Origin of the sequence: Pseudoalteromonas sp. UCD-33C, assembly GCF_001306895.1 — a bacterium.
Taxonomy (GTDB): Bacteria; Pseudomonadota; Gammaproteobacteria; order Enterobacterales; family Alteromonadaceae; genus Pseudoalteromonas.
In genome coordinates this window covers 57,672-115,342 of the sequence record NZ_LJTB01000005.1, presented here as the reverse complement: position 1 = coordinate 115,342, position 57,671 = coordinate 57,672, and the positions used below count along the sequence as shown (strand labels likewise).

Below are 57,671 nucleotides of genomic sequence, written 5' to 3'. Positions count from 1 at the left end.
AGTAGCTCGCCCACGGTGATATTGATAGGCTGGTTAATTACCAAGCCCATCGCACCATCTTGATTGTGCTCACAAATGTAAGTGACAGCACGCTTAAAAAAAGGGTCTTGCATGCTCGGCATTGCGATTAAGAAGTGATTCTCTAATGACTGCATAGGTCGCCCCTTTTGTTGTTTAATTTAAGTATGGCTCAGTTTTCTTTCAATGGCATCAAATAAGTGACCAGTGATTGAAATGTCATAAGCGGCTTCAATCTCTTTTACACACGTTGGCGCAGTGACATTGATTTCAGTTAAACGGTCGCCAATGATATCTAGACCAACAAAAATAAGGCCTTTTTCTTTCAGCGTAGGTGCTACAGCCTCTGCAATTTTACGGTCTGAATCGCTAATCGGGCGTGCTTCACCTCTACCACCTGCTGCCAAGTTACCGCGCGTTTCGCCATTTTGTGGAATACGAGCTAGGCAATACGGCATTACTTCACCATCAACCACAAGTACGCGTTTATCGCCTTGCTTGATTTCAGGAATATAGTTTTGTGCCATTGCAAAACGACTACCATGTTCGGTTAGCGTTTCGCAGATCACACCAATATTGGCATCATCTTCTTTAACTCTAAAGATAGATGCACCACCCATACCATCTAGCGGTTTTAAAATAATATCTTTATGCTCAGCTAAAAATGCACGAATGTCTGCTTGGCTACGTGTTACTAAAGTATCTGGCGTATGTTCGCTAAACCAAGCTGTGAATAGCTTTTCGTTAGCATCGCGTAAGCTTTGCGGCTTATTGATTATAAGCGTGCCAGCTTGCTCAGCACGCTCTAAAATATAGGTAGCGTAGATGTACTCAGTATCAAAAGGCGGATCTTTACGCATTAAAATAACGTCTAAATCTGCTAAAGCAATGGTGGCTTTTTCTTCTAATTCATACCAGTGATTTACATCATCAAACACACGGGCTTTGGCGGCTGTTGCAAAGCCTTGACCTTGACGTAGAGAAAGGTCATCCATTTCCATGTAGTAAATTTCGTAACCGCGCTGTTGCGCTTCCATCATCATTGCAAAGCCAGTGTCTTTTTTAATATTAAAGCCACTAATTGGATCAGAGATTATGCCTAGCTTAATTGCCATATTTTTGCCTTAGAATCGTATGCCATACTATGTTTTGTTACTTTGATATATGGGTATTTTTACGGTTTTCAATTCGCTAAATCGCCAAACTGTAATTGTAATGCGCTCAATACCGTCAGAGCGGCTGTTTCTGTTCGCAGAACACGTGGGCCTAAGCGAATATCAACAAAGTTTTGCTGTTTAGCAATGTCAATTTCTGCATCGGTAAATCCACCTTCTGGGCCGACTAAAAAGCGCACTCCTTCGTTTGGTACTTGAATAGTTTTAATACTGTGCTCAGCACGCGGGTGCAAAGTAAGTTTAATCGCCTCACTTGCTTGTTCTAGCCACTCTTTTATATCGATAGGAGGGTGTACAACAGGCACAAAATTACGGCCTGATTGTTCTGCGGCGGCAATTGCAATTTTTTGCCATTGTTGATGTTTTTTCTGCAGTCTGTCACCACTTAGTTTTACGCCACAACGTTGGCTAAAAATTGGGGTGATTTCTGTGATACCCAGTTCAACAGATTTTTGAATAGTGAAATCCATTTTATCGCCACGAGAAATGCCTTGGCCCAAGTGAATTTTTAAAGGCGATTCAACATCATGATCAACAAACTCCTGAGGCTCAACGACGACATTTTTTTTGCTGACTTCAATAATTTCACTGAGGTATTCACCTCCTTCACCATTAAAAATCGAAACCTTATCACCGACTTGCATACGCAATACACGGCCAACATGACCTGCTGCATCATCATCAAGTGCTACTGGGGTGTTTAAAGAAATCGCTGAAGGTTGGTAAATATGTGGAACTCGCATGGCTGTCACTTATCAATAAATTTAGCAATATGGTAAGTATACAGCGGCTTAGGTGCAATTATTTATTTGTTATTTAAATTCGTCTTTGGCACTTAAAACATGTGCAGTGGTTTCGGCAATCTCAGATTGGCAAGAAAGGTGGTTAATGTGAGCAGCATCCGGGCAAGGTGTAAAACTAAAACTATGTCCATCTTGTTGCACTAAGTAACGTATTTTGTGAAGTGAGTTATAAATAAATTTTTGTGCATCATTCGCCAGTTGATAGTCAGTCTGATTAATCAGTACACCTTGAATATCGTGGTGTTCATGTAAATAGCTGGCGAGTTCTGAGACACTAATTTCATTACTAAAATCGCAATAGCAATAATCCTTAACGAGTTGATCAAACATGAGTTTAACCATATGGCGGCTATTAGCGCCAGCCACAACTAGAGTTGAATTTTCGGCATTTGCAAAGTAGTGCTGAGCAAATGCGCGGCTAAACTCATCATCTATATCAACTAATAAATAATTATTAACTTTAAAGGGCATAATGCCTCACGATTCAAATACTTCCGTATCAAATTGAAAACATACTTATTAGTAAATAGCCTATTGCACCGAAAACGGCAAACTCTATACAGGCTATGCCAATGTTATCTTGGTGATCTACTTCTAACGATGTGTCGATATTAGGTAGAGAGATATATTTAATAATGTAGCTCAAAATATATAACAATACCCACATTGCACCGCAATGAGATACTAGAGTGAATAAATTTTCTACCATCTTACCACTAATAAATGATGCACTGGCAAGACCAGCATAGCCCGCAAGTGCTAGGCCGATAGACTTACCCGCGTAGCGAATGCCAATAGAGGTATTTTCAAGGTTAAAGTTACTTTGTAGTGATGCACCTTGGTTGGCTTTTGCAAAGCGATATTCACGAATTTTACTATCAAGGGCAAACATACCTTGCAGCACAAAAAAGCTCACAGTGGCGATCAATAAGCTGCTGTAACCTTGGGTATGGCACCAGTTATAAAGGCCAAGAGCGATAATGCAGTTTGCGATTAACATGCCTGAATCAACTAAAGCAGCGCAGACATTTTGCTTTAGAATGGCTGCTTCTTCATTAAAGCGATGCAAAATCCATTTACGATGAATTAAATGGCCTATTTTTATAAAGGCAAACAACAGCACAATGAGTAAAAGTACTTTTAGCGGGTTAGATTGGGCTGCACTTAAGCTAATTTCATCAAATATATAAGCGATAGTGGCTATAACGACCATAATTTCGCTGGCAAAGCTGATCCCCATGGCAAAGTTATCATGTTGCGCAAGCTCTTCTTTAAGCGCTTGTTTTGCTTTGATTTGCGTTAGAATACGTAGCAGTACTATAGTGACGCAAATTACAGCGAAACTAATAGCAATCGCGACTAAACTAGTGTTAGATAGTGATAAATATGACATGCAGGTCCCTGCTAAATAATTCTTTGATAATCATTCTAGTACGGTTATTGGCAAGTTAAAAGAGAGTATTTAATGAGTAATTTACACGCGCTTCCCGAGTCACTTCATCAGTTAGGCCAAACCCGCTTCGCGAGCTTGTATGAGGGGCAAACTGAGCAACAAAAGATTATTAACTTGCTGTCTTTAAGTGACTTTGCGTGGAACTGCTTACAATCTCAGCCTGATTTAAAAGACTGGTTACTTGATGATAAGGAGCTCGCTAATCGTGCAGTTGAAGCTCCGTTAAGTAATTCTGAAATCAATGAACTGGATGACAATGCTGCGCTGGCAAAGTTACGTTTGTATCGAGAAAAATACTGGTTGAAAGTGGCTTTTCTTGATTTGTGCTGTGCAAACCCAATTGCCGATAGCATCGCTTATATCTCGGCCCTTGCAAACCAGCTTATCGATAGTGCCAATCAGTGGGCCTTTGCGCAGGTCGCAAAAGTCAGTGGCATGCCGCTTGATGATGACGATAATGCAATGCCAATGTTAGTTTTAGGTATGGGCAAACTTGGTGGGGGAGAGCTTAACTACTCATCTGACATAGATTTAATTTTTTCTTACCCTCGCGATGTTGCAACGCAAGGGGGGCGCCGCTCCATTGAAGCGCAAGTTTTTTATACCAAAGTGGCGCAAAAGCTAATTATGGCGCTTAACCAAACCACGGTAAATGGCCAAGTGTTTCGGGTTGATATGCGCCTGCGCCCATTTGGTGAAAGTGGGCCTTTGGTAATGAGTTTTCATGCAATGGAAGATTATTACCAAGAACAAGGACGTGAGTGGGAACGCTACGCCATGCTAAAAGGGCGATTAATTGGCACAGAAAATAGGTATTGGGATGAGTTTTATGAATTGCTAAGGCCGTTTGTGTACCGCCGCTATATTGATTTTTCGGTGATTGAATCGCTGCGCAAGATGAAGCAAATGATTGCTCAAGAGGTACGCCGAAAGCGCCTTACAAACAATATCAAATTAGGTGCTGGCGGCATTCGAGAAGTAGAGTTTGTAGTACAAGCGCTGCAAATGGTCCGAGGTGGCCGTGAAGCGAACCTACAAACTCAGTCATTACTGGTTGCTTTAAAAGAGCTGGTTAACAACCAAGTGATGTCGAATAAAGAAGCTGAGTTATTAACACAAAACTATTTAGACTTACGTCAAATTGAGCAGTACCTACAGATTTTCGATGATAAGCAAACGCAAACCCTACCTGATGACGAGTTAAACCAGCAGCGTTTATGCTATTTGCTCAATAAAGATGATTTTGATCAGTGTTTAACTAGCATTGAGCAGACCATGTCTCAAGTACATGGTGAGTTCGAACAAGTGATTGGCTTTGAAAGCGAAACGGCAGATCCGTGTGAAAGTGAGTACATTAGCGCTTGGGAAATGACAGATGTTAGCCTGATGTGTGAGCCAAATCTTGACTGGCAAGCGGCGCTTGAAGATTTTAAAGCGCGCTTAACTAAGGCGAAAATTGGCAGTCGAGGTCGTGATATCCTCGACAAATTAATGCCGCTTTTACTTAAACAGTTAACAGTTACAAAAGCCAGTAGCGACGCTTTTACCATGATCTGCCAAGTGTTGAATAAGATCATCTCACGAACTGCCTACCTAGAGCTGTTATACGAAAACCCAGGGGCGTTAAATCAATTGGTTGCACTTTGCTGCCATAGTAAATGGATTGGCGAGCATATCTCTCGTTACCCAATTTTACTTGATGAGCTGATTGACCCCCAGGTGCTTTATAAACCGACGCCTTTATCTGCTTACAAAGATGAAATTAGACAGTATTTCTTGCGTATAGAGCATGGCGACTTAGAGCTGCAAATGGAAGCACTTCGTCAGTTTAAACAAACGCATCAGTTACGCATTGCTGCAGCCGATGCAACCGGTGTACTGAGTGTGATGAAGGTTAGCGATCACCTTACTGCGCTTGCTGAGGCTATTGTAGAGCAAGCGGTCAATATTGCATGGCATGCATGTGTCGAGCGCTTTGGTCGGCCGGCGAATACCTCAGATCAAGAAAAGGGCTTTGCTGTTATTGCTTACGGCAAAACTGGCGGCTTTGAAGTTGGCTACGATTCAGACTTAGATCTGGTATTTGTGCATAACCACGATGGCAGCAGTTATACCGATGGTGATAAGTCGATTGATTCGCGTCAGTTTTACTTAAAGCTTGCACAGCGATTAATGCACCTATTCAACACGCGAACTGCGTCAGGCATATTGTATGAGCTTGATACTCGTTTACGTCCTGAAGGGGCATCGGGTTTACTAGCTATTAATTTAGAAAGTTACTACCACTATCAGCAAACTCAAGCATGGACCTGGGAACATCAAGCTTTGGTTCGTTCACGCATGATTTATGGGCAAGATTCGTTGCGAGAGCGTTTTGCACAAATCCGCAAAGACGTTTTGTGCCAAACCCGCGATAATGAGAAGCTTAAGACTGATGTGGTTGAGATGCGTGAAAAAATGCGCGCTCACCTTGCTAAAGGTAATGATGATCTGTTTGATTTAAAGCAAGATAGGGGCGGTATCACAGATATTGAGTTTATCACTCAGTATCTGGTGCTGAATAATGCAATGCAGCACTCTGAGCTAACGACCTGGTCTGACAATGTGCGTATTTTAGCTGATGCTGCACGTTTAGGCTGTATTACTGAGCAAATGCAGCAAGAATTAGTGGCTGCGTATATTGCCTATCGTTCACGTTATCATGTAATGAGTTTGAATCAGCAAGGGCGTTGTGCGCAACGTGCTGAGTTAACTCAGCACATCGAATTAGTAAGTCAGGCGTGGCAACAGGTGTTTTAGCTTTTTAAGCGACGGCAGTTTTCGCGCACATAAGCAGAGGGCAGCTCAGTGATAACTGCGGCTCTTTGCTTAAAGCAAAAATAGGTGTAAACCTCATTTTCGAAATCATCGTTGATGGCGCGGCCAACCTGATAAAGGGTTGAGACAAAGTTACTATCAACGCGAAAATGATCTTTTACAACATAGTCTTTGCTTAAATACCAGTACAGTACGATATCTTCGTGACGAGCATAGTCAGAGAGTACATCTTTTAAGGTGTTACCATTTTCAAAGCGGCGCGGTTGAATATCACCAGTCCAGTTAGGTGATGAAGGCTCTACGACTTTTTCGCGTTCAAAAAGTGCGACATCTAAGCTGGTTTCTGGCGTAGGTAATTTAAGAACGTATTTATCGCGCTCATTATTCTTGTTATTTACTTGGTTACGTAGCGCCGCATAAAAGCGCGATAATCCTTGCGCTGCAGCATTTTTGGTATCTTTAATGTCCATTACTGGACCACTACCAAATAAAAAGTAAATAGCAGCAGCAATCAAAATAACAGCTAATGATAAATGCTTAACCCAAAACCACATTTCTAATACTCTTGTTGTTGATTAGCTTTATAAAACCATACAAATGGTAAAATGTCACTCTACTTGTAATAAGAAGGTGCATTCTTATCTGGGCGAGTTTTAAAGCGACGGTGAAGCCACATATACTGCTCAGGCGCTAAATCGATAGCTTGTTCCATACGCTGATTTACGTGGGTAACGTCTGCAAGATCATCGCCACTTGGGAAGTTTTCAAGTGCAGGTAATACCTCTAGATGGTAGCGACCCTCTTCATCACGACGGCTCGTTAAGCTTACTGTTTCGCAGTTACGGCTACTTGAAAATAACAGCGTTCCTGTTGTTGTTGCTGCTTCTTTTACCGCATAAAAAGGCGCAAATTCGCAGCGGTTACGGCCGTAATCTTGATCTGGCAAATAGTAGCAAACCTTTTTATTTTTAAGCGCTTGCAGTAAGCCTTTAACATCTTTTTTGCCAATTAAGTATTCGTTAGAACGAAGACGACCGTTAGTCGTGAAATATTCCATTAAAGGGTTGTTATGCGGGCGATAAAAGCCAATACCTTGGTGTTTAACACCCATAATACGGCTCGCCATTTCTAGGTGTAAAAAGTGTGGCACAAGCAACAGCACACCTTTACCTGATTGCTGAGCTTTTTCAAAGTGCTCTAGGCCTTTAACAGAACCAAACACTTTATTGATTCGCCACTGGGGCCACCACCAAGCCATGCCGGTTTCCATCATTGCAATACCGGTATTTTCCATATTCTTTCGAACTAGTTCGCGTTGTTCATGCTCTGGCATATCAGGAAAACATAAACGAATGTTTACCTCAGCAATATGGCGACGACGTTTCATAAAACGGTGTACTAAACGGCCAAGCAGTTTTCCAAGCGCTAGTTGTAATTTATGTGGTAACCAAGAGATAAGATATAAAAAGAACACGCCAATCCAAGTTAACCAGTAACGAGGGCCTAAAAAAGACGCTTTAAAAGGAGATGAACTAACCACAAAAAAATCTCTAAAAATAAAAAAGCTAGTTTAACTGTATGTCCTTAAAAACACAAAAAAGCCAGCACGAGGCTGGCTTTACAATAAGGACTTTATAGAAGAAATGCTTAGATTTCTTTTAAACCTTGGTTAATTGCAACAAGGTCTTCGCTAGTTAGTGTACCAGCAGCTTGTTTCAAGCGAAGTGTTGAAACAACATAGCGGTAACGAACGTTTGCTAAATTACTTTTTGCATTATAAAGGTTTTGCGTGCTGATCAGTACGTCTACGATAGTACGTGTACCAACTTCAAAGCCTGCTTCAGTTGCTTTAAGCGCACTTTCAGCAGAAACAACAGCTTGTTGTAGCGCTTTATAAGTAGCAATGTCAGACACTACTTGGTTGTACGATGTGATAACCGAACGAGTTACTGCACGTAAGCTTGCTTCTAAATCTTCACTTGCCGCAACATAGAAAGCGCGTGCTTGATCTGTCGCTGCTGTTGTTGCACCACCTGAGTAGATAGGTAGGCTGAAGTTAACACCAATACTTGTACTATCTTCGCGTGGCTGGTGTGAGTTGCTGTTTAGATCAGTTAGGCTGTCACCGTATGAAGCACTTAATGTTAGCTTCGGATAGTGACCTGCTTTTGCTAAATCGATTTGATCTTTAGCAATATCAACCGTTACTTTTGAAACTTGCAGATTTAAGTTTTGGTCTTTTGCAATTTCAATGTAGTCAGTTGACTGCTTTTTAGGTGCAACAGTTGAAAACGTTTCAGTATTCAACATGTCTAATTTCGCGTGGTATTTACCAGTGATTTCGCGAAGTTGCTCACGCGCTGTTTCAACACTGTTCTTAGCAACGATTTCTTGTGCTACAGAGTTATCGTACTGAGCTTGCGCTTCGTGTACGTCAGTGATAGCTGTTAAACCTACTGCATAACGCTCTTTAGTTTGTTGTAATTGGCGCTCGATGGCACGTTTTTCTGCTTGAACAAACTCAAGGTTATCGATTGCGCTTAGTACGTTGAAGTAACCTTCAGCAACACGAACAATTAAGTCTTGGCGTGCAAAATCATACTGAGCGTTTGCTTGTAATGCTTGTTTATCTGCAATACCGAGTGAATTCCATGCACCTAAATCAAACAGCGTTTGGTTTAAGCTAATACCACGGCTAAATTCATCAGGATCATAGTCATAACCTGTATAACCCGTAGCATCATTACCCTCGTAAAGATCTGATTTGGTTGATTGGTAACCAAGGCTTAAACCAATTTGTGGTAATAGTGCACTTAACGCGCGATCGCTCTCATAGGCTTGTGCATCTGCTTGGGCTTTTGCTTTAAGTACGGTAGGATCGTTTGCTGTCGCAATTTCGTAAACTTGTAGTAAGTCTTCAGCGTAACTAGCTGTTGCAGTCAGTGCGCTTGAAAACCCGATCAGCGCAGCGAGTAGTGTTTTTTTCATTGTTCGTTCAGTCCTTAGACAATTTTGTACTGTGACCATGGTACTCTTTTTTAATGAATAACCAAAAAAAAATTACGTAAATCTGCATGTCCAAGTGTAACAGAATATAATTGGCCGTAACATTTACTTAAAACGCAAAGGAAATAGTGAATGAAAATATCAGCAATCTCACAATTTAATCATGATGACATAGAGTTAAAGCCGATTGAGCGTGTTTATGATGGTTTCTTTAAAATTAATACTTATCGCTTTCATCATGCATTGTTTGCTGGTGGTAAATCAGTAGAAGTTAAACGCGAAATTTTAGAGCGTGGCCATGCTGTTGCTGTACTTCCTTATGACCCTAAGACTGACCAAGTTTTATTAATCGAACAAATTAGAATCGGGGCGCTCGCATCAAAGCAGTCACCTTGGTTACTTGAGTGTATTGCAGGCATGGCAGATGGCAGTACTGATTATGAAGATGTAGCTAAGCGCGAAGCATTCGAAGAAGCCGGTATTGAGCTTAACGAGCTGGAATTTATGATGTCGTATCTTTCAAGCCCCGGCGGCACCACTGAGCGTTTGTATTTATATTTAGCGCGCACTGACTTAGCAGGGTATCAAGGCGGTATTTTTGGCCTTGATAATGAAGATGAAGATATCAAAACCCATGTAATGTCATACGATGAAGCTATGCTGCGTCTAGAACAGGGTGAAATAGACAATGCAGCGACAGTTATCTCATTACAGTGGTTAGCACTGAATAAGCAACGTATACTGTCTGATTGGAAAAACTCATAGGGGATTATTTTGTCGTACGTCAGTGCCCAGCAGCGTTATATTCAAAGCTTACCTAAGTACTTAACTTTGTGTGAGCATAATTACGTGCGTGCGCTCAAGCTATTACCTAATGAGCGCCGTATAGGTCAGGAACGAAAGGTACAATTAGGGCACAGCACTTTTGCGGTTAAAGTTGACGATACAGCAAAATACACCACAGATATTTCTATCAAACAAGAAGCCGGTCATTTACCTTCGGTTAAGCCATTGTATTTAACTGTGCGCATGTATCATGATGCGAAAGTCGCTGAAATTGTGCATCATGATTTTCATCAGCGCATCAAGCCTTCCTATGCTTACCCGAATCCGAATATGCATCAAAAAGATGAAAAATATCAGCTTAACGCTTTCTTATATGACTGGCTGGTGGCTTGTGTTGAAAACGGCCGAGCAGTTTTAAATTGGGATGTAAATAATGGCTTGGTTTAGTAACGCCTACCATTTTGATAAAACAGCACTGAAAGTTGCCCATATCACTGATTGCCACTTATCAAAAGACACGACGGGTGAATACTTTAACGTGAATACGGCAGCGTATTTTGGGCGCTGTTTACAGGTTATTTCTGAGCTCGATGTGGATTGTGTGGTATTTGGTGGTGATTTAACACAAGATCACAGCACTGAGTCTTACCAGCTTTTTGCTAAATTAATAGCAGACTCAGCGCTGAGTTGTCCGGTGTTTTGGTTGCCGGGTAATCATGATGAACTTGCCGAATATGAAAAGCTTACAAGCCCGCAAATTTTAAACAATAAGCGAATTACCTTTTTAGGTGGGCAGCTGCTGTTGGCAAACTCAAAAGGCCCAACGCCAGCAGGTTGGGTAACACAAACGCATTTAGATGAATTAAGCCAAGCGGTAGGGCAGGTACCTAGCGTGGTGTTTTGTCATCATAACCCGCTGCCTATTCAAGCCTACCTAGATAAACATATGCTAGAAAATGGCCCGCAGTTTTTAAATACCTGTGTTAATACTGAGCAGTGTGTGGGGGTATTTCATGGTCATGTGCATCATGGGTACACGCAAACCTACCGTAATCTTAGTGTGTATGCGACACCGGCCAGCTCAATACAGTTTACCAAACACACTATGGCGTGGCAGCAAGAGGATTTGGGCCCCGCATTTCGAATCATCGACTTAATAATTGATGAGCAACAAAACTTACTGTTAAGCACGGATGTAGTATGGCTAAACGAGTAATTTATATTCATGGCTTTAATAGCTCAGAGAAGTCTTATAAAGCCGTTCGTTTTGGTGAGCACATGGCGCAATTTGATGTTGATTATCAGGTGCCGCGATTAACTCATGAGCCATTACATGCAATTTTACAATTAGAACAACTGCTAAATGATGATACTGTATTACTAGGTAGTTCATTAGGCGGTTTTTATGCGACCTATTTGTCGCAACGTTATTCGATCCCTGCAGTGGTCATTAACCCTGCGGTTCGCCCATTTGAGTTACTCGATAACTATTTAGGGGAAAATTATAACCCGTATCAAGATAGTCATTATGAACTTGATACTCGTCACATGGATGCATTGCGCAGCTTATATTTGCCGCAATTAGACACCCCTTCATTGATTTATTTGCTACAGCAAACGGGCGATGAAGTACTGCCGTTTCAGCAGGCGGTTAAATATTATTCTCAGTGTAAGCAACACGTTGAATTTGGAGGCGATCATAGTTTTATCGGCTTCGAACAAACCTTTGCAAGTATTGTAGATTTTCTTAAAATCACGTAAAACATAGCTAAGCGCATAAAAGATATAAAAACTATGAGTCAGCAAAATTATAACGCCGAAGCAATTGAAGTCTTAAACGGATTAGAGCCCGTAAAACGCCGCCCAGGTATGTATACCGACACGGTTCGACCTAATCATTTAGGTCAAGAAGTTATCGATAACAGTGTCGATGAAGCAATGGCAGGTCATGCCACTAAAATAGATGTCATCCTTCATGAAGATAACTCCCTTGAGGTTATCGATGATGGCCGTGGTATGCCGATTGATATTCACCCTGAGGAAGGTATTCCTGGTGTGGAACTTATTTTTACCAAGCTGCACGCCGGTGGTAAGTTCTCTAATAAAAACTATCAGTTTTCGGGTGGTTTACACGGGGTAGGTATTTCGGTTGTAAATGCGCTATCGACTCGTGTTGAAGTAACAGTACGCCGTGATGCGCAGCAATTTCGTATGGCCTTTGAAAACGGTGACAAGGTTGAAGATTTAAACGTCATTGGCACTGTGGGTAAGCGTAATACAGGTACAACCGTGCGTTTTTGGCCTGATGCTAGCTATTTTGACTCAGCTAACTTTTCTATCACTAAGCTTAATCACTTATTAAAAGCCAAAGCGGTATTGTGCCCAGGCCTGCGCATTAAGTTTACCAACAAGCAAACCAAAGAAAGCCAAGAATGGTATTACGAAACAGGTTTAAAAGATTACCTAGTTGAAGCAGTTAAAGGTTTTGAAGTATTACCAAAAGAGCCGTTTATTGGTGACTTTTCAAGTTCAACAGAAGGCGCTGACTGGGCTGTTGTATGGCTACCTGAAGGCGGTGAATCAATCGCTGAAAGTTATGTAAACTTAATTCCTACTGCACAAGGCGGTACGCATGTTAATGGTTTACGCCAAGGCTTGCTTGAAGCAATGCGTGAATTCTGTGAATTCAGAAACTTACTACCACGCGGTGTAAAGCTAACGCCAGATGATATTTGGGAGCGCTGTAGCTACGTATTATCGGTTAAAATGCAAGACCCACAATTTGCAGGCCAAACAAAAGAAAAGCTTTCATCTCGCTCATGTGCTGCATTTGTATCTGGTGTAGTGAAAGACTCATTTAGTTTATGGTTAAACGAGCATACAGAAACGGCAGAATTATTAGCTGAGTTATGTATCTCAAATGCGCAGCGCCGTTTACGTGCTGCTAAAAAAGTTGTGCGTAAGCGTGTTACCTCAGGCCCTGCATTACCGGGTAAATTAACTGACTGTAGCGCCCAAGATAATGACCGTACTGAACTGTTTTTAGTAGAGGGTGACTCAGCGGGTGGCTCAGCAAAACAAGCGCGCGACCGTGAATTCCAAGCAATCATGCCGCTGCGCGGTAAAATCTTAAATACCTGGGAAGTTGAATCTGGGCAGATTTTAGCATCGCAAGAGGTGCATGATATTTCTGTCGCTTTGGGTATTGACCCTGATTCAAGTGATTTATCTGGTCTGCGTTATAACAAAATTTGTATCTTGGCCGATGCTGACTCGGATGGATTGCACATTGCTACCTTGCTTTGTGCGCTGTTTGTTCGCCACTTTCCATCGCTTATCAAACAAGGCCATGTGTATGTAGCTATGCCGCCGCTATTTCGTATCGACATTGGTAAAGAGGTTTACTACGCCCTTGATGAAGACGAAAAGAACGGTATTTTAGCGCGCATTGAAGCTGAGAAAAAACGCGGTAAGGTTAATGTTCAACGCTTCAAAGGGTTAGGTGAAATGAACCCGTTACAATTACGCGAAACCACCATGGATCCTAATACGCGTCGTTTAGTGCAACTAACTTTAGACGAAGAAGAACAAACCATGGAAATGATGGATATGTTACTTGCGAAGAAACGTTCGTCAGACCGTCGCCAATGGTTAGAAGATCACGGTAACCGCGCAGAAGTTTAATAAAGGGTGTAGCAACTTAGTTGCTAGCAAAGAATTAAAGGGCAAGACAAAAATGAAAAAACTACTGACCTCATTATTATCGCTGAGCTTGTTATCAGCGCCTGTAATGGCAAAAGATATTCTTGATAAATTAACAGTTGCTGATGGCTTTTCTATAAGCCTGTTTGCCGATGATGTTGAAAACGCGCGTCAAATTGCGGTATCAAAAAGAGGCATTGTTTACGCAGGTTCGCGTAAAGCAGGTAATGTTTATGCACTGATTGATCATAACAGTGACGGTGTTGCAGATAAAAAGATTGTCATTGCTACAGGCCTTGAAATGCCATCAGGTTTAGCGATTAAAGATGGTGATTTATATGTGGCTGAAGTGTCACGTATCATTCGTTTTAAAGACGTAGACAAAAACCTAAAAGATCCTAAATTTGACGTGGTATACGACAAGTTTCCAACTGATCGTCACCATGGTTGGAAGTTTATTAGTTTTGCGCCAACCGGTGAGCTAATTGTGCCAGTGGGTGTGCCATGTAACATTTGTGCGGAAGACGACAAATACGGCCGTATCTTCTCGTTAGATGTGGATACAAAAGAAATTAAAACCATCGCCAAAGGTGTTCGTAACTCAGTTGGTTTTGATTATCACCCTACAACGAATGCATTTTGGTTTAGTGATAACGGCCGTGACATGATGGGCGATGACATGCCACCATGCGAAATTAACCGTGTTGGTGAAGGTGAAGAGGGCGCGCATTATGGTTTCCCTTATGTTCACGCTGGTGCGATTTTAGATCCTGAGTTTGGCAAAGGTAAAAGTATTGCTGACTATAAATCGCCAGCCCTTGCACTTGGTGCTCATGTTGCTCCTCTAGGTATTCATTTTTATAACGGTAAGCAGTTTCCTGCTAAATACAAAGAGCAGCTTTTTGTTGCTGAGCATGGTTCGTGGAACCGTAGTAAAAAATCAGGCTATAAAGTGATGCTAGCGAATGTTGAACAAGGTCGTATTACTAAGTACACCCCGTTCATCACAGGCTTTATGCAAAACGAAGAAACATTTGGTCGCCCAGTTGCATTTGCAGAGCTTGCAGATGGCAGCTTATTGATCTCAGACGACTTTGCTAATGTGATCTATCGCGTTAGTGCTAAGAAAAAATAGGTAAGCGTTAATGAGTGATACAGATACCTTGCTGATGCAAGGCGTAGAACAACAAACAATGGGGCGCTTTACTGAAGACGCCTACTTAAACTACTCAATGTACGTCATCATGGACCGTGCTTTACCTCATGTAGGTGATGGTCTTAAGCCTGTACAGCGTCGTATCATCTATGCAATGAGCGAGCTGGGGCTATCGGCGCAAGCAAAATATAAAAAATCAGCCCGTACCGTGGGTGATGTACTGGGTAAATACCACCCCCATGGCGATAGTGCTTGTTACGAAGCGATGGTGTTAATGGCGCAGCCGTTTTCTTACCGCTACCCGCTGGTGGACGGTCAAGGTAACTGGGGGGCTGCCGATGATCCTAAATCATTTGCTGCAATGCGTTACACCGAAGCGCGTTTATCTAAGTTCTCAGAAGTTCTGCTAAAAGAGCTGGGTCAAGGCACTGTAGATTGGACCGCAAACTTTGACGGTACACTTGATGAGCCAATGGTGTTACCTGCGCGTTTACCACACATCTTACTTAATGGTGTAACGGGGATTGCGGTAGGTATGGCAACCGATATTCCACCACACAATGTGCGTGAAGTTGCCAGTGCCTGTTGTCTATTACTTGATAAGCCAAAGACAGAAATCGAAGAGTTGCTTGAGTTAGTGCATGCGCCTGACTACCCAACAGAAGCTGAAATCATCACACCAAAAGACGATATTCGTAAGATTTATCAAACCGGACGTGGTTCTATCAAGATGCGTGCAATTTACACTGAAGAGCAAGGTGACATAGTGATCACCGCGCTGCCTCATCAGTGTTCAGGTGCAAAAGTGCTTGAGCAAATTGCAGCCCAGATGAATGCTAAAAAGTTGCCAATGGTTGCTGATTTACGTGACGAATCTGATCACGAAAACCCAACTCGTATCGTGATTGTACCGCGTTCAAACCGCATTAAAGCTGAGCCACTAATGGCGCACCTATTTGCAACCACAGATTTAGAAAAGAACTACCGCGTAAACTTAAACATGCTTGGCCTTGATGGTCGTCCGCAAGTTAAAGATTTACGTAGTATTTTAACCGAGTGGTTAACGTTCCGCCGTGAAACAGTTCGCCGCCGCTTACAGCACCGTTTAGATAAAGTATTAGCTCGCTTACATATTTTAGAAGGTTTATTAACGGCCTTTTTAAATATTGATGAAGTTATTGAAATTATCCGTACTGAAGATAAACCAAAGCCTGTATTAATGGAGCGTTTTGGTTTAACTGATATTCAAGCGGAAGCGATTTTAGAGTTAAAACTACGTCATTTAGCAAAACTTGAAGAGTTCAAGATTAAAGGTGAGCAGGATGAACTTGCTCTTGAGCGTGACAAGTTAGAGCAAACGCTTGGTTCAGAGCGTCGTATGTCGACCTTAATGAAAAAAGAAATCCAAGAAGCGGCTGAAATGTATGGCGATGATCGTCGCTCACCAGTTGTTGAACGTGTTGAAGCAAAAGCGTTAAGTGAAAAAGACCTTATCCCTTCAGAGTCAGTGACCGTTGTGTTATCTGAAAAAGGTTGGGCACGTGTTGGTAAAGGCCATGATTTAGATGTTGAAGGGCTGAGTTACAAGTCAGGCGACAGCTATAAAGCCTCAGCGCGCGGTAAGAGCAATCAACCTGCAGTGTTCTTAGACTCAAGTGGCCGTGCTTTTGCTACTGATGCACACAGTTTACCTTCAGCTCGAAGCCAAGGTGAGCCAATGACAGGGCGCTTTAACTTAAGCGCAGGAGCCAACTTTGAGCATGTGGTGATGGCAGAAGACAACCAAGTGTTGTTAATGGCCTCAGATGCAGGTTATGGCTTTATAAGCGACTTTAAAGATCTGGTGAGTAAGAACAAAAACGGTAAAGCGTTGGTCAGTGTTCCTAAAGGCGGTGAATTACTCGCGCCAATTAGAGTAACTGACGTAGCAACAGATTACTGTATGGCAATTTCTAACGAAGGCCGTATGTTGTTATTCCCACTGCGTGATTTACCTAAGCTTAGTAAGGGTAAAGGAAATAAGATTATTTCTATCCCAAGTGCGAAAGTACAAGCCCGAGAAGAGTTTGTAAAAGTACTGGCTGTGGTGCCTGCGGGCAGTAGCGTAACCCTGCATGCAGGGAAACGAAAACTGACACTTAAACCGGCTGATCTTGAGCATTATCATGGTGAACGTGGTAGACGAGGTAATAAATTACCGCGTGGCTTACAGCGTGTTGATGAAGCTGTAGTCGAAGTGACTCAAACAGATGATAGTAATGAGTCGCCAAGCGAAGTAACAGAGTAAAAAATAAAAGGCCTGCAATTGCAGGCCTTTTTTATTGTTAAAACGTTATGAAATTTTAAGCGTACACATGTGCGCTTAAAGCTATGGAAATGGTATTTTTCACGTTATAATGCGCGCTGATTAGTACGAGGAGAATTCGTTTGTTAGCTATTTTTCGCATAATTTTCATGGCGTTATTCATTGTTTTGAGCTGTGTTTTTGGGCTGCTTTTATGCATCGTTAAGCCGTTTCATACTAATAACGTGCATATTATTTCGGGTTGGTTTTGCAAGGTAGCTAAAATTTTAGGTGTCAAACTAGAGCTTAAATATCACGAGGCTCCAAAAAATATTGGTCCTGCTGTCTATGTAGCAAATCATCAAAATAACTATGACCTATTCACTTTACCTGCCATGGTGCCAGAGAATTGCGTAAGCCTAGGTAAGAAAAGCCTCAAATGGATCCCATTTTTTGGTCAACTATATTGGTTATCGGGAAATATCTTAATTGACCGCGCTAACCGCTCAAAAGCGGCAGGTACAATTTCTAAATCAGCTGAGAAAATAAAACAAAAAGGTCTATCGGTTTGGATGTTTCCTGAGGGCACGCGAAGCTATGGTCGTGGTTTATTACCCTTCAAAACTGGGGCATTTCACACAGCAATGAGTGCTGATGTGCCAGTTGTGCCTGTTTGTATGAGTACAACGCACAAAACTATTAAGCTAAATCGCTGGGATAATGGTACAATTTACCTCGAAATGTTAGCGCCGATTTATCTTGATAAAGACGTATCTGCTCGTGACCATGCTTCACATGTTCATCAGATTATGGCTGCTAAAATAACTGAATTAGATGCTCAAGTGAGAAACAAATAATGGAAAATTGGCGCGAAATTACTGAAGACATCGTTACTTCATTACTTGAAGATGGCTCAGATCCTGAAGTACTTTATGAAGTGGAACACCACTTTGTTAGCGAAAATTTTGAAAAGTTAGAGCAAGCCGCTTTAGCCGCTTTTAAACTAGGTTACGATGTTGAAGAACCTGCAGAACTTGAGCTAGAAGACGGCGAGAAAGTGTGGAGCTTTGACGTGGTTGTTGAGTGTGAACTTGAAGTAGAAGCGATTATGGAAGACGTAGACAAGCTAGAAGCGCTTGCTCAGCAAACCGACGTTGAATACGACGGCTGGGGTACTTACTTTCAGGAGTAAAGTTAGCGAGTTGCTAGGGATGGGAAGTTAGCAAGTTTCAAGAGTAAAGTTAGCGAGTTTCTTGAGTCGTTAGCTAAGCGATTCTAGCTTTACTCTTTCTAACTTTCCCCTTTCTAACTTTCCCCTTTCTAACTTCTTAACTCATACCTATTTCGTATTCGCTACCCAATCTATAGACATTTGTAATCAATTAGCGATAATAAAAAACTCGATGTTTTTATGCGCTAAGCTCACATATGCTTATTACCTTACCCATTGCCGAACTTGTACCAGGGATGTTTGTTGACAGTGTCAGTAAGCAACAAGAGCATGTAAATAGTATTAAAATCAAAACACGTGGTTTAGTGCGTGATAAAACGATTATTCAACGCCTGATCTCTGAGGGGGTTGAAGAGCTACTCATCGACTTTACACAAAGCGATGTTGCATTACCTAAAAAATACCAACCAAAGCCTGAACCGGCTAAACCTAAGGTTGAACAAAAACCTGCAGCTAACGAAGCACCACAAGGGATCACGGTTCAACAAGAGTTTCTAAAAGCCAGCGTGCATTACGAGCAGCACAGCCGAAAATTGCAAGGTTTCTACTCAGATATCACATCGGGTTTAAAGATGAATGTCGCTGTGCTTGATGATATCGCCGTTGATATAGTCAGCTCGGTATTTCGTAATCACAATGCCTTAACTATTTTAACTCGCCTTAAAGATAAACATATTTATAACTGGCGGCACATGATCAACACCGCTATTTTGGTGAGTGTGTTTGCTAAGTACCTAGGTTACAAAGAAAAGACAATTAAAGAGCTGGCAATGGGTGCATTGATGCACGATATCGGTCAGGCGAAAATGCCACAAGGTGTATTGTCTAAACCAAGTGCCTTGAACGACAACGAAATGCAAGTTGTTAAAAAGCATGTGGCGCAGAGTTTAGGTTTAGTGAAAGGTGAAAAGGGCATTACGCCGTTAATGCTCGATATGATAGTGAATCACCATGAGCGTTTAGATGGTACAGGTTACCCTCGCGGTATTGCAGCTGAAAAGCTGAGCCGTGCAGCCCGTATGATGGCAATCGTCGATGTTTATGATGCAATGACAGCAGACAGGCCTCATCAAATGGGTGAAGAGCCAATCTCAGCGCTGCGTTATTTACTTGCCAATAAGCAATTGTTTGACTCTGAGTTGGTGCAACGCTTTATTAAATGCCTAGGGGTGCACCCTGTTGGAACGATTGTGAAGTTGAATAATGAGCGCTTGGCGTTAGTGATGGAAGGTAACCACGAAAACCCAATTAAGCCGAAAATAAAGATCTTCTATAATGCCAAGCATAAGCATCATATTACTGCCAAAGATGTCGATTTAAGCGTAGAAAAAGAACTAAAAATTATTGCGAGTATTAAGCCTCTAGATTATCAGCTTAATTTGGCTCGTTTGTTAAAAGAGCATCTGCTTGTTTAGACTTAACACAGCGTTTTTTGGCACTGCGTTTTGCTGATATAAATGCACCACTAAAACAACTCGTCATTAATACCAACCACAGCAATGTGCCTTTTTCTACATGTAAGGCCACACAACATAACAGTAGTGATAAAACAGCACTCAGCATGGCGCCTAGCCAATAGTGATTGACTGGGTTATCGCAATCACCCGCTTTAGTGCACGCGCAATAGTTTGCTTTACAAAAATAATGAACACTCACACCACATAACATCAGTGCCGCAATAATCAATGCGATTTCCATACTCAAACTCAACAGTAAAACCTTTATTTTTAGTCTAAAGGGACAAGAAATAGATGTCAATGCAAATGATAATTACTACCGTTTGTTGTTTTTGTAATCAGAGCTCTGATGAGTTTTAATAAGTTGTTATCTTGTTGTTAAAATGCGGGTTTTTTACCTATTTCTAACGAAAAATTACAGTTTTTTGATCTTAATTAAGGTAATGTTCGAAAGTTTGTAATCATTAGAATAAAACATCTAATACCAACATACAGCGCTAATCTTTTATGCTTAACTAATAGGTTGCCCTCATTGTTGGATTAGCTTTCGCACAAGTTTGCAAGAGGACACAGATTTATGAAGTTCACTAAAACACTAATTGCAGCATCACTTGCTGTTGTTTCTGCTGACAGCTTCGCTGCAGCTTTCCAATTAGCAGAGCAAAACGTTTCAGGTTTAGGTCGCGCATACGCTGGTGAAGCAGCTGTTGCAGATGACGCATCAGTTGTTGCTCGTAACCCTGCACTTATGTCTTTATTCAAAGACAAGCAAATCTCAGTAGCAGGTATTGCTGTAATTCCAGATGTAAGTTTAAAAGGCGAAAGTGCTGCATACGGCTTAGATGAAAGCTCTATCGATGACGATAGCATCGCACCATCTGCATTTATCCCTGCAGGTTACTTCACAATGCCTTTAAACGATAAAGTGTCTTTAGGCTTTGGTGCTTTTTCAAACTTCGGTCTTTCAACTGAGTTTAAAGATGACTACGCGGCAGGCTCTATTGCAGGTGAAACTGAAATCGTAACAGTTAACATGAATGCTAGCGCTTCATATAAAATCAACGAACAGTTCAGCTTAGGTCTTGGTTTAAACTATGTTTATGCTGATGCAAAAGTTGTTCGTAATGCAGGTACTAATCCATTTGGTTTACCAGCTAGCACGCAAATTGCTCACCTTGAAGGTGACGACTACGGCTTTGGTTGGAACATTGGTGCTATGTATCAGTTAGACGAAAACAACCGTTTTGGTTTTAACTACCGCAGTGAAACAGATATCGACTTTGAAGGCGAGTACTCAAACCAACTTCCAGCTGCAGTTGGCGGTTTAGCGGGTACTACAGTACCGGGTGAGTTAAAACTGACTTTACCAGCAATTGCTGAGTTCTCTGGTTCACATCAACTTGATAAGAAGCTAGGCGTACACTACAGCATCTTATGGACTGGTTGGGATAGCTTCCAAAAATTAGAAGCTTATACACCAAGCCTTGAAACGCCTGTATTCTCTAAAGAAGAGAACTTCTCAGATTCAATGCGTTACTCTATCGGTACTGACTACCAGTACAGCGATGCACTTTTACTTCGTGCAGGTATTGCATACGATGAGTCACCAGCAGACCAATCACACCTTTCAATCTCTATCCCTGATACAGATCGTTTCTGGTTCTCGTTTGGTGGTAACTACGCATTCAGCGAAAACTCAAATGTTGACTTAGGTGTAAGTATCCTTCGTGGTAAAACACAAAACTTCTCTGAAAAAGACAGCCTAGCTGCTTCTTTAGGCCAAGATGTTTCATGGGAATATGAATCAAAAGGTCACGCAGTTCTAATTGGTGCTCAGTACAACTACAAATTTTAATTTTGACGCGACGTAAAGTCGCTGCTACAGAGCATTAAAAAGCCGCGCTATAACAATGTTATAGCGCGGCTTTTTTGTAAGCGCGAATAAATCGCGCTTTATATATGCTGTTATAGACTTTCGATTTTCGCTTTTTGCGCTAATAGTTTGTCTTTCGCATCTGTAAACTCAGCCAGCTTAGCATGCTCTTTAGCAAGCACGGCTTCTGGCGCGTTATTTACGAACTTCTCGTTAGCTAATTTGTTATTAACTTGAGCTAAGCCTTTCTCTGCTTTTTCAAGCTGCTTCGCGATACGAGCTAGTTCAGCTTCAACATCGATTAGGCCAGCCATTGGGATCATGATCTCAAGGTTACCAACATACGATGTTGCACACGCAGGTGCTTCGTCTTTGCTATCAAGAAGCGTGAACTCTTCAAGCTTAGCAAGAGACGCTAAGAAAGCTTCGTTTTCCGTTAAGCGGCGTTTGTCTTCGTCAGACGCATTAGCAAGCAATACCGATAATGGTTTGCTTGGGCTGATATCCATTTCACCACGGATGTTACGAATAGCAAGAATGAATTGTTTAACCCACTCTAGGTCGTCCATCGCTTGGCTATCAACATTTGCTTCATTGTAAACAGGGAAACCTTGAACCATGATGCTAGTGCCCGCAGTTTCGATACCTGCAAGTGGTGCAACACGTTGCCAAATCGTTTCTGTGATGTATGGCATTAACGGGTGCATTAAGCGAAGTAGGCTTTCTAATACCGTGATTAAGGTATGACGAGTGCCACGTTGCTGTGCTTCGTTGCCTTTAAACAATACTGGTTTAGTAAGCTCTAGGTACCAGTCACAGAATTGGTTCCAAGTGAACTCATAAATAGTGTTTGCGGCTAGGTCAAAACGGTAGTTTTCTAGATGCTCAGTATAGGTTTTAACAGTTGCTTCAAACTGGCCTAAAATCCAACGATCAGCGAGTGAATACTGTTTCTCAGCATCTGTAGCGAAACCACAGTCTTGCTCTTCTGTATTCATTAATACGTAACGACTTGCGTTCCATAGTTTGTTACAGAAGTTACGGTAACCTTCAAGACGGTTCATATCCCAGTTGATATCACGACCCGTTGAAGCCATTGCTGCAAGGGTGAAACGCAGTGCGTCTGTACCGTGTGCTTCGATACCGTTTTCGAATGTTTTACGAGTGTTCTTCTCAATCTTCTTCGCTAGTTGTGGCTGCATCATGTTACCAGTGCGCTTTTCAACTAGGCTTTCAAGATCGATACCGTCAATCATGTCGATAGGATCAAGTACGTTACCTTTCGATTTAGACATCTTATCGCCGTTTTCATCGCGGATAAGGCCAGTTACGTAAACGGTTTTAAATGGTACTTGTGGCTTGCCGTCTTCATCTTTGATGAAGTGCATGGTCATCATGATCATACGAGCAACCCAGAAGAAGATGATGTCGAAACCTGTTACCAATACGTCAGACGGGTGGAACGTTTTTAAATCATCAGTGTTTGCCGGCCAGCCTTGCGTTGAGAAAGTCCAAAGCGCAGATGAGAACCAGGTATCTAAAACGTCTTCGTCTTGCTTAAGTGCAACATCATCAGCAAGGTTGTTATCGCGGCGTACTTCAGCTTCGTCACGACCAACGTAAACGTTGCCTTCGTTATCGTACCAAGCTGGGATGCGGTGACCCCACCAAAGCTGACGTGAAATACACCAGTCTTGTACGTCGTTCATCCACGAGAAGTACATGTTCTCGTATTGTTGAGGCACGAACTTAATGTCGCCATTTTTAACGGCTTCTTTTGCAGGCTCAGCAAGTGGTGCTACGCGCACGTACCACTGATCAGTAAGAAGTGGCTCAATCACTACGCCAGAACGGTCACCGTAAGGTACCGTTAGGCTATGATCTTCAATTTTTTCTAATAGACCAAGTTCTTCAAATTCGCTCACAATCGCTTTTCGTGCATCAAAGCGGTCAAGGCCATGTAGGCGCTCAGGAATTGGCGCATCTAATTCAAGCTCTTTACCGTCGAATGTGTAGCTTTCACCTTCGCTTAATACCGCAGCATCTTTATTGAAGATGTTGATCATTGGTAGTTGGTGACGTTTACCTACTTCGTTATCGTTAAAGTCGTGGGCAGGCGTGATTTTCACACAACCTGTGCCTTTTTCCATGTCTGCATGCTCATCGGCAACAATTGGAATACGGCGGTTTACGATAGGCAGTAAAATTTCTTTACCGATCAGATCTTGGTAACGCTCATCATCAGGGTTAACAGCAACACCTGAATCACCTAGCATTGTTTCAGGACGTGTTGTCGCAACAATGATGTAGTCTTTACCATCTTTGGTTTTTACGCCATCAGCAAGTGGGTAACGTAGGTTCCACATGTGACCTTGTTTGTCTTTGTTTTCAACTTCAAGATCAGAAATCGCAGTGTGTAGCTTAGGATCCCAGTTAACTAGGCGCTTACCACGGTAGATTAAATCTTCTTTGTGAAGACGTACGAATACTTCTTTAACCGCTTCAGAAAGGCCTTCGTCCATAGTGAAACGCTCACGGTCCCAATCTACAGAAGCGCCTAAACGACGTAATTGTTTAGTGATCGTGCCACCAGAGTGGTTTTTCCACTCCCAGATTTTATCGATAAATGCTTCACGGCCTAGGTCGTGACGTGTTTTACCTTCTTCAGCAGCAAGCTTACGCTCAACAAGCATTTGCGTTGCGATACCCGCGTGGTCAGTACCTACTTGCCATAAAGTGTTGTTGCCTTGCATACGCTTTAAACGCGTTAGCGTATCCATGATGGTATCTTGGAACGCGTGGCCCATGTGTAAGCTACCCGTGACGTTTGGTGGCGGGATCATAATTGAGTATGCGTCACCTTGGCCAGACGGTTTAAAGTAGCCATTTTCTTCCCAGCCTTGGTATAAAGACTGTTCAATATCTTGCGGATTATAGGTTTTATCCATTACACAGAACCTTAAATAAATGCTTAAATGTCAATTTCTTGCGTTGCAATATGGGCGCCCAGTTGGCGAAGCTTTTTAAACCGCTCTCGGGCGGCTTGCTTAGCATTTGGCTCAACGGGTACGAAATCATAAACCTGCTGAAAACGGCGAATAAAATCCGGTAGGTGTTCAGCTAAGTTGATTAATATTTTTCTGTTGCCGACAGGTGGAGTCATACCAATTTCAACCGGAGCGCCACCTTTAGGGCCTTCACCTTGTAAGTTGTGAGGTACAAAACTATCTGGTTCAAATGACCAAATGATGTCGTCGATTGTGTGGGCCGTGTCGGTGTTATCAGCGTAAATAAATACGCGATGACCTAGACGATACTGATCCGCAGCAATTTTAGCTGCCAGATCGAAAACAGCGCCAGCCGTTTGGTGGGCACTATCATCTTGTTTTAGAACGTAAAATTGTGCGTTCATATTCATAGTGACTTTCGTCCCCACAGATACACAGATCAAAGCAGGGATTTTGACATAGAACGCGAATTGCTTCAATTAATAAGGCGCCATTTGGCGCCTTATTTAGGGATAGTTTTAAGCTTGCGATAAGGCTTAATCGTGACTTGCTTCACTCACGCCTGCGCGGTTTAGTAAATACTGAGTCAACATAGGTACCGGACGACCGGTTGCACCTTTGTTTTTACCGCCGCTGCGCCATGCCGTACCTGCGATATCTAAATGCGCCCAGTTATATTTTTTGGTGAATTTAGATAAGAAGCATGCCGCTGTAATGGTGCCTGCGGCACGGCCACCTAAGTTGGTGAAATCAGCGAATGGGCTTTCAAGTTGCTCTTGATAGTCATCCCATAAAGGTAACTGCCATGCGCGGTCGCCACTTTGCTCAGACGCTTTTAGTAGGTCATGGGCCAGTGGGTTGTGGTTTGATAGTAAACCTGTGGCATGTGAACCCAGCGCGATAATACACGCACCTGTCAGTGTTGCTACGTCGACAACGGTATCAGGTTCAAAGCGCTCAACATAAGTGAGTGCATCACACAGTACTAAACGGCCTTCAGCGTCGGTATTTAACACTTCAACTGTTTGCCCCGACATAGTTGTTAAGATATCACCCGGGCGATAAGCATTTGAGCCTGGCATGTTTTCACAACCCGCTAAAACACCGACAACGTTAATTGGTAATTGCATTTGCACTAAAGCGCGCATAGTACCAATAACACCTGCTGCACCACCCATGTCGTATTTCATTTCATCCATGGCCTCGCCTGGTTTGATTGAAATACCACCTGAGTCAAAGGTTAAGCCTTTACCCACTAACACGATTGGCGCTTGGTCTTTGTCGCCACCTTGATAGTTGATCACTGACATAACCGATTCATTAGCACTACCACGGCCAACTGCTAGGTATGAATTCATGCCCAGTTCTGCCATTTTTTCTTCGCCGATAATATCAACGCTTACATTATCGAAGTTATCAGCAATTTCTTGTGCTTGCTCACCTAAATAAGCAGGGTTACAGATATTTGGCGGCATGTTGGCAACATCTTTACATAACTTGCTACCTGCAGCGATGGCTAAGCCATGCTCAATTGCACTTTCGCCAATGGTTAACTCGCGACGCGTTGGTACGTTGAAAACAATTTTACGTAGTGGGCGACGTGGGTCGCTCTTTTTGCTTTTCAGTTGATTGAAGGTGTACAAGCAGTCTTGAGTTGTTTCAACTGCTTGGCGTACTTTCCAATAAGTGTCACGGCTTTTAACGTGTTGCTCAGTTAAAAAGCATACCGCTTCCATCGAACCTGTTTCGTTTAGCGTGTTAATCGTTTTTGAGATGATTTGTTTATATTGTTTGTCATCAAGCTCACGCTCTTTACCACAACCTACTAGTAGTACACGCTCGCTCAGTACATTAGGTACATGATGCAATAGCAATACTTGGCCAGGTTTACCTTCAAGGTCACCACGGCGTAGTAAGTTTGAGATATAACCGTCACTGATTTTATCTAATTGTTCACCAATGGGGGATAAACGACGTGGCTCATAAACGCCTACTACAATACATGCGCTACGTTGCTTTTCTGGACTACCACTTTTTACGCTAAATTCCATTGTTACTCCTGATATTGAGTCGTATAACCTTAGTTTATAAGGGTAAGAAATTCTTTTTCGAGTCCTTTCTTACATTTTTTAGTTTAATAGCACTAATCTTAGTACATAAACTATGACTCTATTTATGTGTTTTTGAACTTTATCTTAATGTGAATATCAATATCACATAATAGACGCCATCTGCACCATTTATGCAAGATTATATGTTCTTGCTAGGTATGATATTTAACTTTGATGGCATATAATAAAGTGAGTAAAATAACTAGTTTACTCAAAATTCCTTACTATTCCAGTGAAACTCGATGTTTAACAGGGGCGAGCATTGCTAATTTTTCGTTATTTGACCACTGAAGTCTTCAAGTCGCAGGTCGCCGTATTTTTAACTTTGATGACTATTTTTGTGTCTCAAAAGTTTGTTGTTATTTTAGGAGACGCCTCAGAAGGGGGTCTTCCAGCTAAACTTGTGCTTTCGATGATTGCACTAAAACTTCCTCAACTTGCTTCACTTATCTTACCTTTGAGTATTTTCTTAGGGATTATTTTGGCCTACAGTCGCATTTATGCAGACAGCGAAATGACAGTTTTCAAAGCCTGTGGTGTCAGTGAGTGGTATGTGGTTCGTGTCACGCTTATCTCAAGTACTGCGATGGCTATTTTAGCCGGTGCGCTTACTCTTTATGTTGCGCCATGGGCCAGTGAGCAAGAATATCAATTAAAAGAGCAAGCCAAAGCTGATGCCGGCTTATCGGCACTACGTGCAGGGCGTTTTCAGCAAACGGGTAACGAAAAAGCGGTTGTTTTTATTCACAATATTGAAAATAGCGGAAAAGAGCTACACAAGGTATTTGTTGCACAGCTACCAGATCGTGAAAAAGGTGACTTAGCCCGTTTAGTGTATGCAGAGCGTGGTGTGGTGATTGAGCAAGATAACGGTGAGCAGCAACTTGTTCTTAACGATGGTAAGCGCTACGAAACAGATGGCGAGTCTGCTGCGTTAAACCTAACAGAGTTCGATGGTTACAGTGTACAAATTCAAGATCAAGAAATTGAGCACCAGCGTCGTAAATTAGAAGCTATACCAACGTTTGATTTATTCAAAATGAAAACCTCTGAAGCTATTGCGCAGTGGCAGTGGCGTTTAGCTATTCCGCTTTCAATTCCATTATTAACTTTACTTGCAGTACCTCTGAGTGTGGTGAATCCGCGCCAAGGTAAATTCGCTAAATTAGTGCCTGCAATCAGCTTGTATTTAGGGTACTTCATTTTATTGAATGCAGCTAAGTTTGCTGTTGAAGATGGTAAAATTCCGCCTTCAATTGGCTTATGGTGGATCCATTTATCAGCCTTGTTTATTGGTGGTTTCTTGATTATTAAAGGTCGTCCGCTCGGCGCATGGTTAAAGGCAGTTGTGACTAAGCGGGAGTTAAACGCATGATGAAAACACTCGACTGGTATTTAGGTCGCAGCATAATTCAAACCACCGGTTTTGCATTAATGGTGCTGGTAGGTATTAGTACCCTCATTAAGTTTATTGAGCAGTTAAAATCAGTTGGCCGTGGTAGCTATGATATTGCAACTGCGCTGATTTACACCCTGTATAGCATGCCGGGTGATTTAGTTATCTTTTTCCCAATGGCAGCCTTGATTGGTGGCTTAACAGGTTTAGGTGCATTGGCATCAAACAGTGAGCTGGTCGTTATGCAAGCGGCGGGTATGTCACGCCTGCAAATTATTGCATCAGTCATGAAAACCGCGATGTTTATGGCGATTTGTATGATGGCGCTAGGTGAATGGGGTGCCCCAGAAGCACAGCTCAAAGCAAAAGAAATACGTAATCAAGCGATTTATGGTGGTGATGTATTTAATGCTAAGCAAGGTGTGTGGGCGAAAGATGGTAGCAACTTTATTAATATTGAAGATGTCGATCAGCAAGGCACTTTACGTGGCGTGCACATGTATCACTTTGATAAATCGTTACAACTTACTCAAATTACCAAGGCAGAAGAGGCAATAAACCGTAAAGATGGTTGGTTACTTCGTGATGTAAATAAAGTAATGATCACGCCTGAGCAGATCAGTACTGAGCAGCATAAAGAAGAGTTTTACGACTCGCAACTGACCGCCGAAAAATTAGGAGTGGTGTCGGTTAAGCCCGAAGCGCTGTCATTTACTGGGCTTTGGTCATATTTAGGTTATTTGCAGCAAAATGAGCAAGACACCAGCACTTATGAGCTAGCGCTATGGCGTAAGATCATGCAGCCTGTATCTATCGCCGTTATGTTGTTAGTTGCTTTATCGTTTATATTCGGCCCGCTTCGCACAGTAACCATGGGCGCACGTATCATCATGGGTGTTATAACCGGTATTACTTTCCACTTAACCAATGAGATATTTGGTCCTGTGGTGATGGTTTACCAAATTCCAGCTGTGGTTGGTGCCGTATTACCAAGCCTACTGTTTATTGGTTTTGCGACTTATCTATTGAATAAACGAGTGTAATGCTCGTTTAAAAAGCATAAAAAAAGCGTGGGTTGAGCCACGCTTTTTTGTGCTTGATGTGTTGCTTAATCACTTAATCAAGTGAGCGATAAATACGTTTATTTTCTTCTTTGGTGAGGGTGATCACTTCAGTTTTTGCGATGTAATCTTGCAAGGCACGCTTATTTTTAAAATCGACCAACACCACTAAGTTACCTAAACCTAATAGTGCAGTAATGGCTCTAAGAGCGCCTTGATGCCAGCTAATTAAATGACCATCGAGAGTTTGCACCTTTAAACGCCATGCACGCATACCAATAGTTTGGCCGCTCTTAGCCCAAAAATAGCTAAAGAAACTAACACTCACTATCACCAATAACACACTACGAATGCCATACAATAATGGTGAATTTTGAATGAAAGCAGATACATCTTCAGCGTCACCAATACTTAGTAAGTCTAAAGAAATTAGCCCTTGAACAGCTAACAAATACAGTACGGTTGTCAGCATCGCAAAGGCAATGATAACCAAGGTATCGTAGATTAAAGAGGCAAAGCGGCGCCAGAAACCGGCACGTGGAAACTCAGCTGACATAAACAATCTCGTCCAATTAAATTGCGCAGTAGTTTAGCAAAGTCCTTCGCAAACAAGAAATACTTAACGGCTGTTTAGCAAGTCGACAAACAGGTCTGACCTGCTATAGTTGAGAAAATAATAAAAAATGAGCACACAGTTATGGCCGTTTCTCAAAGCGAAACTCATCAGGTATTTAATCAACCCAAACCACTTGAAAACTACAATGCCTATGAGGCCGACACGGTACTTCAATATTGGCAAAATCGTTTTGCAGGGCAATGGGGAACTACGCATTTAACGGCGTTTGGGGAGCAAGTGGGAGGAGTATTACTGCAAGCTGGGTTCTTAGCAAACAAACACTTACCCGAATTAACCACTCACAGCCGATTTGGCGAACGCATAGACCAAGTTGATTATCACCCAAGTTACCATCAGCTAATGCAGCACGCTATAGAGCAAGGGCACTGCGCATTGCCTTGGCAGCAACAAAAAGCCGGTAGCCATGTTGTAAGAGCCGTTATGGCGGTGCTGCACAATCATGCTGATCCGGGCTCCGGCTGCCCATTAACCATGACCTTTGCCAGTGTGCCTGCCATTGCGAGTCAAGAAAATGTAGCGGCTATGTGGCTACCTAAAATACTGGCAAATCATTACGATTCAGATAATAAGCCTTGGACCGAGAAAAAAGGTGTCACCATAGGTATGGCGATGACCGAAAAACAAGGCGGCTCTGATGTTCGGGCGAACACCACCAAAGCAGACGCCATCAATGAAAGTGGTGCAGGGCAATTATATGCTTTAACCGGCCACAAATGGTTTTGCTCAGCGCCTATGAGCGACGCCTTTTTGGTACTCGCTAATACCGATGACAAGCAGTTATCTTGCTTTTTAGTGCCGCGCTGGCTCGAATCTGGCGAGAAAAATGCCATGTATATTCAGCGCTTAAAAAGTAAATTGGGGAATCAATCAAATGCGAGTTCTGAAATTGAATTTAGAGGTGCACATGGTTGGTTACTCGGTGAGCCGGGGCGAGGCATTGCCACTATTATTCAAATGGTTGCTTTAACCCGTTATGACTGCATGTTGGGTTCAAGCTCGCTGATGTTACAAGCAATAAAAGAAGCAATTTGGCATACATCTGGGCGCAGTGTATTTGGTAAAAACTTGCATCAACAGCCGCTCATGCTCAATGTATTGGCTGATTTAGCTATCGAGGCCGAAGCTGCACTCGCCATTTCAATGCGTATTGCCCATGCCCTTGATAAACAAGATAATAGTAATGAGGTGGCATTAATACGCAGTGCCACAGCAATCGGTAAGTATTGGATCTGTAAGCGGGCAGTGCAGCACACTTATGAGGCTATGGAATGTATTGGTGGTGTGGGTTATGTTCAAGACAACATTACCAGCCGACTTTATAAAGAAGCACCGGTAAACTCTATCTGGGAAGGCTCTGGTAATGTGCAATGCCTTGATCTTTTACGCGTGTTTAGCCGTGAACCAGAATCACTTGAGGTGCTTATTAATGAGCTTGAAAAAGCGCGCAGTTTGCACCCTGATTTTGCGATAAAACTCGATGAACTAAAAGAGGTGCTCACAGATACTGCAAACCTCGAAATGCATGCTCGGCGCATAATTGAGAAGCTCGCGCTACTTTGGCAAGCAGCAACACTATTACAATTTGGCGAGTCACTTATTGCCGATGCGTTTGTAAAAAGTCGTTTAAGTGGTGCAGGGTTTAGTCAGTACGGCTGCCTGAGTCATGATATCGATTGTCAGGCGATTGTTTCGCGAATGATGCCAAAACTCTAAAGTTAACAACTTGTTTAATTATTGTGCGGTTGAGCACTGGCGCCGCACAAAACGCTTGCCGCCTTACCCATTCTTTGTATAATGCTTGGCATAGAGACAAAAGCAATTAAAAAAGCTCTTGCTCTAAAGTGGTTTTTCTTTATCTTCTCGTGTTTAGAAGGTTAAAGAAAAATGAAGCCAGTATGATGGAATTGGTAGACATGACGGATTCAAAATCCGTTGCCTTCGGGCGTGGCGGTTCAAGTCCGCCTACTGGTACCACTTTTGAACCCTAGCCAATTGGTTAGGGTTTTTTTATGCCTGAAAAAAGTAGTTAGCGGACTTGAGCGCCACGCAGGGCGTGGCACTGGAATAAGTAAAAGTCCGCCTACTGGTACCACTTTTGAACCCTAGCCAATTGGTTAGGGTTTTTTTATGCCTGAAAAACCCCAGCCATCAGCCATCAGCTATCAGCTGTCAGTTTTTAGCTAGAGCGGTGCGGTTGTTGGGTTTTGAAACCACCCTTAGCAATTTAATTTGTAAAAGTATCGTAGGAGGTAGTTTACTGCCGAACCAGCAATGCTGAAAAACATAATTCATGGCTAAAGCCATTCCTACGGGTACATTTTCCTAGCACCTAAAGCCTACAACTCAATTCTATATTCAGAGTTAATTAAAAGTTCAGCCATCAGCTATCAGTTTTTAGCCGAGCGGTGCGGTTGTTGGGTTTTGAAACCACCCTCAGCAATTCAATTCGTAAAAGCATTGTAGGAGGTCGTTTACTGCCGAACCAGCAATGCTGAAAAACATAATTCATGGCTAAAGCCATTCCTACGGGTACATTTTGCCTGGCACCTAGCACCCAGAGCCTAACACCTATAACTCAAATCTAAGTACCAATTCAGGCTCTATTAAAGCAACTTTTGTTCTATTTCTAAGCGGTCAAGTTCAAACTATGCTTAATCTACAAATAACCACGAAAAATGTGTGCTTATTTGTTTGAAAATTAATCGTTTAAGACTAGAGTACGATGGTGTTTGAATACATCTTATAATACAATTTGTGGCCTTAAGAATAAGTGAAGTCAATCACTTAGTGCACATTATCGGGTAAGGTAGCTTAGCGTGGGTACATACGACTTAAAGCGTATTGTTGAAAGCATTTCAAATCTTAAAAGTGAGAACTTTTATAATGCAATATGCCTGTCTTTATCAGAAGTGCTTGGTGCTTCTCATGTTTTTTTAGCTCAAGTTGATGAGTTAACTCAACATGCGACGACCATCGCTTTGGCTGCGCATGACGAAATCATTGAAAATATCAGCTACGATATTCGTAGTACGCCATGTAATGATGTTAGTTGTGGCTGTATTTCAAGTTACAGCTCGGGTGTTCAGCAGCTATTCCCAGATGATCAGCTACTTGTCGATATGGGCATCGAAGCCTATGTGGGTGTTCCACTACAAAGTATTTCGGGCAAAACCGATACTATCCTTGTCGCGCTATTTCAGCATGAAATAGGCGATGCACTACAGATTGAATCGTTCTTTTCGCTCTTTACTGGCCTTATCCAGCGTGAAATCGAAAAAGACCGTTTTATTGCTAAATTAGATTTCTCAAACCAACTGATTGAGCAAAGTCACGAAGCGATTTTTATTTGCGACCACAATGTACATATTACCTACGCGAATACCGCATTTACTAAAATGACGGGTTATTCGTTGGATGAAGTCTTAGGGCAAAATCCAAAAATTTTAAGCTCAAACAAGTATGACCCGCATTTTTATAAAGCAATGTGGCACCAAATTAATACTGAGGGAAAGTGGTCTGGTGAAATCACCAATAAAACCAAACAAGGTAAGTTGTACACGCAGTTTTTATCGATAACCAAAATGCAAAATAATGGTGAAGATTGCTATGTGGCGTTTATTTTGGATATCACCGAGAAAAAAGAAGCCGAGGAGAAAATTTATTTTCACGCAAACCACGACCAACTTACCGGCTTAACTAACCGTTTTTACTTTAAAGAGTATTTGTGCAAGCTAATATCGTCTTTGTCGTACCAAGACGATGCAAATACTAACCTAGCCGTGATCTACTTTGATGTTGATAAGTTTCAAGATATCAATACCGTTTATGGCTTAACCTTTGGTGATAAGGTTTTATGTGAGCTTGCAGAACGCCTCGACGGTAGCTTCAAAGAATCTGCTTTTTCGCGTATCGATGGTGATAGTTTTGCTATCTTACAAACTTATCAGCATGTCAGTGAACTTGAGCATGTTTGCAAGCAAATTACCGCGTTACTTGTTGAGCCTGTTTCTATAGGCGGCATTAGTCAGCAGGTTTCAGTTACGCTGGGCATTAGTCAATTTGAGCAAGCTGGAACGGCGACTTCACAAGAAAAAATCGAAAAAATAGCCCGTCGCTTAGTTCGCCAAGCTGAGCTTGCCACCTTAAATGCAAAACAAACAGGCGATGAATATCTGTTTTTCTGCAAAGAGATGGATAACAAGGTTAAAAAGCACAACTTACTGGTTGAGCAGCTTACACAAGCCGTGAAGAACAACGATATTGAAGTGTATTTTCAACCTATTATTGATATTGAAAATAACACGGTCGCTAAATTCGAAAGTTTAGTGCGTTGGAACAACCAAGGACAATGGGTATCACCTGCCGAGTTTATTCCGCTTGCAGAAGAGTCGCGGGTGATTATTCCTCTCGGTGAGCTTGTGTTGATTAAAACCTGTCAGCAAATAAAAGCGTTAGAAGCACAAGGATATGAAAACTTTGTTTTTAACGTAAACCGTTCTTTATTTGAGTTTACTGAGTTTAATCCAGAGCGTAATGCATGGCTTGAAACTATTAAAAGCCAAGGGGTTAAGCCATCGCAAATTTCATTTGAATTAACCGAGAGTGTTTTAGCGCCAGAAAATACCAACCACCTAGACGTGCTTACGCAGTTGAAGCAAGCTGGGTGTTTAATTTCGCTAGATGATTTTGGTACGGGTTATTCGTCTCTTAGCTACTTGCGTCGTTTTCCGGTTGATGTACTTAAACTTGATAAGTCATTTATTGATGAAGTACATGTTGATTTAGGCGACGAAGCGCTGGTTAAATCGATTATCCAAATGAGTCGTGTTTTGGGTATTAAAGTCGTTGCTGAAGGGGTTGAAGAGCGCGAGCAATTGGCTGTGCTAACCGAAGCAGGTTGTGACTATATACAAGGCTATTACTTTTCTAAACCATTGCCAGCAAATGATGTAATTCCATTTTTAACGGAATTTTCTCGAGAGCAGTAGGTAATTACTGTATGATTTTGACATCAAACAGTTAGCAAAGCTTGTGATGTCAGAATTAACCGCAAAGCAAAACATAAAGGCGATTGTTACAGCCATTAAGGCCGAAGAGCAGTCGCTTAGAGCGCGTTTCCCTATACTCAACCAGCAAAATACACTTGCGATGTTTATTCTGCTGGTGTCGTTGTGCTCACTAATCGGTGTTGCAACACTTTATTACTTAGCGGTTATTCCCTCGTGGCTGTGTATCATTCTGGTTGCCTTTATTACCTCGGTATCGCATGAGCTTGAGCATGACCTTATCCACAAGCAGTACTTTAGTAATCGTCCTTTTATACATAACTTTATGATGTTAACCGTGTGGCTTATGCGGCCAAATACGGTTAATCCTTGGTATCGCAGAAAGATTCATTTACATCACCATAAAGTATCTGGCACGTCGCAAGACTTAGAAGAGCGTTTGGTGGGCAATGGCATTAAATCGCCATTTTTGAGAGCCTTGGTCATCACTGATGGCTTGCTAGGTTTGCTAGTTAATACCAAGCGATTTAGTAAAGAAATTAGCGGTTTTAAGTTTTTACGGGTATTTAATGCGGGCTTTCCGATTGCAACCGCATATTTTGCGATTCTTTATGGAGTAATTGCTTATTACGCTGTGCAGTTTTTGCAGCCATTTACATTGCCAGATTGGGGAGCTGAGTTATTGGCGATGGCAGAGTTTTTAATGGTGGTACTTATCGTGCCTAATATTATTCGTTCTAGTTCTCTTAACTTAGTGACATCTTCAATGCATTATTATGGCGGTGTAAATAACTTGCTTGAGCAAACGCATGTGATCACCAGCCGCTGGTTTTTACCGTTTCAGCTATTTTGTTTTGATTTTGGCCGAACCCATACAATCCATCATTTTGTGCCGAATCAGCCCTTTTACATTAGACAATTGATCAGCAAAAAAATACGTCCTATTATGGCCCAGCACGGGGTACGTTTTAATGACTTACAAAGCTTAAAACAGGCTAATCATTACCCTGTAAAAGGGCAATCATCTCAACAAGGAGTTTAATATGAAGGTCACTGGTCGTTGTCATTGTGGTGAGGTAACTTATCACGCAGAAGTGGATGAAAATAAAGTGATTAACTGTCACTGCACTGACTGTCAAATTATCTCGGGTGCGCCATTTCGTACTGTTGTTGTGTCTGTGCCTGATGGGGTTACTTTTACAGGTGCTGAGCCAAAAGAATATATAAAAATTGCCGAGAGTGGTAATCAGCGTGCGCAAGGGTTTTGTGGTAACTGTGGTACAGCCTTGTACGCGACTTCTGTAGGAGCTAGCGAGCGCATTTATGGCTTACGTATTGGCGCCGTAGAGCAAGCTGATGAGCTTATTCCAAAAGCGCATATTTGGTATCGCTCATATAAACCTTGGCTAGATAACCTAAGTAATATGAGTGCCTTTGAAACCGCACCTAAGTAGCTGCGGTTTTATTTCTCTTGTTGGTCGATAGTGATATTTCGGCCGCTTAAGTAACCAAATAAAGCACACAACAGGCTAGATGCAATACACAGCCAAAGTGCTCCTGCCCAGTTATTAAAATAACTATGTAAGGCGCCCGCAATAATAGGACCTGTTGCAGCCAATAAATACCCGATACATTGCGCCATACCCGATAACGCCGCAGCTTGCATTGAGTCATGAGTGCGCAGGCTTACAAATGATAAGCCCAATATAAAACAGGCACCTGAGCAAAAACCTAAGGTGACTGACCAAAGCATCGCAAAGCTAGGCGCAACTAATAATCCAACAGAACAAAGCGCGCCAAGTAATGCCAAGCTTAGGGTTAAGATGCGTTGATCTTTTAATTTGGCAAGTAGTGGAATAAGCACAATACCTGGTAGCGCTGAGGCTACTTGAAAGGCGCCTTGCAAAGCACCCGCGTGCTGCGCACTGTGGCCGCCTTCTATTAAAATGCTGGGTAGCCAACCTAGCATGATATAAGTGAAAAATGAGTTAAAGCCGAGCAATAACGTAATTTGCCAAGCAAGTGCAGAGTGCCAAATTTTGCTTTGTGTACTGTTTGAAACGGATGCCTGTTTTGGCATGGTATGTTGCTTAAGTTGTGGTAACCACACCACAATAGCTAGCAAAACCAATAAGGCATAACTGGCAAGCGCTAATTGCCAACCAAGGTCTTTATACTCAGCCAGCGGAATGATGAGTGCTGAATAGCTGCCACCAAATATTCCCATTGCCAAAACATAACTAGACGTCATTACTGCCACTTTGTGTGGAAAGTCTCGTTTTATCAGGCTTGGCAATAACACATTACCAATCGCGATACCGACACCAATCACTGCAGTGCCAATAAATAATACGGTGGCAGAATCAATAACACGAGAGACAACCCCTATGCCTATTAATACAAGGGCAATGAAAAGTGATACTTCAAGGCCACATTTTTTAGCAAGGCTTGCTGCCATAGGTGAAGCAATAGCAAATGCAATTAAAGGTAAAGTCGTCAACATGCCTGCTTGTGATGCATTTAACTTAAATTGATCAATGATCTGTTCAAGTACTGGAGCAATACCAGTGATAGGGGCTCGCAAACTGGCTGCAATAAGAAAAATGCCCAGCACTAAAAGAAGGTTACGAATTAGATTTTGAGAAGATGACACGCTGTTTAGGAACTATAGCAATAGGTACATTTATCATACCAAAACACTAAACAGCGTGGGTGAACTATGAGATAGCTCACCAAATAATGCGGTTATTTAAAACTGATAACTTGCTGATAACATGGCGTTGCGCGGTCTACCCGGAAAGTAGCGATCGCCACTAAATGTTGTGTAGTCAGCGCGCTCTGCATAACGTTCGTCGGTTAAATTGTTTATACGTGCAGTCACAGTAAAGTTAGCTGATAGCTGCCACGCCGCTCTTAAGTTTACTAATGAGTGACCTTCGTAGCTATGCTGGTTTTCAGGATCAGTAAAGTAGCTGCTGGTGGTATGTAGCTCAAGCCCAACACGCGTGATGTCGTTTGCTTGCCAAAGTAGTTGTAAGTTAGCGATGTTACGCGGTGCAGTATCAATGAGATTACCATTGATATTAACCCCGCTGAGTAATTGGTCATAACTGTATGTATGCTTGGCGTGGCTCGCGGCTAACTGCATCGATAAGCTTGGCGTAATGGCATAGGCTAACTCAAGCTCAATACCACGATGCTGGGTTTGGCCATCATTGACGTAATAAAAATCACTGTCGCGGAAAATCGTGTTCTTTTTGTTCATTGCATAAATACTAACTACATAATGCAGTTGTGCTTGTTGGCCTTTTAAACCAAGCTCTAGGTTTTTAGCTGTTTCAGATTTCAGATCTGCGACATTTTGTTCGCGTTGTAACTGATAAAGCTCTGCCGCTTGCGGTGCTCGATAACCTTCTGAAGCATTGGCGTAGATAAACTGGTTTTCAGCATATTGATAGCTTAAACCAAGCTTAGGCGAAAAGTTAGTAAAGCGATTTTCGCCGCTTTCGGGTCGAGAATAGCGACATCCGCCCATTGCGCATGCTGTACCATCTTCTTTTGTGCGGCCAGCCAACATATGGTTGTTGTAGTCATAGCGCATACGCTCGTATCGGCCACCAAGGCTGATAAGTAACTCATCAAGTTGCCAATCAAGGTTCACAAATGGTGCTAATAGGGTGCTAGTTACTTGATAGTCGTAATGTTTTCCTTGAGGCACGGTGGCAACTAAAAACGCTGAGCCTTGAGTGGGGCTGTCTTGATATTGTAAAAAGTCAGCATCTGTAAGCTCACCATCAAAGCCAACAGTTAACAGGCTAGAACCCGTTAACTTATGCTGCCAGCTTGATTGTAGGCCAACACCTTGCTGAGCATTTTCTTCAAGGGGAGTACCCGGTAAAAAATGCTTAAAGAAGGTCATGTTTTGGTCGCGGATATAAGGCGTTAGGGAAAAGCTGTTAGCCTCATCTTGTGTCCAATTTAGCTTTGACCAAACACGCAAAGATCGGGCTTTACGAAATGCATCAGGATCAAAATTAGACTGAGCTATTTGCTCATCCTTATAGCTTTCAAAGCCTTCGATGTAACCAGCCGTTTGTTGATCTAAATGGGTGTAAGTCAGGCCTGTATTTACACTTAGTTTTTCGCCATCAAAACGGTGACGCAGTGATAGCTTTTCTTGATCAACACTTTCGTCATCACGATAACCCGTATCTCGGGTGATCGTGGCATTAATGCCTAAACCTTGCTGGCCAAAGTCACGGCCCGTACCAAGTTTGTAGCGAGTGTAGCCAAACGAGCCGTAATCAAAACCAAGTTGGTTGTGGTCATAGGTTGTATCTGGCGTGATCACGTTGACTACACCATGCACTGCATTTGAACCATAAAGGGCAGAGCCCGGGCCTTTCAGTACTTCGATACGTTCAGCCATTTCAGTGTGAGCTTCGAATAACTCATTGATGTTGCAAAAACCAGCTGCGCGAAGTGGAATACCATCTTCAGCAGTAAGTAAGCCACCGCAGGCACCTGCGCCAGAAAGTACAGGTGAACGTAAAGCGGGTAAATACTCCTGGCCATTACCGTGTTGAAGATTAGCACCGGCCACTTGCTTAAGGGCTTGTTCAATATGGGTAGGAGCGATAAGCGCCAGTTGCTTTTGTGAAATACTGCTGACCACAACAGGCAAAGGATCTGCCAACACTTCGCTGCGCGAGGCGGTCGTTGTAATATGTTCTAGCTCATTATTAGCGAAAGCTTGATGGTTAAACAATGAGGTGCTCACAAGCACTGAGAGTATCGACAACTTCATGAAAACCCTTTGGTTAGGTACAACAAAAACCAAAGGGTAACTGTTTTTTAGGATGGGTAAAAGCTTTCGCGATTAATAACTTTGTCTGTTATGCGCTACGGCGATGTACGGCAAAACCAGCCAGTGCTGCAACTAACCAGAACAAGCTACTGCCGCTACTGCCGTTTCTGTGCGTGACATTAGCTACTTTTTCTTCTTTAACGCGGGTTTTAAATTGCGCCAATTCAGTATCTAGATTTGTGATCATGTCATCAACAGCGCCATTAAAGCTTGCCAGCGATTGCTCTTTAGCGACTTCATCGATGCCAATCGCTGTGCTGCGTTGCTCTGCTTTATGTATACCAGGAGCGCGAAACAGCATTTTTCGGCTTTTTACATCAAATACGGCGGTATCTACAAAGGTTTGTACTGAGTTTTCATTGCCCGGAATCACATATAAACCAACAATCGTTAGATATAAAAAAGCGGCGTTATTTTCTAAGCTTTGCGACACTTGGTCGTACGAAACAAGGGCCATAATATCCACATCATATAATCGTGATACTTGCTCTAATGCGGTAAATCCTTCGCCGCCTTTTAAATAAGTACTTGGGATCACTTCAATGCGGTCAATATAGTCATATTGCATAAACTGCTTTTTAACTTTGTTCAGCAGTGCTACTTCGTCACCGTGGTGTAAGCCATCATTGTACTTGTTGGGTATAAAGGCAATCCCTACAGTGGCTGGTAAGTTCAAGGTTGGGATCGTTGCTTGATGGGCTGCTCTATCTTGTTGGTCTGGGTAAAGGTACTCAACCAATGAACTTGATTGCGTTTTTTGATTGCCATATTGGCTCATCATGGCACTACAGCCCGTTAGTGCAGTAATGCTAATGACCAAACACCATTTTAGTACATTCATAAATTATCCTTATTATGTTGTGAAGAAGCGTTTGTTTATGTTGCAAATATAACGACAAACGATGTAAACGGAGCTGTAACTCAGACTCGGTTTTTCGTAAATAGTGCCAAAGTAGTTTAAAGAAATGTAAAGATTGGCTTTCTAATGTATTGATATGTAAATAGTTACGTTTTTAAATTGTAACCCTTCATCTATGATTCAGGCTAAAACGTTAGGCTTTTTACCAAGAGCAAACGTTAAGGGTCTCTATTATGAATAAATTAATTACTATCTCAGTTGCCGTTTTAGGTTTGAGTTTGATACCTATGGAAGCAAACGCGAAACATGATCGTGACCATGATAGATACGAACAAAAACACGAACGCAAAAAGCACAAAAAACACCACAAGCATAAAAAACATCACAAGCATCACCATCATGACAGATATGATCGTTACGATAGATACGACCATTACAGCTACCGTGATTTACCACCCGGTTTATACAAAAAAGTAGGGCATGGTGGTGGCTTACCACCAGGTTGGTATAAGCGTTATCATCATGGTGATATTCTTGACCGAGATATATATCGTCATGGGCGAGTGATTAAACGTCGCGACCGAAATGGTATTATTGCCATCGAAATCGACGACCGCCTTATTCATCTAGTACACGATACGCGAGAGATTCTATCAATCGTTACTCGCCATCGTTAATTCTGTCAAAAGCCGCTTAGCGGCTTTTTTTAGCTGTTTCATACCCAGTTCAGAAAAACTTGCTACGCTTAACTAGGACTAACAAAAGGAGCACTCGTATGAAAGCATTGTTAACAGTTGCAGTGATTGGTTTAAGCCTAGTGACGGCTGGCGCACTTGCAAAAGACAAGGATAAGGACAAAGGTAAAAGTCTGCCACCTGGCCTTGAAAAGAAGCTTGATAATGGTGGTGATTTACCACCCGGTTGGCAGAAGAAATTACGCAAAGGCGATATTCTTGACCGTGATATTTACCGCCGCGGTAAAGTGATTAAATCACGAGACAGAGATGGTCTAATTTCAATTCAAGTAGACGATACTGTCGTGCGTTTAGTGGAAGATACCCGAGAAATTATTTCTATTTTGAGTCGCTAATTTTGCTTGAATCGATCATGACTTATGGATTGAGTTCACTATTGGCCATGCTGCTAGTGGTCTCAATCTTGCCATTTTCATATTCCCAACATTATTTAATTCGCAGTTGTGACTTTGTACGCTTGCAAGTGGTTTACCTTGCTTGTGCGAGTTTAATTGCTGCAAGCTATTTAATCAGTCGTACGGGATCAATGCTTTATATTGGTTGTGCTCTGGCGAGTATCATCGTGCTGCTTTTACAAGTTGGCTGGATTTATCCTTACACAAGACTAGCTAATAAGGAAGTTGCCTCAAGCAATAAAAGCGATAAGCACAGTATTCGTATTATGTCGGCAAATGTACTGATGTCGAACACCGAATATGCCAAACTAATTGGCTTAGTCAAAACGCACCAACCTGATTTCCTCATTACGTTAGAGTCTGATCAAACTTGGCAAAATAAACTGAGCAGTTTAGAAAAAGAGTACCCATATCGTGTCTACTGCCCAAAAGATAATCGTTATGGCATGCACTTGTACAGCAAGTTTAAAATTAAACAACAGCAAGTTTGTGAGCTTATAGAAAGCGACATCCCCTCAATTCATATTTTGTTTGAAGATGCAGATGGCGTAGAAGTACAAGGGCACTTTATTCATCCTGCTCCCCCGAGCCCCACAGAAGAAGACAGCTCACGACCCCGTGATACTGAGCTGATAATTTTAGCTAAAGCACTTAAAAACAGACAGCGACCTTGTATTGTTGCCGGTGATCTAAATGATGTTGCTTGGTCGCGGAGTACCCGCTTGTTCATGCGTATTAGTGGTTTGTTAGACCCACGCAAAGGTCGCGGCTTTTTTAATACGTTTCATGCCAGTTATTTCTTTATGCGCTGGCCGCTTGATCACCTTTTTCATAGTAATGAGTTTAGCGTTAAGCGTATTGAGCGTTTGGCAAAATATGGCTCAGACCATTTTGCACTACTTACTGAACTTGTTTATAACCCCGATTCTGACAATCAAAAACAACAAGAGCAGATTGATAAAGAAAAAGCAGTGGATGAGTTAAAAATGCCAGCAGCGTCTAAGCAGCAAGTGCCAATGTTTAACAAGTGATAACCTTATTCAGGGCGGACAATTAGATATAAGAAAGGGCTCTAATGAGCCCTTTCTTTGTGGTTAGTCGTTGACCATAATGGTTTTGATATTAACAAATTCACGTAGCCCAAAGCCGCCGTGTTCACGACCATAGCCACTGTCTTTTACACCACCAAATGGTAAGTTCGGTTGCGCAAGGCCATAACCATTAATATTCACCATACCGGTATCAAAATGATGCTTTGCAAGCTCAATAGCTGCTTGTTCGTCTTTTGAGAAAATACCGCCACCAAGACCATAGCGAGAGTCATTAGCAATTTGCATTGCCTCATCATTATCTTTTGCCCTGATAAGCGATGCTACAGGTCCAAATAATTCATCATCATAGGCGGGCATGCCCGGTTTAATGTTTTCAAGTAGAGTCGGGGTGTAATAAAAGCCTGTGTGCTCAGCAACTTTACCGCCAGTAACAATGCTCGCACCTGCATTGACTGAATCAGTCACTTGCTGATGAAGTTTATCGCGCAAATCTTTACGGGCCATTGGACCGAGCGTGGTTTTTTCATCATTCGGGTCACCAAGAACAACTTGTTCAAATTGATCTTTAATTAAGGCTTTAAAATCATCGTATAAAGCATCAACCACAATAAAGCGTTTTGCGGCAACACAGGTTTGCCCGTTATTGATCAAACGCCCTTGTGTACATGCGGTAATCGCCGTATTTAAGTCAGCATCATCAAGTACAACATAGGCATCGTTACTACCAAGCTCAAGTACCGTTTTCTTAACCTGTTTACCTGCAAGCTCAGCAACTTTTTTGCCTGTTTCGTCGCTACCAGTAAATGTCACACCTCGAATAGCTGAGTGCTCAATCAGTTTGCTTGCGGTTTTTCCGTCAATCAGTAAGTTTTTAAAGCAATAGTCATCAAAGCCTGCTTGAGTAAATAACTGCTCAATTTTTTCAGCCATGCCAAATACATTACCAGCATGTTTTAGCACTGTAGTATTGCCCGCCATGATATTCGCGCAAGCGTAGCGAATGACTTGATAAAGCGGGAAGTTCCAAGGTTGGATACCTAAAACGACACCGATTGGTTGGTAGCTAATAATTGCACGGCCGTCTTGCATATCTCGTTTTTCATCAGCAAGCACTTTTGGCCCTTGTTCTGCGGTATAGCGACAAATTGCAGCGCATAATTCAACTTCTTGTAGGCCTTGCTGATATAACTTGCCCATTTCATCGGTCATCAATTGCGCTAATTCTTGTTGATTAGACTCAATCACTTGTGCAAGTTGATTGAGTAATTTAGCGCGCTGTTCATGGGATGTTGTGCGCCACTTTAAAAAAGCTTGATGACATTGGTCAACTTCACTCTGTGCTTGTTGCAATGATAATAAATTATACGTATTTAAGGTTTGCTCATTGGCTGGATTGATTGTAGTAACAGTATCAGTCATCATTATCTCCTTACAAAATTGTAGGAAAAGGTTTGCAAGGCTAATACCTAATTTTCGATATCCTAGCTATCTGATTTAATTGACTTTTATTTTAACTTAATATTAGCTAGGCACTCTTTTTCTGTAAAAACTGCAACAGGCTGCAAAACTTACAAGGAATACGTAATGATAAATTCTGTGTTAAATACCGAGCTTGCGATTATTCAAGCGCCGATGGCAGGTGTGCAAAATGCCAAACTGACAGTGGCTGTGTGTGAAGCAGGGGGGCTTGGCTCGTTACCTTGCGCTATGCTATCGGCTGAGCAACTTGTCTCAGAGCTTGATTACATTAGTCAGCATACGGATAAGCCGTACAATCTTAATTTCTTTTGTCATCAAACACCTGACTATACACTGGCTCAGCAAACTGCTTGGCATAATGTGCTTGAGCCTTATTTTGATGAGTTTGCTGTCGATGCCTCACAATTTACCCGTAACGCTTCACGCCAGCCAATTAATCAACAAGTGATCGATATTATCGCGCCTTATAAGCCCGCTGTTGTGAGTTTTCATTTTGGTCTGCCCAGTAAAGAGATTGTTTCTCAGATTAAAGCGTGGGGCGGGGCTGTTCTTTCATCAGCCACAACGCTTGACGAAGCGCGCTGGTTACAAGCAAATGGTGCCGATGCGGTTATTGCACAAGGGATTGAAGCTGGTGGTCACCGAGGTCATTTTTTATCGATGGATTTATCGCTGCAACCAACCACAGCGCAATTAGTGCGAGAATGTGTAGAGCTTGAAATACCGGTTATTGCAGCAGGTGGAATTTGCTCAGCTGAAGATGTAGCTCAGTACCAAGCATTAGGTGTATCTGCTGTGCAGGTGGGGAGCGCTTATTTACTTTGCGAAGAAGCGACAACAAGTGCTTTACATCGTGAAGTATTAAAAACGGCTAAGCCAGACTCAACAGAATTGACAACCTTATTCTCTGGTCGCCCAGCACGAGGAATACGCAACAGAGTGATGCAAGAGTTAGGGGCGATGCCAGAGCAAGCGCCGCCCTTTCCATATGCATCGATTGCGATGACGGCATTACGTGCAAAAGCAGAGACTAAAGGCGACAGTGGTTTTTCTCCGCTTTGGTGTGGTGAGCGCTTTGTGGTTCGAGAAGGGGTTAACGCCCAGCAAATTACTGAATTACTAATGCAAGGTTGGCAATCTTGACAGATACCCAGTTACTTCCGCTCGGTGATAGTTATCATCAGCTAGCCGGTGAATTTCGTAACAAACTTGCAGGGCAATGCGCTATAAAGCGGTACGCTAAAGGTGATGTTTTATTGCAGCAAGGCGACGAACAAGATGCAGGTTACTTAATTATATCTGGGGTGCTTGGGGCATTTCATGCATCCTCGCAGGGTACGCAAAAGTGTAAAGAGTTTTACTTTCAAGATGAATTTGCACTGCTTTATGGTAACTGGTTAATTAAAACCCCAGCGCTTTATCAGCTAAAAGTAATACGTGATGCTGAGCTTATTAAGGTGCCTTTGGCTTTACTTGATAGTGCCGACTGGCAAGCAATAAAACATCAGTTAATTAGTCAGCAATTATTGTTTAAAGAAGCAAAAGAAGCGTTTTTATTACTCAATACCCCTGAGCAGCGTTACCAATATTTACTAGAACAAAAGCCGCATTGGCTTGAACAACTGAGTTTAAACGAAGTTGCTATGTATTTAGGGATCTCTGCGATTTCTTTATCGCGAATTAGACGGCGTCTTAACTTAAGTTAAGGCGCAGCAAAATAGTGAACATTACACTGCTGGTTTTTCAGGAGTCGTTATGTTTATTTTATCTCAGTGCTTAGTTGCCATTGCCACATTACTCGATTTGGCTTCATTTCAGTTTAAACAAAGGCAGGCAATTTTAGCTTGTTTGTTTAGCTCGGTTCTACTGACATCTGTGCACTTTATGCTGCTCGATAACTTCAGTGCAGCGAGCTTAATGCTGATTGCAGCACTACGTTATGGCTATTGTATTTTTGCCCGCAAAACCTGGGTGATGATAGCTTTTATGCTTTTGAGTATTAGCGCAGTACTATTTACTTGGCAAAGCTGGGTTAGCTTTATCGCGCTGTCGGCAACGTTACTGCAAACTTATGCTTCATTCCAAGGCAAAGATTTTACCTTACGCATACTGATGATTGTTGGCACGATTGGTTGGATAGCCCATAACACTTTGGTTTTTTCACCACTAGCAGTGGTAATGGAAACGGTATTTTTAATAAGTAATTTAGTGGGCTTATGGCGTTTTTATGCTCACCCTAAGCCCGCTTAAATTTGATTTAAGACTTACCTAGCATGCGACTAAGCATGCCATCTTTGTCAACAAACTGGTGTTTAAGTGCTGCGGCAATGTGTAAGGCTAAAATCACCACGATAATAAGCACTGAACTGTGATGCACAAAGCTGCCTGCATCAGCAAGCCAAGGTGTTTTCTCTGGTGCGCTCAATAGCTCAAACTCAAAGAAGCTAATTGCACGACCACCCGCATAGCTCATGATAAAACCAGATAACGGCATAGCTAGAGTTGCAAGTAATAATAAGCCATGAGTGAGGTGAGCAATCGCTGTTTGCCATTTAGGCATTGCAGATGTCGCGGGTAATGCACCTTCTTTAATACGCCAAATAAGCCTTGCAATGGCAAAAACTAATACCACTAAGCCCATTGATTTATGCCAACCCATATAAGTAAATTTAGCGGGTGGCTCGGCAAAATCAGCAACATAAATGCCCATCGCGAATACGCCGATAAACAAAATGGCAACGGTCCAATGTAAAAGGATGGTTGGTTTTGAAAGGGGGGCTACCTTACTCATGGTTTACTCTCATAATTGGCTTTAACTATAAGTATAGACTGCCACAATATCTGATGGTTGCGTAAAGTAATGTAAAATAACTTAAAGAGTGTCAGCAATGAGCTTTAATAAAAAGGTCTCGCGCTGAATCGATAGTCCCTGTTTATCACTCATTGTCATAGTGGTTTCGTTGTGTGCGATGGCATCAAAAATATTCACCCACTTAGGGTGCATGCCATTTTGCACTTCGTAATGCTCCATTTTAGGATCTGCAAATTCATCGCTAATTTCACAGAAGTAGCAATAGGATTTGATATGAACACAATCAAAGTCGTCTTTATACCAAGGCCTAACTTCTTCGTATAATCCTAATGGTTGCTTTATTTTAATTTGTAGTGCACCTGTTTCTTCATGTAACTCTCGTAGAAGCCCTTGCTCAATGCTTTCGCCTTCATCAACGCCACCACCAGGTAGGCTGTAGTCATCATAACGGGCGGTGTATAAAAGTAGTATTTGTTCACCTTTTAAAACAATGGCGCGGGCAGTGTGACGAATGAACACCGTTCCATAGTCATTACTTAAACTTGGGTGAATTACTTTTCTTAATAACTTCATAGGATTACAACTTTAAATTAATGCAAGTACAGCTTAGCTTAATATTGAACGTGCCATAATAACCTTTTTTTCGCATTTAATTCATTATGCTTACCCCAAATTGAAACTAATAAGGTAATATAACTGGAATTAAGAACTATTTAGGTATCTAACGTTTAGTTTTATTTTCGAAAAAACTTTGCGTAGAATGGTAGAAAAAGCTTAGGAAATTAATATGTTGAACGTACTTTTAGTTGATGATGACAGTGAATTTAGCGATGTAGTTTGTCATATAGTTGAGTTCCTAGGGCACAATATAAATACCGCAGCGAACCTTGCTGAAGCTGAGCAATGGTTTGAAAACAACACGTTTGATCATGTCTTTTTAGATTTTATGTTGCCAGATGGCAGCGGCCTTCATTTACTAGAGCACTTAAAAGCTATCGGTCAATCGCCTCGTGTTACGTTAATTTCAGGTCACCCTTCAGTAAAAGGTAAGTTGGCTGAAATGTGTGAGCCAAATGTCGGCCACCTAGTTAAGCCACTGCAACGTGAAGATATTGAGCGTGTACTTAACCCTAAAAAAGCAGCCCCTAAGAAAAAAGCAACGCCAGCGATTAAACGCCACTTCGGCACTCTAATAGGTGAATCTGAGGTGATGCAAAAGCTTTACACTATGATTGAACGTGTTGCAGCCACTTCTGCCAATGTAATGTTGATGGGTGAAAGTGGTGCCGGTAAAGAAGTGGTGGCGCAGGCGATACACAATGCGACTGAGTGTGATGGTCCGTTAGTGGCAACCAACTGTGGTGCATTTTCAAAAGAGCTGATTGGTAGCGAGCTTTTTGGTCATGAAAAGGGCGCGTTTACAGGGGCTATTGCGCGTAAGGAGGGTGTGTTTGAACAAGCTGCTGGTGGTACTCTGTTTTTAGATGAAGTAACTGAAATGCCAATTGATATGCAGCCAAACTTACTACGCGTGCTTGAAAGCAAAAAAGTAACCCGAGTGGGTGGCACAAAAGAGCAAGCAGTAAATTGCCGTGTTATTTCTGCAACCAACCGCACCTTGACCGATCTTGCGCAAAACAATGTTATCCGTGAAGATATTTACTTTCGTTTAGCGGTATTCCCCATTGATATTCCACCGCTTCGTGAGCGTAAAGAAGATATTCCACTGCTTGCAAGTGCCTTTTTAGAGCAACTCAATGAAGAAAACGGCACTGATTTTAAATGGCAAGCGGCGCAAATCAAAGAGCTTGAGGCCCATGATTGGCCGGGTAACGTACGTGAACTTCGTCACGCTATTCACCGCGCCTTTATTATGAGTGACCCTAAAGGCACAGCTATTACTTTACCTGAATCGCTAGAGTCGCCATTTTCTAAAGTGAATAAAGAGAGCCAAGCAAACCAAGTTGTTGCAGGGCAAACCATTGAAGAAGTTGAAAAAGAATTGATCCACGCTACTTTAGATAAAGTACAAGGTAATAAGACGATTGCAGCACAAATGCTGGGGATCAGTACGAAAACACTTTATAACCGTTTAAATGCTTATGGAGGCATTGGCGAATACAAATAAAAGGATAGCTATGAATAATAACGAGTCTTTACGAAAAATGGTACACGATGCCCGTGCGCCGCTGAACCGTATCTCAATGAATGCAGAGTTAGTTAAGCTCGTATTAGAAAATGATATGCCAAAACAAAAAGCATTAGAGGCATTAAATAAAATAATAGCTAATTGTCAGCAGTGTAGTGAGCACTTACAAGAAATAAGTGACACTCACGCTGCAGATTAAGCACTCATAGATTAGGAAGCAAATGCAAAAACAAAAAGGAAAGATAGCGGTCAATTGGGCAGGCTTTATAGCTGTGGTGCTCTGTATCGTGGTGGCTAATGCGTTTTTAGCTCTTAATAGCATTCGCTCACTCACCGAAACACAAAGTAGTCTTGATAACACCAATTCGCTCAACACCGCGATTGAGCGTTTGCACTTATCTGTGGTGCAAGCTGAGTCAGGTCAGCGTGGTTATTTACTTAGTGACCGAGAAGATTATTTACTGCCTTACAATGATGCAATCGCTTCAATGCAGGCGCAGATCATGCTTGTGAAAAGTTTGCACTCAGAAATTGAAGGGCAAGCAGACCGCATTGCTCGTTTAATACATTTGGTAAACGACAAAGTGGCGGTAATGACCAAAACAACTGATCTGGCACTTGCGAATAAAGATGTTAAGGCTCGCCGCTTGTTACTAACAGACCAAGGTCGCGATCTATATAAAGATATTCGTACAGCAGTTGATGAAATACAAATGCGAGAGCTTAACTTTAAGATAGAGCAGTTTGCAAAGCTCTCGCAAATCAAAAACGAAGCGAAGATTACATTTGCTATTACGGCTGTGACCAGTACCTTATTGATTATAGGTATGTTTGTATTAACACGTATCAACTTACGCAACCAAGCTAAATACAGAGCTGAGCTTGAAAATCAAAACGAGAATCTAGCGGCAAAAGTTGCAGAACGTACGCAAGAGCTAACTATCTATTCTGATGAGCTAAGCCGCTCAAACAGAGAGCTTGAAGACTTTGCTTTTGTTGCAAGTCATGATTTACAAGAGCCACTGCGTAAGATCCAAGCCTTCAGTGACCGCCTTGAAAAAATGTTCAAAGATGAACTAGGTGAAAAAGGCATCGACTATATTAGCCGGATGAAAAATGCGGCTCAGCGTATGTCTAATTTAATCAATGACCTGCTTGAGTTCTCACGCGTAACCACCCGTGGTAAAGATTTTACTGATACTGATTTAAATGAAGTTGTTGCAGAAGTTCTTGATGATCTTGAAATTGCGATAAAAGAATCTGAAACTACGGTTAATCTTGATACTTTACCGCATATTCAAGCCGATCCAAGCCAAATGCTGCAATTGTTCTTAAATATTCTTTCAAATGCGGTGAAGTTTAGACGTGAGAATGTTGCGCCTGTGATTGATATTATATACCAGCGAACGTCAGAATTTAGCGAAGCTCACAATAGTGATGTGGAGTGGGAAGTTATTACCATTTCAGATAACGGCATCGGCTTTTCTGAAGAGTATCTTGAAAAAATATTTGTTCCGTTTCAGCGACTGCATGGTCGTTCTCAATATAAAGGCACAGGCATAGGTTTATCAGTTTGTCGTCGTATTGTTGAGCGTCATGGCGGAGAAATAACCGCAAGCAGTCGCGTTGGTGAGGGTGCAAGCTTCACCCTTAAACTACCCGTGGAAGCATCGCTTTTCACATTACAAGGAGAGGCGTAATGCCACTTAATAAAGTTAAACCAATTACCATTTTAATGGCTGATGACGACGAAGATGATCGTTTATTAACCCAAGATGCATTGGCCGAAAGCCGTGTATTGAACGAGCTGTTTTTTGTTGAAGACGGTGTAGAGTTGCTTGAATACCTTGAGCGTAAAGGCAAATTTAGTGAAAAAGAAAACTCGCCTCGTCCGGGCTTGATTTTACTCGATTTAAATATGCCGCGTATGGATGGCCGAGAAGCATTACAAGCCATCAAAGCCAACCCTAACTTAAAGGGTATTCCAGTAGTGATTTTAACCACATCAAAACAAGAAGAAGATATGGTTAAAGGCTACGACTTGGGCGCTGCATCATACATCACTAAACCGGTTACTTTTGAAGGTTTAGTTGAGTTAATGCAAACACTAGGGAAATACTGGGTAGAGTTTGTAGAGCTACCACCCTCACAGAACGATTAAGTCCAATTCGCATAAATACTTAATTAAGCTAATTGGAATAAGGAATAAGAATGTTAGACAAGGTAACCCGATTACTCTTAGTAGAAGACGACGAAGACGATTATATTCTTACTTGCGACTACCTAGACCAATTAGGTTCCCATACATTCGATGTTGAGTGGTTAAGTTGCCCTGAAGAGGCCATTAGTGAGCTTAGCGAAAACAAACATGATATTTGTTTGTTAGATTATCGCTTAGGCGCATCAGATGGCCTCGAAGTACTAAAACGGGCTGTGGCAAATGGCTTTCGCGGCCCGATTATCATGCTTACCGGGCAATCAGATGAAGCTCTCGATTCTGCAGCGCTCGATGCCGGTGCGGTTGATTATCTGGTTAAAAGCGAGATGAACTCTAGCCGCTTTGCCCGTGCTATACGCTACGCTTTAGCTCGCCGAGATGTTGAAGATGAGCGTGTTGAACGCTTAAAAGCAGAAGCTGAAAACCGATCTAAAGACCGCTTTTTGGCCCATTTGAGTCATGAGTTACGTACACCTCTGTCTTCTATCTTGGGTTACACTGAGTTACTCATGCAAAGTGATAAAAATCAGCATGCTCAAAATGAGTTGGGTGTGATCTACCGAAATGGTAAACACTTACTGAGTTTACTAAATGATGTGCTCGACCTATCAAAGATTGCTGCCGATAAACTGGAGCTCAATTGCAGTGATGTTAACTTAGATAGCCTAATGGCTGACGTCTATACCTTAATGCGCGTTTCTGCGCTTGATAAAGGCTTAACTCTTAAGTTTGAGTCGCAGCAAGCTCTGCCTTTAGTTATAAACACAGACGCTACACGGTTACGCCAAATCCTCATTAACATCATCAACAACGCAATCAAGTTTACCAACCAAGGCGAGATCACAGTGCGAGCTTGGACTGCTTGGGTTAATGAACGAGAAATGCTGTTTTTTAGTATTAAAGACACAGGCCTTGGTATTCCAGCTGAAAAACAAGCACTGATTTTTAAACCATTTGAACAAATTGCCGATGTAGAATCACGAGATGTCGGTGGAGCAGGACTGGGCCTTGCTATTTGTTCAGAGTTACTTAGTCGTATGCAAGGCTCTATTGAACTTGAATCAACGCAAGGGGTGGGCTCTGAATTTACCCTTTCGATTTACCCTGGCAATATTCGAGATATTGAACGCCAAGTGCTGCGCTTTGATTCAAACCCCGATTGCCAGCAAAAACTAGCAACGTTAAAAACCACAGGGCGAGTATTAGTGGTCGACGACCTAAAAGATTTACGTAATCTCGTTGGTCATATGATCACCAGTACTGGCGCAGAAGTGGATTATGCCGAGCACGGTAAACAAGCAATTGAAAAAGTAGCTAATGCAGAGCAAGCGGGTAAGCCTTTTGATATTGTATTTATTGATTTGCATATGCCGGTTATGGGGGGCAAAGAAGCCACTATTGAGCTTCGTAAAATGGGTTATCAAGGACCAATCATCGCGCTTACAGCTGCCACCATGAAAGGGGTGAAAACTGAGTTAAGTGCGCTTGGCTTTAACGATATGATTGCAAAACCGGTTGATTCTGGGTTGCTTTACCAAGTGCTCAATCATTACATTTGCGAAGGCAATACAGAACCAGTAGTTGAGCAAGACGACAGCCCTGAAGTGACCTTACAGAGTACACGCTATTTATTGGTTGAGGACGACAGTGATGCTGCGCAAATCACTCAGTTATTGCTTGAAAGCTTAGGTGTTGAAACTGTTATAGCGCCAAGTTGTGCTGCATGTCTTGCGACCCTGAGTGAAGATCAAAACTTTGCTAAAGTGTTACTCGATATGCATTTGCCGGATGGTGAAGGGCTTGATTTAGCCCATGAGATAAAACAGCGCCACCCTGACTTAAATCTAGTCATTGTTAGTGGCGCAGAGCCAGAGCCAGAAAAAATTGAACAACTTGAGATTGAACAAGTGTTATTAAAGCCGATTAACCTTGGCTTGTTATCTGAGCTGATTGGCGGCTAATTGAATGTCTAACTATCAGCTCTGGTTCAAATAGCGTTTGTAGTGGTGGGGTTTGTTTTTGATAAACATGATTTAACACCCAATCTGCTGCCATGCGACCCATCTCATCTATTGGGTAATTAACGGTGCTCAATTGTGGGTAAACGTGACGGGTGAAAAATACGTTATCGTAACCCATAATCGACAATTGCTTAGGTAAAGTTAACCCTAAATCCCGCGCGCTAGCCATGGCGCCTACAGCCATTTCATCATTGGCACAGATGAGCGCTGTGAATGGATGCGTTTGTTGATGAAGTGCTTTTAAACCTTCGTAACCACTCGCTTCCATGAAGTCACCTTGGAATAATAGGTTTTCATCAAACTCAAGATTAAACTCAGCAAGGGCCTGTTTATGTCCTTCTAGACGGTCTTTGGCATCTTGTTTCCAAAGCGGCCCGCTGATGTAGGCAATATTTTTATGACCTTGCTCTAACACATGCTTCGCCGCTAAATAGCCACCTTTAATGTTGTTAAGCAAAATACAGCGGTCACTGAGTTCGCTGATATAGCGGTTGATCAAAACAAACGGCGTCCGACCTTTACTGAGTTTTATAAGGTAGTCGTCGCTGACCGCTTCAACATGCAAAATAAGGCCATCGCAGTTACGGCTAATTAAAAATTCAATCCCTTGTTTTTCGCGTTCTTCATCACTGTGACCCGCAGCAATAATCAGATGTTTGCCTTGGTTACGAAAGGTATTTTCAATGCCGCTCATCATAGGCCCGTAAAACGGACCCTGTAATTCAGAGACCAGTAGGCCAACACTGTTCGAGCAATTTGATGCCAATGACTGAGCAATTGAGTTAGGTCGATAGCCAAGTTCATCCATTGCGGCAGTGACTTTTTTACGTGTTGCATCACTGACATTTGCATTGTTGTTCATTACTCGTGAAACGGTTGCAAGAGAAACACCTGCAAGTTTCGACACCTCGTAAATGGTGGCCATGTTATTCCTTTTTAAACAAAATTATGGATGCTGCTTTGACGATAAATCGGCACTGATCTGCTCAACCGTTTGGTTATCCAGAATATACCTTTTCATTATGAAAGCGACAAGCATACTACCTATTGCTGGGTAAAGGGTAAACGAAATTAAGATACCTGAAAGCGTGTGTTCACTGAGTTCGGTATTAGCTTCATAGCCATAAAATGCCAGTAACCAACCTGCAATGGCACCGCCAAGGGCAAGACCAAGCTTAATAAAAAAGACCACGCTTGCGTAGACTAGGCCTGTTAGCCTTTCACCGGTTTTCCATTGCCCGTAATCTATGGTGTCGGCCATTTTTGCCCACAGTAGCGGGGTTGCCATTTGCGTGAAGAAACACCATAAAAAATACACCGCAAAGGCAAGTATCAGCTGTTCGCCCGGCAACCAAAATGCCACGCAACTAATAGCTGCAGAGATATATTGTAAACGAATATAGGCGGTTTTCTTATCAACACGTTTGCTGAGTGGGTTTGCACAGGCACAGCCCAAAATATTACCTATCATGCCGATGGTAACAAAGTAGGTGACTAGCTCTGCTTCACCAAGTACATATTTTACATAGTAAATGGCAAGGGTAGTGCGTAGTACCATACTGGTTAACAACATAAATGCTGCAAAGCACAACACTTTAAATGGACCATTTTGCCATAGTGTGTTCATGCGGGTTTTCCAGCTCAACGATGAGCTGTTATGCGCCGCTACGCGCTCTTTGGTAAAGCGAAAACAAATTAAGAATAAGATCACACCTAAGCCGCTCATCAGGGCCATCGTGAGTTGGTAGCCCGTAGCGTTATCACCTTTGCCAAGCCAGTTTACCAAAGGTAAAGTACAGGCACTGACAATTAAGCCGCCCAGCATACCAAACACAAATCGATAAGATTGAATGGATACTCGCTCTTTCGGGTCGCCACTTAATACCCCACCTAACGCTGAGTAAGGAATATTAATCGCGGTGTAAACTAGCATCAGCAAAGTGTAAGTGACAAAGGCGTAAATGACTTTGCCTGACTCTGGTAGGTCTGGTGTGCTGAAGGTGATCATGCTGATCACCCCAAATGGTATAGCAAGCCAAAGCAAATAGGGGCGATAGCTTCCCCACTTAGTGCGGGTTGAATCAGTTAAAGCTCCCATTAATGGGTCGGTAATTGCGTCAACGATTCTCACCACCAAAAACAAGGTGCCAACAATCGCGGGTGAAATACCAAAAATATCAGTATAGAAAAAAGTTAAAAATAACATCACCGTTTGAAAGATGATATTACTTGCTGTATCGCCTAATCCGTAGGCTATTTTTTCTCTTTTTGTCAGCATGTGTGTTCTCGATTGTTGTTATTTTTATCGCTGTTTGAGCAGCGCGCGATATTGTTTTGCGCTTTCTTTTAAAATGCGTTGTTGGCTTTGATAGTCAATATAAACTAACCCAAAGCGCTTTTCGTAGCCATACGCCCATTCAAAGTTGTCCATTAAGCTCCACGCAAAGTAGCCTTGAATATCGACGCCTTGGCGAATTGCATCACATACCGCATTTAAGTGAGTGTGAAAATAATCTACTCGTTCTATATCGTTCACTTCACCATTTTCTAACGTATCGGCCATGGCTGCGCCATTTTCGGTAATATACATTTTTGGTAAATCATATTGCTGATGAAGTGATACCAAAAGCTCAGTTAAACCTTGTGGGTAAACTTCCCAGCCCATATCGGTGACGCGAACATCCGTAAGGTTTGCTTCTTCAAACCAGCCATCAGCGGTATTTTTGTAGTGTATGCGGGTATAATAGTTAACGCCAATAAAGTCGACAGCTTGACTAATAATCACCATATCGCCAGCAATTATAATTGGTTTAACTTCATCTGCTAAATCATCCAGTAACGATGGGTAAGCACCTTCTAAAACCGCTTTGATATACCATTGATTATGGTATTGATCAGCAAGCTCTGCGGCTTTTTTATCATCGGCGGTTAAAGGATAAGTTGGACTGAAGTTTAATACGATACCCGCTTCTGTGTCTGGGCAGTTTTTACGTAATACTTGCATAGCAAGGCCGTGGGCAAGTAATAAGTGGTGCGCTGCTTGTCGGCCAGCTTGTTGTGATTTTATGCCAGGTGCATGTACACCCACCTCATAACCTAAATAGGCACTACAAAATGGTTCGTTCAAGGTGGCGAATGAATCAACCAAATGGCCTAAATGTTGAGTAACAAGCTCGGTATATTCTTTGAATTTATAGGCCGTATCGCGGTTTAACCAACCGCCATTATCTTCAAGGTATTGAGGTAAATCCCAGTGATATAAGGTGACGTAGGTCTTAATATTACGTGCTTTTAACGCCGATAATAGCTGAGCGTAAAATGCCATACCTTGCTCGTTAACCGAGCCATCTTGCTGCATGACTCTCGGCCACGAAATAGATAAGCGGTAAGCATCGACAGCCAAATCTGCAATCATCTCGATATCTTGTTGCCAGCGTGCAACATGATCACAAGCTACATCGCCATGGCTGTTATCTGCAATGGTGCCAGGCTTTTCGCAAAATGTATCCCAGATGCAATCGAGGCGCTTATCGCGTGCCCCTTCAATCTGGAATGAGGCTGTTGCCACACCGAACGTGAACTCGGGCTTGAGTAAAGATGAATCTGGTAACAGTGAAATTGATTTATACACAGTTGATACTCGTCCTTCGGGTTAGGTGTAAGGCTTGGCTAATTAGAGCTTAGACTCAACTGTAAGCGCTTACAATTTTTCTGCAAATAAATTGCTAAATATGATTTATATGTTATAAATGTAAGCGCTTACATTTAATGTTGCAACATATTTCGCTATTTGTTGTTAGTGATTAAGTACCAAACGTTGCTGTAACAAACTGATAAATATAATTAACTAGAGAAGAAAAATTATGGCTCATGTTTCAACCCCTGTGTCGGCTGCTGCAAGCCAAGCAGATATGCCTAAGCAGCACTTTGCGCTGGCATCATTGACCACATTATTTTTTATGTGGGGATTCATCACCTGTCTGAATGACATTTTAATCCCTTATTTAAAAGGTATGTTTTCACTTAACTATACGCAGGCTATGCTTATTCAATTTTGCTTCTTTGGTGCGTATTTTGTGATGTC

52 protein-coding genes and 1 tRNA gene (2 of these 53 cut by a window edge) are annotated in these 57,671 nt (G+C 42.1%); 31 read left to right on the top strand and 22 right to left on the bottom strand.

Annotation, left to right across the window (positions count from 1 at the left end; translation table 11 throughout):
• From AOG26_RS12125 to AOG26_RS12105, 5 genes are all read right to left on the bottom strand, one after another.
• On the bottom strand, nt 1-155 hold the beginning of the coding sequence (locus tag AOG26_RS12125) for a YqgE/AlgH family protein (protein WP_054562737.1). It extends 403 nt beyond the left edge of the window; 155 of the gene's 558 nt are visible here — the first part of the coding sequence; its start codon is at nt 153-155; its stop codon lies off the left edge, out of view.
• Nucleotides 156-179: 24 nt separating this feature from the next.
• Complete coding sequence (gene gshB, locus AOG26_RS12120; protein WP_054562736.1) at nt 180-1,133, bottom strand: glutathione synthase; 954 nt, start codon at nt 1,131-1,133, stop codon at nt 180-182.
• A 68-nt stretch (nt 1,134-1,201) separates the two neighbouring features.
• On the bottom strand, nt 1,202-1,936 hold the full coding sequence (gene rsmE / locus AOG26_RS12115; protein ID WP_054562735.1) for a 16S rRNA (uracil(1498)-N(3))-methyltransferase: 735 nt from the start codon (nt 1,934-1,936) through the stop codon (nt 1,202-1,204).
• A 69-nt stretch (nt 1,937-2,005) separates the two neighbouring features.
• A complete protein-coding gene (locus tag AOG26_RS12110; protein WP_054562734.1) occupies nt 2,006-2,467 on the bottom strand; it encodes a hypothetical protein in 462 nt (153 codons plus the stop codon).
• A 28-nt stretch (nt 2,468-2,495) separates the two neighbouring features.
• Nucleotides 2,496-3,389, bottom strand: a complete 894-nt coding sequence (locus AOG26_RS12105) for a DUF350 domain-containing protein (protein ID WP_054562733.1) — start codon at nt 3,387-3,389, stop codon at nt 2,496-2,498.
• 72 nt (nt 3,390-3,461) lie between these two features.
• Here AOG26_RS12105 and glnE point away from each other — a divergent pair, with 72 nt between their 5' ends.
• Nucleotides 3,462-6,248 carry a bifunctional [glutamate--ammonia ligase]-adenylyl-L-tyrosine phosphorylase/[glutamate--ammonia-ligase] adenylyltransferase gene (glnE, locus tag AOG26_RS12100; protein WP_054562732.1) on the top strand — a complete coding sequence of 929 codons (2,787 nt, stop codon included), beginning with the start codon at nt 3,462-3,464 and terminating at the stop codon, nt 6,246-6,248.
• On the opposite strand, the gene AOG26_RS12095 is transcribed toward glnE, so the two are convergent.
• From AOG26_RS12095 to tolC, 3 genes are all read right to left on the bottom strand, one after another.
• The gene (locus AOG26_RS12095) at nt 6,245-6,820 is read right to left on the bottom strand and encodes a TcpQ domain-containing protein (RefSeq protein ID WP_054562731.1); all 576 of its coding nucleotides are present in this window, start codon (nt 6,818-6,820) and stop codon (nt 6,245-6,247) included. The genes glnE and AOG26_RS12095 overlap by 4 nt on opposite strands.
• 59 nt (nt 6,821-6,879) lie before the next feature.
• On the bottom strand, nt 6,880-7,806 hold the full coding sequence (gene lpxL / locus AOG26_RS12090) for an LpxL/LpxP family Kdo(2)-lipid IV(A) lauroyl/palmitoleoyl acyltransferase (RefSeq protein ID WP_054562730.1): 927 nt from the start codon (nt 7,804-7,806) through the stop codon (nt 6,880-6,882).
• A 107-nt stretch (nt 7,807-7,913) separates the two neighbouring features.
• On the bottom strand, nt 7,914-9,254 hold the full coding sequence (gene tolC / locus AOG26_RS12085; protein WP_054562729.1) for an outer membrane channel protein TolC: 1,341 nt from the start codon (nt 9,252-9,254) through the stop codon (nt 7,914-7,916).
• A 150-nt stretch (nt 9,255-9,404) separates the two neighbouring features.
• On the opposite strand from tolC, the gene AOG26_RS12080 reads away from it, so the two are divergent.
• From AOG26_RS12080 to AOG26_RS12035, 10 genes are all read left to right on the top strand, one after another.
• Nucleotides 9,405-10,037 carry an NUDIX domain-containing protein gene (locus tag AOG26_RS12080; protein ID WP_054562728.1) on the top strand — a complete coding sequence of 211 codons (633 nt, stop codon included), beginning with the start codon at nt 9,405-9,407 and terminating at the stop codon, nt 10,035-10,037.
• A gap of 9 nt (nt 10,038-10,046) precedes the next feature.
• Nucleotides 10,047-10,505, top strand: coding sequence for a DUF1249 domain-containing protein (locus AOG26_RS12075; RefSeq protein ID WP_054562727.1), 459 nt, complete (start codon nt 10,047-10,049; stop codon nt 10,503-10,505).
• On the top strand, nt 10,492-11,274 hold the full coding sequence (locus tag AOG26_RS12070; RefSeq protein ID WP_054562726.1) for a metallophosphoesterase: 783 nt from the start codon (nt 10,492-10,494) through the stop codon (nt 11,272-11,274). Before AOG26_RS12075 ends, AOG26_RS12070 begins: the two co-directional genes overlap by 14 nt.
• Entirely contained in the window at nt 11,259-11,819 is a 561-nt protein-coding gene (locus AOG26_RS12065) for a YqiA/YcfP family alpha/beta fold hydrolase (protein WP_054562725.1), read from the top strand. The genes AOG26_RS12070 and AOG26_RS12065 overlap by 16 nt, the downstream gene beginning before the upstream one ends.
• A gap of 33 nt (nt 11,820-11,852) precedes the next feature.
• Complete coding sequence (parE, locus tag AOG26_RS12060; protein ID WP_054552648.1) at nt 11,853-13,742, top strand: DNA topoisomerase IV subunit B; 1,890 nt, start codon at nt 11,853-11,855, stop codon at nt 13,740-13,742.
• Between the two features lie 52 nt (nt 13,743-13,794).
• The gene (locus AOG26_RS12055) at nt 13,795-14,895 is read left to right on the top strand and encodes a PQQ-dependent sugar dehydrogenase (RefSeq protein ID WP_054562724.1); all 1,101 of its coding nucleotides are present in this window, start codon (nt 13,795-13,797) and stop codon (nt 14,893-14,895) included.
• 10 nt (nt 14,896-14,905) lie between these two features.
• Nucleotides 14,906-17,203: a DNA topoisomerase IV subunit A gene (gene parC, locus AOG26_RS12050; RefSeq protein WP_054562723.1), complete on the top strand. Its 2,298-nt coding sequence runs from the start codon at nt 14,906-14,908 to the stop codon at nt 17,201-17,203.
• 167 nt (nt 17,204-17,370) lie between these two features.
• Nucleotides 17,371-18,057 carry a 1-acylglycerol-3-phosphate O-acyltransferase gene (locus tag AOG26_RS12045; protein WP_082401632.1) on the top strand — a complete coding sequence of 229 codons (687 nt, stop codon included), beginning with the start codon at nt 17,371-17,373 and terminating at the stop codon, nt 18,055-18,057.
• Entirely contained in the window at nt 18,057-18,392 is a 336-nt protein-coding gene (rraB, locus tag AOG26_RS12040; protein ID WP_054562721.1) for a ribonuclease E inhibitor RraB, read from the top strand. Before AOG26_RS12045 ends, rraB begins: the two co-directional genes overlap by 1 nt.
• Before the next feature lie 236 nt (nt 18,393-18,628).
• The gene (locus AOG26_RS12035; RefSeq protein ID WP_054562720.1) at nt 18,629-19,846 is read left to right on the top strand and encodes an HD-GYP domain-containing protein; all 1,218 of its coding nucleotides are present in this window, start codon (nt 18,629-18,631) and stop codon (nt 19,844-19,846) included.
• On the opposite strand, the gene AOG26_RS12030 is transcribed toward AOG26_RS12035, so the two are convergent.
• On the bottom strand, nt 19,806-20,129 hold the full coding sequence (locus tag AOG26_RS12030; protein ID WP_054562719.1) for a hypothetical protein: 324 nt from the start codon (nt 20,127-20,129) through the stop codon (nt 19,806-19,808). The genes AOG26_RS12035 and AOG26_RS12030 overlap by 41 nt on opposite strands.
• Nucleotides 20,130-20,465: 336 nt before the next feature.
• On the opposite strand from AOG26_RS12030, the gene AOG26_RS12025 reads away from it, so the two are divergent.
• Entirely contained in the window at nt 20,466-21,743 is a 1,278-nt protein-coding gene (locus tag AOG26_RS12025; RefSeq protein WP_054562718.1) for an outer membrane protein transport protein, read from the top strand.
• A 110-nt stretch (nt 21,744-21,853) separates the two neighbouring features.
• On the opposite strand, the gene AOG26_RS12020 is transcribed toward AOG26_RS12025, so the two are convergent.
• The 3 genes from AOG26_RS12020 to pepA form a co-directional block, all read right to left on the bottom strand.
• Entirely contained in the window at nt 21,854-24,709 is a 2,856-nt protein-coding gene (locus tag AOG26_RS12020; RefSeq protein ID WP_054562717.1) for a valine--tRNA ligase, read from the bottom strand.
• A gap of 23 nt (nt 24,710-24,732) precedes the next feature.
• A complete protein-coding gene (locus AOG26_RS12015; protein ID WP_054562716.1) occupies nt 24,733-25,179 on the bottom strand; it encodes a DNA polymerase III subunit chi in 447 nt (148 codons plus the stop codon).
• A 126-nt stretch (nt 25,180-25,305) separates the two neighbouring features.
• The gene (gene pepA, locus AOG26_RS12010) at nt 25,306-26,820 is read right to left on the bottom strand and encodes a leucyl aminopeptidase (protein ID WP_054552638.1); all 1,515 of its coding nucleotides are present in this window, start codon (nt 26,818-26,820) and stop codon (nt 25,306-25,308) included.
• Nucleotides 26,821-27,142: 322 nt separating this feature from the next.
• On the opposite strand from pepA, the gene lptF reads away from it, so the two are divergent.
• Together lptF and lptG are read left to right on the top strand one after the other, a co-directional pair.
• Nucleotides 27,143-28,255, top strand: coding sequence for an LPS export ABC transporter permease LptF (lptF, locus tag AOG26_RS12005; protein WP_054562715.1), 1,113 nt, complete (start codon nt 27,143-27,145; stop codon nt 28,253-28,255).
• Nucleotides 28,252-29,319, top strand: coding sequence for an LPS export ABC transporter permease LptG (gene lptG, locus AOG26_RS12000; RefSeq protein ID WP_054562714.1), 1,068 nt, complete (start codon nt 28,252-28,254; stop codon nt 29,317-29,319). The genes lptF and lptG overlap by 4 nt, the downstream gene beginning before the upstream one ends.
• A gap of 73 nt (nt 29,320-29,392) precedes the next feature.
• Here the strand turns inward: lptG and AOG26_RS11995 are convergent, their stop codons facing one another.
• Complete coding sequence (locus AOG26_RS11995) at nt 29,393-29,893, bottom strand: RDD family protein (protein WP_054562713.1); 501 nt, start codon at nt 29,891-29,893, stop codon at nt 29,393-29,395.
• Between the two features lie 141 nt (nt 29,894-30,034).
• Here AOG26_RS11995 and AOG26_RS11990 point away from each other — a divergent pair, with 141 nt between their 5' ends.
• From AOG26_RS11990 to AOG26_RS11970, 5 genes are all read left to right on the top strand, one after another.
• Nucleotides 30,035-31,687: an acyl-CoA dehydrogenase family protein gene (locus AOG26_RS11990; protein ID WP_054562712.1), complete on the top strand. Its 1,653-nt coding sequence runs from the start codon at nt 30,035-30,037 to the stop codon at nt 31,685-31,687.
• Nucleotides 31,688-31,863: 176 nt separating this feature from the next.
• Nucleotides 31,864-31,948, top strand: a tRNA-Leu gene (locus tag AOG26_RS11985).
• Between the two features lie 842 nt (nt 31,949-32,790).
• Entirely contained in the window at nt 32,791-34,962 is a 2,172-nt protein-coding gene (locus AOG26_RS11980) for a putative bifunctional diguanylate cyclase/phosphodiesterase (protein ID WP_054562711.1), read from the top strand.
• Between the two features lie 46 nt (nt 34,963-35,008).
• Nucleotides 35,009-36,022: a fatty acid desaturase gene (locus AOG26_RS11975; RefSeq protein WP_054562710.1), complete on the top strand. Its 1,014-nt coding sequence runs from the start codon at nt 35,009-35,011 to the stop codon at nt 36,020-36,022.
• Nucleotide 36,023: 1 nt separating this feature from the next.
• The gene (locus AOG26_RS11970; protein WP_054562709.1) at nt 36,024-36,434 is read left to right on the top strand and encodes a GFA family protein; all 411 of its coding nucleotides are present in this window, start codon (nt 36,024-36,026) and stop codon (nt 36,432-36,434) included.
• An 8-nt stretch (nt 36,435-36,442) separates the two neighbouring features.
• On the opposite strand, the gene AOG26_RS11965 is transcribed toward AOG26_RS11970, so the two are convergent.
• The 3 genes from AOG26_RS11965 to rhlP form a co-directional block, all read right to left on the bottom strand.
• Nucleotides 36,443-37,633 carry an MFS transporter gene (locus AOG26_RS11965; RefSeq protein ID WP_054562708.1) on the bottom strand — a complete coding sequence of 397 codons (1,191 nt, stop codon included), beginning with the start codon at nt 37,631-37,633 and terminating at the stop codon, nt 36,443-36,445.
• A 96-nt stretch (nt 37,634-37,729) separates the two neighbouring features.
• Entirely contained in the window at nt 37,730-39,787 is a 2,058-nt protein-coding gene (locus AOG26_RS11960) for a TonB-dependent receptor (protein WP_054562707.1), read from the bottom strand.
• An 88-nt stretch (nt 39,788-39,875) separates the two neighbouring features.
• The gene (gene rhlP / locus AOG26_RS11955; protein WP_054562706.1) at nt 39,876-40,688 is read right to left on the bottom strand and encodes a rhombotarget lipoprotein; all 813 of its coding nucleotides are present in this window, start codon (nt 40,686-40,688) and stop codon (nt 39,876-39,878) included.
• A gap of 251 nt (nt 40,689-40,939) precedes the next feature.
• Between rhlP and AOG26_RS11950 the strand changes: the two genes are divergently transcribed.
• The 3 genes from AOG26_RS11950 (at nt 40,940) to AOG26_RS11940 (ending at nt 42,887) form a co-directional block, all read left to right on the top strand.
• A complete protein-coding gene (locus AOG26_RS11950) occupies nt 40,940-41,383 on the top strand; it encodes a hypothetical protein (RefSeq protein WP_054562705.1) in 444 nt (147 codons plus the stop codon).
• Between the two features lie 98 nt (nt 41,384-41,481).
• Complete coding sequence (locus AOG26_RS11945) at nt 41,482-41,796, top strand: hypothetical protein (protein ID WP_054562704.1); 315 nt, start codon at nt 41,482-41,484, stop codon at nt 41,794-41,796.
• Nucleotides 41,797-41,813: 17 nt separating this feature from the next.
• The gene (locus AOG26_RS11940; protein WP_082401630.1) at nt 41,814-42,887 is read left to right on the top strand and encodes an endonuclease/exonuclease/phosphatase family protein; all 1,074 of its coding nucleotides are present in this window, start codon (nt 41,814-41,816) and stop codon (nt 42,885-42,887) included.
• Between the two features lie 63 nt (nt 42,888-42,950).
• Here AOG26_RS11940 and AOG26_RS11935 read toward each other — a convergent pair whose 3' ends face one another.
• Nucleotides 42,951-44,327: an NAD-dependent succinate-semialdehyde dehydrogenase gene (locus AOG26_RS11935; RefSeq protein WP_054562702.1), complete on the bottom strand. Its 1,377-nt coding sequence runs from the start codon at nt 44,325-44,327 to the stop codon at nt 42,951-42,953.
• Between the two features lie 165 nt (nt 44,328-44,492).
• On the opposite strand from AOG26_RS11935, the gene AOG26_RS11930 reads away from it, so the two are divergent.
• The 3 genes from AOG26_RS11930 to AOG26_RS11920 are packed head-to-tail and all read left to right on the top strand — an operon-like array spanning nt 44,493 to nt 46,637.
• On the top strand, nt 44,493-45,530 hold the full coding sequence (locus AOG26_RS11930; protein ID WP_054562701.1) for an NAD(P)H-dependent flavin oxidoreductase: 1,038 nt from the start codon (nt 44,493-44,495) through the stop codon (nt 45,528-45,530).
• Complete coding sequence (locus AOG26_RS11925) at nt 45,527-46,093, top strand: Crp/Fnr family transcriptional regulator (protein ID WP_054562700.1); 567 nt, start codon at nt 45,527-45,529, stop codon at nt 46,091-46,093. The genes AOG26_RS11930 and AOG26_RS11925 overlap by 4 nt, the downstream gene beginning before the upstream one ends.
• A gap of 49 nt (nt 46,094-46,142) precedes the next feature.
• Complete coding sequence (locus tag AOG26_RS11920; protein ID WP_054562699.1) at nt 46,143-46,637, top strand: YgjV family protein; 495 nt, start codon at nt 46,143-46,145, stop codon at nt 46,635-46,637.
• A gap of 7 nt (nt 46,638-46,644) precedes the next feature.
• On the opposite strand, the gene AOG26_RS11915 is transcribed toward AOG26_RS11920, so the two are convergent.
• Both AOG26_RS11915 and AOG26_RS11910 read right to left on the bottom strand, forming a co-directional pair.
• Nucleotides 46,645-47,178 (bottom strand): cytochrome b, encoded by a 534-nt coding sequence (locus AOG26_RS11915; protein ID WP_054562698.1) that lies wholly within the window; start codon nt 47,176-47,178, stop codon nt 46,645-46,647.
• Between the two features lie 81 nt (nt 47,179-47,259).
• Nucleotides 47,260-47,772 (bottom strand): NUDIX hydrolase, encoded by a 513-nt coding sequence (locus AOG26_RS11910; protein ID WP_054562697.1) that lies wholly within the window; start codon nt 47,770-47,772, stop codon nt 47,260-47,262.
• Between the two features lie 214 nt (nt 47,773-47,986).
• On the opposite strand from AOG26_RS11910, the gene AOG26_RS11905 reads away from it, so the two are divergent.
• From AOG26_RS11905 to AOG26_RS11885, 5 genes are read left to right on the top strand one after another with little or no spacing between them, the layout of a single operon-like run.
• A complete protein-coding gene (locus tag AOG26_RS11905) occupies nt 47,987-49,327 on the top strand; it encodes a sigma-54-dependent transcriptional regulator (RefSeq protein WP_054562696.1) in 1,341 nt (446 codons plus the stop codon).
• Between the two features lie 10 nt (nt 49,328-49,337).
• Nucleotides 49,338-49,547: a histidine kinase gene (locus AOG26_RS11900; RefSeq protein ID WP_054562695.1), complete on the top strand. Its 210-nt coding sequence runs from the start codon at nt 49,338-49,340 to the stop codon at nt 49,545-49,547.
• A gap of 22 nt (nt 49,548-49,569) precedes the next feature.
• On the top strand, nt 49,570-51,048 hold the full coding sequence (locus AOG26_RS11895; RefSeq protein WP_054562694.1) for a sensor histidine kinase: 1,479 nt from the start codon (nt 49,570-49,572) through the stop codon (nt 51,046-51,048).
• Nucleotides 51,048-51,509 carry a response regulator gene (locus AOG26_RS11890; RefSeq protein WP_054562693.1) on the top strand — a complete coding sequence of 154 codons (462 nt, stop codon included), beginning with the start codon at nt 51,048-51,050 and terminating at the stop codon, nt 51,507-51,509. Before AOG26_RS11895 ends, AOG26_RS11890 begins: the two co-directional genes overlap by 1 nt.
• A gap of 50 nt (nt 51,510-51,559) precedes the next feature.
• A complete protein-coding gene (locus tag AOG26_RS11885) occupies nt 51,560-53,527 on the top strand; it encodes a response regulator (protein WP_054562692.1) in 1,968 nt (655 codons plus the stop codon).
• Here AOG26_RS11885 and AOG26_RS11880 read toward each other — a convergent pair.
• From AOG26_RS11880 to AOG26_RS11870, 3 genes are read right to left on the bottom strand one after another with little or no spacing between them, the layout of a single operon-like run.
• Nucleotides 53,490-54,512 (bottom strand): LacI family DNA-binding transcriptional regulator, encoded by a 1,023-nt coding sequence (locus tag AOG26_RS11880; protein WP_054562691.1) that lies wholly within the window; start codon nt 54,510-54,512, stop codon nt 53,490-53,492. The two genes, AOG26_RS11885 and AOG26_RS11880, sit on opposite strands and share 38 nt — an antisense overlap.
• A 21-nt stretch (nt 54,513-54,533) precedes the next feature.
• Entirely contained in the window at nt 54,534-55,865 is a 1,332-nt protein-coding gene (locus AOG26_RS11875; RefSeq protein ID WP_054562690.1) for a glycoside-pentoside-hexuronide (GPH):cation symporter, read from the bottom strand.
• Nucleotides 55,866-55,889: 24 nt separating this feature from the next.
• Nucleotides 55,890-57,218, bottom strand: coding sequence for a GH1 family beta-glucosidase (locus AOG26_RS11870; protein ID WP_054562689.1), 1,329 nt, complete (start codon nt 57,216-57,218; stop codon nt 55,890-55,892).
• 232 nt (nt 57,219-57,450) lie between these two features.
• On the opposite strand from AOG26_RS11870, the gene AOG26_RS11865 reads away from it, so the two are divergent.
• Nucleotides 57,451-57,671, top strand: partial view of a sugar MFS transporter gene (locus tag AOG26_RS11865; RefSeq protein ID WP_054562688.1) — the start only. It continues 1,048 nt past the right edge of the window; the window shows 221 of its 1,269 coding nt (coding positions 1-221); the start codon lies at nt 57,451-57,453; the stop codon falls past the right edge of the window.

Excerpts from the sequence above, each read along its gene's own strand:
- gshB (WP_054562736.1), bottom strand. The coding sequence starts at position 1,133 with ATGGCAATTAAGCTAGGCATAATCTCTGATCCAATTAGTGGCTTTAAT.
- rsmE (WP_054562735.1), bottom strand. The coding sequence starts at position 1,936 with ATGCGAGTTCCACATATTTACCAACCTTCAGCGATTTCTTTAAACACC.
- AOG26_RS12110 (WP_054562734.1), bottom strand. The coding sequence starts at position 2,467 with ATGCCCTTTAAAGTTAATAATTATTTATTAGTTGATATAGATGATGAG.
- AOG26_RS12105 (WP_054562733.1), bottom strand. The coding sequence starts at position 3,389 with ATGTCATATTTATCACTATCTAACACTAGTTTAGTCGCGATTGCTATT.
- glnE (WP_054562732.1), top strand. The coding sequence starts at position 3,462 with ATGAGTAATTTACACGCGCTTCCCGAGTCACTTCATCAGTTAGGCCAA.
- AOG26_RS12095 (WP_054562731.1), bottom strand. The coding sequence starts at position 6,820 with ATGTGGTTTTGGGTTAAGCATTTATCATTAGCTGTTATTTTGATTGCT.
- tolC (WP_054562729.1), bottom strand. The coding sequence starts at position 9,254 with ATGAAAAAAACACTACTCGCTGCGCTGATCGGGTTTTCAAGCGCACTG.
- AOG26_RS12080 (WP_054562728.1), top strand. The coding sequence starts at position 9,405 with ATGAAAATATCAGCAATCTCACAATTTAATCATGATGACATAGAGTTA.
- AOG26_RS12070 (WP_054562726.1), top strand. The coding sequence starts at position 10,492 with ATGGCTTGGTTTAGTAACGCCTACCATTTTGATAAAACAGCACTGAAA.
- AOG26_RS12065 (WP_054562725.1), top strand. The coding sequence starts at position 11,259 with ATGGCTAAACGAGTAATTTATATTCATGGCTTTAATAGCTCAGAGAAG.
- parE (WP_054552648.1), top strand. The coding sequence starts at position 11,853 with ATGAGTCAGCAAAATTATAACGCCGAAGCAATTGAAGTCTTAAACGGA.
- AOG26_RS12055 (WP_054562724.1), top strand. The coding sequence starts at position 13,795 with ATGAAAAAACTACTGACCTCATTATTATCGCTGAGCTTGTTATCAGCG.
- parC (WP_054562723.1), top strand. The coding sequence starts at position 14,906 with ATGAGTGATACAGATACCTTGCTGATGCAAGGCGTAGAACAACAAACA.
- AOG26_RS12045 (WP_082401632.1), top strand. The coding sequence starts at position 17,371 with ATGGCGTTATTCATTGTTTTGAGCTGTGTTTTTGGGCTGCTTTTATGC.
- rraB (WP_054562721.1), top strand. The coding sequence starts at position 18,057 with ATGGAAAATTGGCGCGAAATTACTGAAGACATCGTTACTTCATTACTT.
- AOG26_RS12035 (WP_054562720.1), top strand. The coding sequence starts at position 18,629 with ATGCTTATTACCTTACCCATTGCCGAACTTGTACCAGGGATGTTTGTT.
- AOG26_RS12030 (WP_054562719.1), bottom strand. The coding sequence starts at position 20,129 with ATGGAAATCGCATTGATTATTGCGGCACTGATGTTATGTGGTGTGAGT.
- AOG26_RS12025 (WP_054562718.1), top strand. The coding sequence starts at position 20,466 with ATGAAGTTCACTAAAACACTAATTGCAGCATCACTTGCTGTTGTTTCT.
- AOG26_RS12020 (WP_054562717.1), bottom strand. The coding sequence starts at position 24,709 with ATGGATAAAACCTATAATCCGCAAGATATTGAACAGTCTTTATACCAA.
- AOG26_RS12015 (WP_054562716.1), bottom strand. The coding sequence starts at position 25,179 with ATGAATATGAACGCACAATTTTACGTTCTAAAACAAGATGATAGTGCC.
- pepA (WP_054552638.1), bottom strand. The coding sequence starts at position 26,820 with ATGGAATTTAGCGTAAAAAGTGGTAGTCCAGAAAAGCAACGTAGCGCA.
- lptG (WP_054562714.1), top strand. The coding sequence starts at position 28,252 with ATGATGAAAACACTCGACTGGTATTTAGGTCGCAGCATAATTCAAACC.
- AOG26_RS11995 (WP_054562713.1), bottom strand. The coding sequence starts at position 29,893 with ATGTCAGCTGAGTTTCCACGTGCCGGTTTCTGGCGCCGCTTTGCCTCT.
- AOG26_RS11990 (WP_054562712.1), top strand. The coding sequence starts at position 30,035 with ATGGCCGTTTCTCAAAGCGAAACTCATCAGGTATTTAATCAACCCAAA.
- AOG26_RS11975 (WP_054562710.1), top strand. The coding sequence starts at position 35,009 with ATGTCAGAATTAACCGCAAAGCAAAACATAAAGGCGATTGTTACAGCC.
- AOG26_RS11970 (WP_054562709.1), top strand. The coding sequence starts at position 36,024 with ATGAAGGTCACTGGTCGTTGTCATTGTGGTGAGGTAACTTATCACGCA.
- AOG26_RS11960 (WP_054562707.1), bottom strand. The coding sequence starts at position 39,787 with ATGAAGTTGTCGATACTCTCAGTGCTTGTGAGCACCTCATTGTTTAAC.
- rhlP (WP_054562706.1), bottom strand. The coding sequence starts at position 40,688 with ATGAATGTACTAAAATGGTGTTTGGTCATTAGCATTACTGCACTAACG.
- AOG26_RS11950 (WP_054562705.1), top strand. The coding sequence starts at position 40,940 with ATGAATAAATTAATTACTATCTCAGTTGCCGTTTTAGGTTTGAGTTTG.
- AOG26_RS11945 (WP_054562704.1), top strand. The coding sequence starts at position 41,482 with ATGAAAGCATTGTTAACAGTTGCAGTGATTGGTTTAAGCCTAGTGACG.
- AOG26_RS11940 (WP_082401630.1), top strand. The coding sequence starts at position 41,814 with ATGACTTATGGATTGAGTTCACTATTGGCCATGCTGCTAGTGGTCTCA.
- AOG26_RS11935 (WP_054562702.1), bottom strand. The coding sequence starts at position 44,327 with ATGACTGATACTGTTACTACAATCAATCCAGCCAATGAGCAAACCTTA.
- AOG26_RS11930 (WP_054562701.1), top strand. The coding sequence starts at position 44,493 with ATGATAAATTCTGTGTTAAATACCGAGCTTGCGATTATTCAAGCGCCG.
- AOG26_RS11920 (WP_054562699.1), top strand. The coding sequence starts at position 46,143 with ATGTTTATTTTATCTCAGTGCTTAGTTGCCATTGCCACATTACTCGAT.
- AOG26_RS11915 (WP_054562698.1), bottom strand. The coding sequence starts at position 47,178 with ATGAGTAAGGTAGCCCCCCTTTCAAAACCAACCATCCTTTTACATTGG.
- AOG26_RS11910 (WP_054562697.1), bottom strand. The coding sequence starts at position 47,772 with ATGAAGTTATTAAGAAAAGTAATTCACCCAAGTTTAAGTAATGACTAT.
- AOG26_RS11905 (WP_054562696.1), top strand. The coding sequence starts at position 47,987 with ATGTTGAACGTACTTTTAGTTGATGATGACAGTGAATTTAGCGATGTA.
- AOG26_RS11900 (WP_054562695.1), top strand. The coding sequence starts at position 49,338 with ATGAATAATAACGAGTCTTTACGAAAAATGGTACACGATGCCCGTGCG.
- AOG26_RS11895 (WP_054562694.1), top strand. The coding sequence starts at position 49,570 with ATGCAAAAACAAAAAGGAAAGATAGCGGTCAATTGGGCAGGCTTTATA.
- AOG26_RS11890 (WP_054562693.1), top strand. The coding sequence starts at position 51,048 with ATGCCACTTAATAAAGTTAAACCAATTACCATTTTAATGGCTGATGAC.
- AOG26_RS11885 (WP_054562692.1), top strand. The coding sequence starts at position 51,560 with ATGTTAGACAAGGTAACCCGATTACTCTTAGTAGAAGACGACGAAGAC.
- AOG26_RS11880 (WP_054562691.1), bottom strand. The coding sequence starts at position 54,512 with ATGGCCACCATTTACGAGGTGTCGAAACTTGCAGGTGTTTCTCTTGCA.
- AOG26_RS11875 (WP_054562690.1), bottom strand. The coding sequence starts at position 55,865 with ATGCTGACAAAAAGAGAAAAAATAGCCTACGGATTAGGCGATACAGCA.